Source organism: Oceanimonas aquatica, from assembly GCF_030732065.1.
Classification (GTDB): Bacteria; Pseudomonadota; Gammaproteobacteria; order Enterobacterales; family Aeromonadaceae; genus Oceanimonas.
Window position 1 is genome coordinate 569,838 of sequence record NZ_JAVBHX010000001.1, and the last position, 56,032, is coordinate 625,869.

The 56,032-nt window shown below is 60.3% G+C and carries 52 protein-coding genes, 1 tRNA gene, 1 other RNA gene and 1 pseudogene (2 of these 55 only partly in view); 34 read left to right on the forward strand and 21 right to left on the reverse strand.

Features of this window, described 5'->3' with window-relative positions; translation table 11 throughout:
* Both Q9290_RS02680 and Q9290_RS02685 read left to right on the forward strand, forming a co-directional pair.
* Positions 1–1,348, forward strand: partial view of an acyl-CoA dehydrogenase gene (locus Q9290_RS02680; protein ID WP_306078077.1) — the 3' portion only. Its footprint begins 917 nt before the window's first position; only the last 1,348 of its 2,265 coding nucleotides appear in the window; its start codon lies beyond the left edge, outside the window; the stop codon is at positions 1,346–1,348.
* Positions 1,349–1,423: 75 nt separating this feature from the next.
* Positions 1,424–2,050, forward strand: coding sequence for a bifunctional 4-hydroxy-2-oxoglutarate aldolase/2-dehydro-3-deoxy-phosphogluconate aldolase (locus tag Q9290_RS02685; protein WP_306078078.1), 627 nt, complete (start codon positions 1,424–1,426; stop codon positions 2,048–2,050).
* A gap of 74 nt (positions 2,051–2,124) precedes the next feature.
* Here the strand turns inward: Q9290_RS02685 and pyk are convergent, their stop codons facing one another.
* The 4 genes from pyk to sodB all read right to left on the reverse strand — a co-directional run bounded on the left by pyk (position 2,125) and on the right by sodB (position 7,333).
* Complete coding sequence (gene pyk / locus Q9290_RS02690; protein ID WP_306078079.1) at positions 2,125–3,564, reverse strand: pyruvate kinase; 1,440 nt, start codon at positions 3,562–3,564, stop codon at positions 2,125–2,127.
* A 529-nt stretch (positions 3,565–4,093) separates the two neighbouring features.
* Positions 4,094–4,945: a MurR/RpiR family transcriptional regulator gene (locus Q9290_RS02695; RefSeq protein ID WP_306078080.1), complete on the reverse strand. Its 852-nt coding sequence runs from the start codon at positions 4,943–4,945 to the stop codon at positions 4,094–4,096.
* Between the two features lie 357 nt (positions 4,946–5,302).
* Positions 5,303–6,616 (reverse strand): 30S ribosomal protein S12 methylthiotransferase RimO, encoded by a 1,314-nt coding sequence (gene rimO / locus Q9290_RS02700; protein WP_306078182.1) that lies wholly within the window; start codon positions 6,614–6,616, stop codon positions 5,303–5,305.
* Between the two features lie 132 nt (positions 6,617–6,748).
* On the reverse strand, positions 6,749–7,333 hold the full coding sequence (gene sodB, locus Q9290_RS02705; protein ID WP_306078081.1) for a superoxide dismutase [Fe]: 585 nt from the start codon (positions 7,331–7,333) through the stop codon (positions 6,749–6,751).
* Positions 7,334–7,595: 262 nt separating this feature from the next.
* Between sodB and Q9290_RS02710 the strand changes: the two genes are divergently transcribed.
* A complete protein-coding gene (locus tag Q9290_RS02710; protein WP_094199568.1) occupies positions 7,596–7,934 on the forward strand; it encodes a Grx4 family monothiol glutaredoxin in 339 nt (112 codons plus the stop codon).
* A gap of 139 nt (positions 7,935–8,073) precedes the next feature.
* Here the strand turns inward: Q9290_RS02710 and aguA are convergent, their stop codons facing one another.
* Positions 8,074–9,144: an agmatine deiminase gene (gene aguA / locus Q9290_RS02715; protein ID WP_306078082.1), complete on the reverse strand. Its 1,071-nt coding sequence runs from the start codon at positions 9,142–9,144 to the stop codon at positions 8,074–8,076.
* Positions 9,144–10,034, reverse strand: coding sequence for an N-carbamoylputrescine amidase (gene aguB / locus Q9290_RS02720; RefSeq protein ID WP_306078083.1), 891 nt, complete (start codon positions 10,032–10,034; stop codon positions 9,144–9,146). The genes aguA and aguB overlap by 1 nt, the downstream gene beginning before the upstream one ends.
* 148 nt (positions 10,035–10,182) lie before the next feature.
* On the opposite strand from aguB, the gene Q9290_RS02725 reads away from it, so the two are divergent.
* The gene (locus Q9290_RS02725; RefSeq protein ID WP_306078084.1) at positions 10,183–11,085 is read left to right on the forward strand and encodes a LysR family transcriptional regulator; all 903 of its coding nucleotides are present in this window, start codon (positions 10,183–10,185) and stop codon (positions 11,083–11,085) included.
* 101 nt (positions 11,086–11,186) lie between these two features.
* On the opposite strand, the gene Q9290_RS02730 is transcribed toward Q9290_RS02725, so the two are convergent.
* Positions 11,187–12,509 (reverse strand): Na+/H+ antiporter family protein, encoded by a 1,323-nt coding sequence (locus tag Q9290_RS02730; protein ID WP_306078085.1) that lies wholly within the window; start codon positions 12,507–12,509, stop codon positions 11,187–11,189.
* 232 nt (positions 12,510–12,741) lie between these two features.
* Here Q9290_RS02730 and Q9290_RS02735 point away from each other — a divergent pair, with 232 nt between their 5' ends.
* Positions 12,742–13,347 carry a peroxiredoxin C gene (locus Q9290_RS02735; RefSeq protein WP_306078086.1) on the forward strand — a complete coding sequence of 202 codons (606 nt, stop codon included), beginning with the start codon at positions 12,742–12,744 and terminating at the stop codon, positions 13,345–13,347.
* A gap of 44 nt (positions 13,348–13,391) precedes the next feature.
* Here the strand turns inward: Q9290_RS02735 and Q9290_RS02740 are convergent, their stop codons facing one another.
* Complete coding sequence (locus Q9290_RS02740) at positions 13,392–13,640, reverse strand: hypothetical protein (protein WP_306078087.1); 249 nt, start codon at positions 13,638–13,640, stop codon at positions 13,392–13,394.
* A gap of 170 nt (positions 13,641–13,810) precedes the next feature.
* Positions 13,811–14,056, reverse strand: a complete 246-nt coding sequence (locus Q9290_RS02745; RefSeq protein WP_306078088.1) for a TIGR02647 family protein — start codon at positions 14,054–14,056, stop codon at positions 13,811–13,813.
* A 170-nt stretch (positions 14,057–14,226) separates the two neighbouring features.
* On the opposite strand from Q9290_RS02745, the gene modF reads away from it, so the two are divergent.
* Both modF and Q9290_RS02755 read left to right on the forward strand, forming a co-directional pair.
* Positions 14,227–15,705, forward strand: a complete 1,479-nt coding sequence (gene modF / locus Q9290_RS02750; protein WP_306078089.1) for a molybdate ABC transporter ATP-binding protein ModF — start codon at positions 14,227–14,229, stop codon at positions 15,703–15,705.
* A 67-nt stretch (positions 15,706–15,772) separates the two neighbouring features.
* Positions 15,773–16,438 (forward strand): cupin domain-containing protein, encoded by a 666-nt coding sequence (locus tag Q9290_RS02755; RefSeq protein WP_306078090.1) that lies wholly within the window; start codon positions 15,773–15,775, stop codon positions 16,436–16,438.
* A gap of 31 nt (positions 16,439–16,469) precedes the next feature.
* Here Q9290_RS02755 and rnt read toward each other — a convergent pair whose 3' ends face one another.
* A complete protein-coding gene (rnt, locus tag Q9290_RS02760) occupies positions 16,470–17,144 on the reverse strand; it encodes a ribonuclease T (RefSeq protein WP_306078091.1) in 675 nt (224 codons plus the stop codon).
* Between the two features lie 200 nt (positions 17,145–17,344).
* Here rnt and Q9290_RS02765 point away from each other — a divergent pair.
* Positions 17,345–17,432: transfer RNA gene (locus Q9290_RS02765), tRNA-Ser, on the forward strand.
* 179 nt (positions 17,433–17,611) lie between these two features.
* Positions 17,612–17,758 carry a hypothetical protein gene (locus tag Q9290_RS02770; protein WP_306078092.1) on the forward strand — a complete coding sequence of 49 codons (147 nt, stop codon included), beginning with the start codon at positions 17,612–17,614 and terminating at the stop codon, positions 17,756–17,758.
* 174 nt (positions 17,759–17,932) lie between these two features.
* On the opposite strand, the gene Q9290_RS02775 is transcribed toward Q9290_RS02770, so the two are convergent.
* Positions 17,933–18,859 carry a LysR family transcriptional regulator gene (locus Q9290_RS02775; protein WP_306078093.1) on the reverse strand — a complete coding sequence of 309 codons (927 nt, stop codon included), beginning with the start codon at positions 18,857–18,859 and terminating at the stop codon, positions 17,933–17,935.
* 105 nt (positions 18,860–18,964) lie between these two features.
* The gene (locus Q9290_RS02780) at positions 18,965–19,846 is read right to left on the reverse strand and encodes a LysR family transcriptional regulator (RefSeq protein WP_306078094.1); all 882 of its coding nucleotides are present in this window, start codon (positions 19,844–19,846) and stop codon (positions 18,965–18,967) included.
* Positions 19,847–19,937: 91 nt separating this feature from the next.
* On the opposite strand from Q9290_RS02780, the gene Q9290_RS02785 reads away from it, so the two are divergent.
* From Q9290_RS02785 to Q9290_RS02810, 6 genes are all read left to right on the forward strand, one after another.
* Positions 19,938–21,119 (forward strand): MFS transporter, encoded by a 1,182-nt coding sequence (locus Q9290_RS02785; RefSeq protein ID WP_306078095.1) that lies wholly within the window; start codon positions 19,938–19,940, stop codon positions 21,117–21,119.
* A 132-nt stretch (positions 21,120–21,251) separates the two neighbouring features.
* Positions 21,252–22,340, forward strand: a complete 1,089-nt coding sequence (locus tag Q9290_RS02790; RefSeq protein ID WP_306078096.1) for an alkene reductase — start codon at positions 21,252–21,254, stop codon at positions 22,338–22,340.
* 17 nt (positions 22,341–22,357) lie between these two features.
* Positions 22,358–22,789 carry an MATE family efflux transporter gene (locus tag Q9290_RS02795; RefSeq protein WP_306078097.1) on the forward strand — a complete coding sequence of 144 codons (432 nt, stop codon included), beginning with the start codon at positions 22,358–22,360 and terminating at the stop codon, positions 22,787–22,789.
* Positions 22,671–23,720 (forward strand): MATE family efflux transporter, encoded by a 1,050-nt coding sequence (locus Q9290_RS02800; RefSeq protein ID WP_306078098.1) that lies wholly within the window; start codon positions 22,671–22,673, stop codon positions 23,718–23,720. Before Q9290_RS02795 ends, Q9290_RS02800 begins: the two co-directional genes overlap by 119 nt.
* 435 nt (positions 23,721–24,155) lie before the next feature.
* Positions 24,156–27,452, forward strand: coding sequence for a bifunctional diguanylate cyclase/phosphodiesterase (locus Q9290_RS02805; RefSeq protein WP_306078099.1), 3,297 nt, complete (start codon positions 24,156–24,158; stop codon positions 27,450–27,452).
* A 109-nt stretch (positions 27,453–27,561) separates the two neighbouring features.
* A complete protein-coding gene (locus tag Q9290_RS02810) occupies positions 27,562–29,220 on the forward strand; it encodes an AMP-binding protein (protein WP_306078100.1) in 1,659 nt (552 codons plus the stop codon).
* Between the two features lie 155 nt (positions 29,221–29,375).
* On the opposite strand, the gene Q9290_RS02815 is transcribed toward Q9290_RS02810, so the two are convergent.
* Together Q9290_RS02815 and Q9290_RS02820 are read right to left on the reverse strand one after the other, a co-directional pair.
* Positions 29,376–30,314, reverse strand: a complete 939-nt coding sequence (locus tag Q9290_RS02815; RefSeq protein ID WP_306078101.1) for a LysR family transcriptional regulator — start codon at positions 30,312–30,314, stop codon at positions 29,376–29,378.
* 54 nt (positions 30,315–30,368) lie between these two features.
* A complete protein-coding gene (locus tag Q9290_RS02820) occupies positions 30,369–31,049 on the reverse strand; it encodes a DUF2982 domain-containing protein (RefSeq protein ID WP_306078102.1) in 681 nt (226 codons plus the stop codon).
* Positions 31,050–31,117: 68 nt separating this feature from the next.
* Between Q9290_RS02820 and nfsA the strand changes: the two genes are divergently transcribed.
* The gene (nfsA, locus tag Q9290_RS02825) at positions 31,118–31,843 is read left to right on the forward strand and encodes an oxygen-insensitive NADPH nitroreductase (RefSeq protein WP_306078103.1); all 726 of its coding nucleotides are present in this window, start codon (positions 31,118–31,120) and stop codon (positions 31,841–31,843) included.
* Here the strand turns inward: nfsA and Q9290_RS02830 are convergent.
* Positions 31,800–32,273: a universal stress protein gene (locus tag Q9290_RS02830; RefSeq protein ID WP_306078104.1), complete on the reverse strand. Its 474-nt coding sequence runs from the start codon at positions 32,271–32,273 to the stop codon at positions 31,800–31,802. The genes nfsA and Q9290_RS02830 overlap by 44 nt on opposite strands.
* A 141-nt stretch (positions 32,274–32,414) precedes the next feature.
* Here Q9290_RS02830 and Q9290_RS02835 point away from each other — a divergent pair, with 141 nt between their 5' ends.
* From Q9290_RS02835 to Q9290_RS02850, 4 genes are all read left to right on the forward strand, one after another.
* Positions 32,415–32,615 (forward strand): hypothetical protein, encoded by a 201-nt coding sequence (locus Q9290_RS02835; protein WP_306078105.1) that lies wholly within the window; start codon positions 32,415–32,417, stop codon positions 32,613–32,615.
* A gap of 71 nt (positions 32,616–32,686) precedes the next feature.
* Entirely contained in the window at positions 32,687–32,821 is a 135-nt protein-coding gene (locus Q9290_RS02840; protein ID WP_306078106.1) for a TIGR02808 family protein, read from the forward strand.
* Between the two features lie 407 nt (positions 32,822–33,228).
* Positions 33,229–33,741 (forward strand): phosphohistidine phosphatase SixA, encoded by a 513-nt coding sequence (gene sixA, locus Q9290_RS02845; RefSeq protein ID WP_306078107.1) that lies wholly within the window; start codon positions 33,229–33,231, stop codon positions 33,739–33,741.
* 50 nt (positions 33,742–33,791) lie between these two features.
* Positions 33,792–34,004, forward strand: a complete 213-nt coding sequence (locus tag Q9290_RS02850) for a DUF1107 domain-containing protein (protein WP_306078108.1) — start codon at positions 33,792–33,794, stop codon at positions 34,002–34,004.
* Positions 34,005–34,060: 56 nt separating this feature from the next.
* Here Q9290_RS02850 and smrB read toward each other — a convergent pair whose 3' ends face one another.
* Positions 34,061–34,582 (reverse strand): endonuclease SmrB, encoded by a 522-nt coding sequence (gene smrB / locus Q9290_RS02855; RefSeq protein WP_306078109.1) that lies wholly within the window; start codon positions 34,580–34,582, stop codon positions 34,061–34,063.
* Positions 34,583–34,632: 50 nt separating this feature from the next.
* Between smrB and prmB the strand changes: the two genes are divergently transcribed.
* The 5 genes from prmB (at position 34,633) to Q9290_RS02880 (ending at position 38,731) form a co-directional block, all read left to right on the forward strand.
* Positions 34,633–35,553 (forward strand): 50S ribosomal protein L3 N(5)-glutamine methyltransferase, encoded by a 921-nt coding sequence (gene prmB, locus Q9290_RS02860; protein WP_306078110.1) that lies wholly within the window; start codon positions 34,633–34,635, stop codon positions 35,551–35,553.
* Between the two features lie 24 nt (positions 35,554–35,577).
* Positions 35,578–36,663, forward strand: coding sequence for a chorismate synthase (aroC, locus tag Q9290_RS02865; protein WP_306078111.1), 1,086 nt, complete (start codon positions 35,578–35,580; stop codon positions 36,661–36,663).
* Between the two features lie 116 nt (positions 36,664–36,779).
* Complete coding sequence (locus Q9290_RS02870) at positions 36,780–37,304, forward strand: elongation factor P hydroxylase (protein WP_306078112.1); 525 nt, start codon at positions 36,780–36,782, stop codon at positions 37,302–37,304.
* 9 nt (positions 37,305–37,313) lie between these two features.
* Positions 37,314–38,447, forward strand: coding sequence for an ATP-NAD kinase family protein (locus tag Q9290_RS02875; protein WP_306078113.1), 1,134 nt, complete (start codon positions 37,314–37,316; stop codon positions 38,445–38,447).
* On the forward strand, positions 38,444–38,731 hold the full coding sequence (locus Q9290_RS02880; RefSeq protein WP_306078114.1) for a YfcL family protein: 288 nt from the start codon (positions 38,444–38,446) through the stop codon (positions 38,729–38,731). Before Q9290_RS02875 ends, Q9290_RS02880 begins: the two co-directional genes overlap by 4 nt.
* Before the next feature lie 174 nt (positions 38,732–38,905).
* Here the strand turns inward: Q9290_RS02880 and cysN are convergent, their stop codons facing one another.
* Together cysN and cysD are read right to left on the reverse strand one after the other, a co-directional pair.
* Positions 38,906–40,825 (reverse strand): sulfate adenylyltransferase subunit CysN, encoded by a 1,920-nt coding sequence (gene cysN / locus Q9290_RS02885; RefSeq protein WP_306078115.1) that lies wholly within the window; start codon positions 40,823–40,825, stop codon positions 38,906–38,908.
* Positions 40,825–41,724 (reverse strand): sulfate adenylyltransferase subunit CysD, encoded by a 900-nt coding sequence (gene cysD, locus Q9290_RS02890; protein WP_298718245.1) that lies wholly within the window; start codon positions 41,722–41,724, stop codon positions 40,825–40,827. Before cysD ends, cysN begins: the two co-directional genes overlap by 1 nt.
* A 120-nt stretch (positions 41,725–41,844) precedes the next feature.
* Here cysD and Q9290_RS02895 point away from each other — a divergent pair, with 120 nt between their 5' ends.
* The 3 genes from Q9290_RS02895 to Q9290_RS02905 all read left to right on the forward strand — a co-directional run bounded on the left by Q9290_RS02895 (position 41,845) and on the right by Q9290_RS02905 (position 44,960).
* The gene (locus Q9290_RS02895; RefSeq protein ID WP_306078116.1) at positions 41,845–43,572 is read left to right on the forward strand and encodes an SLC13 family permease; all 1,728 of its coding nucleotides are present in this window, start codon (positions 41,845–41,847) and stop codon (positions 43,570–43,572) included.
* 154 nt (positions 43,573–43,726) lie between these two features.
* Positions 43,727–43,824: signal recognition particle sRNA small type (gene ffs, locus Q9290_RS02900), an RNA gene on the forward strand.
* Between the two features lie 185 nt (positions 43,825–44,009).
* Positions 44,010–44,960 (forward strand): competence protein CoiA family protein, encoded by a 951-nt coding sequence (locus Q9290_RS02905; protein ID WP_306078117.1) that lies wholly within the window; start codon positions 44,010–44,012, stop codon positions 44,958–44,960.
* Here the strand turns inward: Q9290_RS02905 and Q9290_RS02910 are convergent.
* Complete coding sequence (locus tag Q9290_RS02910) at positions 44,929–45,294, reverse strand: glutathione S-transferase N-terminal domain-containing protein (protein ID WP_306078118.1); 366 nt, start codon at positions 45,292–45,294, stop codon at positions 44,929–44,931. The genes Q9290_RS02905 and Q9290_RS02910 overlap by 32 nt on opposite strands.
* Before the next feature lie 117 nt (positions 45,295–45,411).
* On the opposite strand from Q9290_RS02910, the pseudogene Q9290_RS02915 reads away from it, so the two are divergent.
* The 3 genes and pseudogenes from Q9290_RS02915 to Q9290_RS02925 form a co-directional block, all read left to right on the forward strand.
* A pseudogene (locus Q9290_RS02915) lies at positions 45,412–45,921 on the forward strand (ABC transporter ATP-binding protein); the annotation flags it as partial.
* 158 nt (positions 45,922–46,079) lie between these two features.
* Complete coding sequence (locus tag Q9290_RS02920) at positions 46,080–48,521, forward strand: ABC transporter permease (RefSeq protein ID WP_306078120.1); 2,442 nt, start codon at positions 46,080–46,082, stop codon at positions 48,519–48,521.
* On the forward strand, positions 48,518–49,654 hold the full coding sequence (locus Q9290_RS02925; protein ID WP_306078121.1) for a lipocalin-like domain-containing protein: 1,137 nt from the start codon (positions 48,518–48,520) through the stop codon (positions 49,652–49,654). Before Q9290_RS02920 ends, Q9290_RS02925 begins: the two co-directional genes overlap by 4 nt.
* A gap of 41 nt (positions 49,655–49,695) precedes the next feature.
* Here Q9290_RS02925 and Q9290_RS02930 read toward each other — a convergent pair whose 3' ends face one another.
* A complete protein-coding gene (locus tag Q9290_RS02930; RefSeq protein WP_306078122.1) occupies positions 49,696–51,909 on the reverse strand; it encodes a mechanosensitive ion channel domain-containing protein in 2,214 nt (737 codons plus the stop codon).
* Between the two features lie 167 nt (positions 51,910–52,076).
* Here Q9290_RS02930 and Q9290_RS02935 point away from each other — a divergent pair, with 167 nt between their 5' ends.
* Positions 52,077–53,051 (forward strand): ribonuclease Z, encoded by a 975-nt coding sequence (locus tag Q9290_RS02935; protein WP_306078123.1) that lies wholly within the window; start codon positions 52,077–52,079, stop codon positions 53,049–53,051.
* A 5-nt stretch (positions 53,052–53,056) separates the two neighbouring features.
* Here the strand turns inward: Q9290_RS02935 and Q9290_RS02940 are convergent, their stop codons facing one another.
* Positions 53,057–53,734, reverse strand: coding sequence for a heavy metal response regulator transcription factor (locus tag Q9290_RS02940; RefSeq protein WP_306078124.1), 678 nt, complete (start codon positions 53,732–53,734; stop codon positions 53,057–53,059).
* A gap of 194 nt (positions 53,735–53,928) precedes the next feature.
* Between Q9290_RS02940 and Q9290_RS02945 the strand changes: the two genes are divergently transcribed.
* Together Q9290_RS02945 and Q9290_RS02950 are read left to right on the forward strand one after the other, a co-directional pair.
* Positions 53,929–55,743 carry a copper resistance system multicopper oxidase gene (locus Q9290_RS02945; protein WP_306078125.1) on the forward strand — a complete coding sequence of 605 codons (1,815 nt, stop codon included), beginning with the start codon at positions 53,929–53,931 and terminating at the stop codon, positions 55,741–55,743.
* Between the two features lie 14 nt (positions 55,744–55,757).
* On the forward strand, positions 55,758–56,032 hold the 5' end (the start) of the coding sequence (locus tag Q9290_RS02950; protein ID WP_306078126.1) for a copper resistance protein B. It continues 550 nt past the right edge of the window; the window shows 275 of its 825 coding nt (coding positions 1–275); the start codon lies at positions 55,758–55,760; its stop codon lies off the right edge, out of view.

Here is a 56,032-nt window from a genome sequence, read left to right on the forward strand (position 1 = left end):
GGTGGAATGTCTGTCGGCAGGGCGGGGCATTTCGCTGCCGGCGCTCGGCACCGCCAGTGGCCACCTGGCGACCCGCAGCACCAGTGCCTACGCCGTGGTGCGCAGGCAGTTCGGCCTGTCCATCGGCCGCTTTGAAGGGGTGCAGGAAGCCCTGGCCCGTATCGGCGGTCTGACCTACCAGCTCGAAGCCACCCGCCGGCTCACCACCCAGGCCCTGGACATGAACGAAAGCCCGGCCATCGTCACCGCCATTTCCAAATATCACATGACCGAAATGGCGCGTACCGTGATGAACGACGCCATGGACGTGCACGCCGGCAAGGCCATTCAGATGGGCCCGAAAAACTACCTGGCCCACAACTACATGGGCATGCCCATCGCCATTACCGTGGAAGGGGCCAACATTCTGACCCGCAACCTGATGATCTTCGGCCAGGGCGCCACCCGGTGTCATCCCTATGTACTGAAAGAGATGGCCGCCGCCGCCAACCCCGACGAGCAGGCCGGGCTGGCCGAGTTCGATCGCCTGTTGTTCGGTCATATCGGGTTTGCCGCCGGCAACGCCCTGGGGGCGCTCTGGCAGGGGCTGACCGGGGCCCGGTTCAATGGTGCGCCGGTATCCGGCGATACCGCGCCCTATTTTCGTCAGCTTGGCCGCATGAGCCGTGCCCTGGCGCTGTGTGCCGATGTGTCCATGCTGATGCTGGGCGGCAGCCTCAAGCGCAAGGAAATGCTCTCGGCCCGGCTCGGCGACGTGCTCAGTCACCTGTATCTGGCCAGTGCTACCCTCAAGTACTTTGAGGACAATGGCCGGCCCGCCGAGGAGCTGCCCTTTGTGCATTATGCGGTAAGCCGCAACCTGCACTCGATTGGTGAGGCCCTGACCGGCTTTTTGCAGAACTTTCCCAACCGGCCGGTGGCGCTGGCCCTGAAGACGCTGGTTTTTCCGCTCGGTAACCGTTACCGCATGCCGGCAGACCGGCATGTGCAGGCCATCTGCAAGCAACTGATGACCCCGGGTGGCGTACGCGACCGGCTGTCGGCTCTGTGCTACCTGCCCCCCGCCGACGAGCCCGGACTCGGTGAACTGGAAGCCGCCTTTAACGCCATGGTGGGCGTGATGGAGCTGGAAAAGAAACTCGTGCGCGCACAAAAAGACGGTGTATTGCCCCGCAAGCTGGCGCTGATGGACTTGCTGAGCCAGGCCCAGAAGGCGGGTATCATCACCGACACCGAGGCTCACCGGTTGCGGGAAGCCGACGAGCTGCGCCGGCGCGCCATTGCGGTAGACAGCTTCGCGCCCGGCGTGCTCAGCCGCCGGCAGGGCAAAAAGGTGAATGCGGCCTGAGCGCCGCTGTTTAGTTGACAGGCCGGGCCCGTGCCCGGCCTGTTGTTATTTCTCACGGATGAACGGCATACCGACATGACACTACCGACCCTGCGTATTGCACAACTGAAAATTATGCCGGTGATCACCTTGGACCGGGCCGAAGACAGTGTGCCCCTGGGCCGGCTGCTGGCCGACAATGGCCTGCCGGCGGCGGAGATCACCTTTCGCTCTGCCGTGGCTGCCGACGCCATTCGGCGACTGCGCGAAGCTCAGCCCGACATGCTGATCAGCGCCGGTACCGTACTCAATCGGGAGCAGGTGCAAGCGGCGAAACAGGCCGGGGCCGACTTTGTGGTGTCACCCGGTTTTAACCCCAATACGGTGCACGCCTGCCAGGAGCTGGACATGCCGATTATTCCCGGCGTCAATAATCCCAGCACCATAGAGGCGGCGCTGGAAATGGACCTGACCACGCTCAAGTTCTTTCCCGCCGAGGCGTCGGGCGGCGTCAACATGATCAGGGCGCTGCAGGGGCCTTTTGGCCAGCTCGGTTTCATGCCCACCGGGGGCATTCACGCCGGTAATATTCGCGAGTACCTGGCTCTGCCCGGGGTGATCGCCTGCGGCGGCTCCTGGATGGTAGACAAGGCGCTGATCAATGCCGGCAACTGGGATGAAGTCGCTCGTCTGATCCGGCAAGCGGTGGCCCTGGTGCAGTAATTGCTGCGGGCGAGGCAAACAAAAAGGCCGGGCACATTGCCCGGCCTTTGTCGTTTTCGTGAGGAGATAAAACCTTACTCGACGGTGAGGATCTTGCAGGTGTTGGTGCTGCCCACTACTTCCATCATGTCACCGTGGGTCAGCAGAACCAGATCGCCGCTGTTGACGTGGCCGGACTGCTTCAGGGTGGCGATGGCGTCACGGCAGGTCTCGGAGATGTTCTTGCTCTCGTCGGCCTTGAAGTACACCGGGGTCACACCACGGTACAGGTTGGCCCAGGACAGGGTCTTTTCTTCCTGGGACAGGGCGAAGATCGGCAGGCCGGAGCTGATGCGGGACAGCAGCAGCGGGGTGGTGCCGGAGTGAGTCAGGGCCACGATGGCCTTCACACCCTGCAGGTGGTTGGCGGCATACATGGTTGACATGGCCACGGTTTCTTCCACCGAGGTGAAAGTGAAGTTCATGCGGTGGTTGGACACATTGATGCTGGGGTGCTTTTCGGCGCCCAGACAGACGTCGGCCATGGCCTGCACGGTTTCTACCGGGAACTGGCCAGCGGCGGTTTCGGCAGACAGCATCACGGCATCGGTACCGTCGAGCACAGCGTTGGCCACGTCCATGACTTCGGCACGGGTGGGCAGGGGCGCGGTGATCATGGACTCCATCATCTGGGTGGCGGTGATCACCACCCGATTCAGGCGGCGGCTGGTGCGGATCAGCTTCTTCTGTACGCCCACCAGCTCGGGGTCACCGATTTCCACGCCCAGGTCGCCACGGGCCACCATGACGGCGTCGGAGGCCAGCACCACGTCTTCCATGGCGGCATCGGTGGCCACGGCTTCGGCACGTTCCACCTTGGCCACCAGCTTGGCATTGCTCCCGGCGGCGCGGGCCAGCTCACGGGCAATACGCATGTCTTCGCCGGTACGCGGGAAGGAAACGGCCAGATAATCCACGCCGATCTTGGCGGCGGTCTTGATGTCTTCCTTGTCCTTGTCGGTCAGGGCCGGGGCGGAGAGACCGCCACCTTTCTTGTTGATGCCCTTGTTGTTGGACAGGGGACCGGCCACGGTGACTTCGGTCAGTACCTTGTTGCCTTCCACACCTTCGACCCGCAGTTGTACACGGCCATCGTCGAGCAGCAGGATGTCGCCGTCTTTTACGTCTTTGGGCAGCTCTTTATAGTCGATGCCTACGCTCTGCTCGTTGCCTTCACCCTTGGGCAGATCGGCGTCGAGCACGAACTTGTCACCGATGTTCAGCTGAATTTTGCCGTCTTTAAAGGTGGATACGCGGATTTTGGGACCCTGCAGGTCGCCCAGAATGGCTACGTGCTTGCCCAGCTTCTTGGCGATGGCCCGCACCTGGTTGGCACGGTTCATGTGATCTTCCGGGGTACCGTGGGAGAAGTTCATACGAACCACGTTGGCGCCGGCAGCAATGATACCTTCGAGGTTGTTGTCGCGGTCGGTAGCCGGGCCCAGGGTGGTCACGATCTTGGTGCGTCTTAACATGAGAGACTCCAATTGGAAGAAAGAATGAATACGATGGAAAAAACAGAATTGTGCATCAGGCCGGTGGGCCGCTGCCGGAAAAGGGATTGGAAAGTGTCGGCAGTCACGGGTGATACGGCCACATCCTGTGCCGAAACTGACGAATTATGGAAAGGCCATGGGGTGCTCACGGTCCGACACTTCATCCTTGGTTTATGAAATTGTTATCGATGATAACCGAAGCCATTGTAAAAGTGTAGACGGGATCACAAAAATGCCGGGGTTTTCATATGGGCTTGATCGAGGTCAAAAATCGCGGTCGAATGCCGGCGTAATGAACAGTGAGAACATGACAAGCTAATGAAAAGAAAAGGAAAAGTTGATGAAGTTAGCAGTTTTTCTGTTCTGGTAATACTTCATTAAATTCAGTTTGTGTGAATTTTGTGCGCAATTTTACCCATGAATTGTGCTGAGTGGGCTGTAACATTTTCCATCGCGAATTAACATGCAGGCGCCCGTGCGGGCGCCGTTAATAGCAGAGCGGGCTGACTCAGTGATGGGGGCCGTCAAAGCGGGAGTTCTTGATCCCTTCCTTGACCTTTTTCAGGTTGTCCCTGAAGCGTGCACCCCGGCGCAGAATAAAGCCGGTGGCGAGCACATCGATCAGCACCATCTGCGCCAGCCGCGAGGCCATGGGCAGGTAAACGTCGGTGTCTTCCGGCACATCCATTGACAGCACCACGCTGCATTCCCGGGCCAGCGGCGAGTCCTTGGCGGTCAGACCAATCACCACGGCGTCGTTCTGCCGGGCCAGCTGGGCCACTTCCACCAGCGCCTTGGTGCGGCCGGTATGGGAGATCAGGACCACCACGTCGCCTTCGGAGCTGGCGATGCAGCTCATGCGCATCATCACCACATCGTCAAAGCACTGTACCGGCACGTTGAAGCGAAAGAACTTGTTCATGGCATCGTGGGCCACGGCGGAAGAGGCGCCCAGGCCAAAGAAGGACAGCTTGCGCGCCTGGGTCAGAATGTCGACGCAGCGGTTGACCGCCTGAGGATCCAGGCTGTGCCGGGCGGAGTCGAGGCAGGCCATGCTGGACTCGAAAATCTTGGCGGTATAGGACTCGGGACCGTCGTCCTCTTCCACGTGACGGTTTACGTAAGGGGTGCCGTTGGCCAGGCTCTGGGCCAGGTGCAGCTTGAAGTCGGGAAAGCCCTTGGTGTCGAGGCGGCGACAAAAGCGGTTAACGGTGGGCTCGCTGACGTCGGCCAGTTTGGCCAGCGCCGCAATGCTGGAATGAATGGCGGTCTGGGGCGAAGCGAGGATCACTTCTGCCACCTTGCGTTCAGACTTGCTGAAACTGTCGAGATTTTTGGTAATTTTTTCCAATGTATTCATCTGAACTTCCGGCTCGGTAAGGCGGGCGGGATCCGGCCCGAATGATGCAAAACAACGGAATACACTATACAGGACAAGTGATTGCCGTAAGAGCCCTGCCATACCAAAGTATGATGACAGACTGAAAAAATTACTTGATGGGCGAAAAAAAAGCCAACAAAACTGTAGTTAAACAACAAATGAAATGAATTGACGACACCGTCGGGCACAAAAAAGCCCCGTTGCCGGGGCTGATATTCATCTGTGCTGTCATGCACACGAAGGCGGGCATCCAGTGATTGCCATACAGGTTTAATCCTGTGCAACCATCATGGACTCCCGCCTTTCTCGGGAGTGACCAGTGCTCAATAGCCGGCGTCAGGCCAGCTCGGCCCAGAGATCGTACTCGTCGGAGTGGGTGACGGTAACGGTCACCATGTCGCCTGGCTTGAGGCCGGTTTCGCCGTTCAGGTACACCATGCCATCAATTTCCGGGGCGTCGGCGCTGGAGCGGCCGATGGCACCTTCTTCATCCACTTCGTCGATCAGTACCTTGATGGTTTTGCCCACCTTCTGGGCCAGGCGGCGGGTGGAAATTTGCTGCTGCAGTGCCATAAAGCGCTCATAGCGTTCCTGCTTGATCTCTTCCGGCACCGGATCGGCCAGCTCGTTGGCGCGGGCCCCTTCCACCGGGCTGTAGGTAAAGCAGCCCACCCTGTCCAGCTCGGCCTGCTCGATGAAGTCAAGCAGCATTTGAAAGTCTTCCTCGGTCTCGCCGGGAAAACCCACGATAAAGGTGGAGCGAATGGTCAGCTCGGGGCAGATCTCCCGCCAGCTGCGAATGCGCTCCAGAGTGCGCTCCACCGCGCCGGGGCGTTTCATTAATTTAAGAATACGCGGGCTGGCATGCTGCAGCGGTATATCCAGGTAGGGCAGGATCTTGCCGTCGCGCATCAGCGGAATGAGATCGTCCACATGCGGGTAGGGGTAGACATAATGCAGACGTACCCACACACCCATTTTGCCCAGCTCTTCGCACAGGGCCTGAATATGGGTTTTGACCGGGGTGCCGCTGGCAAAGCCGGTCTTGTGCCTTACATCTACGCCGTAGGCGGAGGTGTCCTGAGAGATCACCAGCAGCTCTTTCACGCCGGCATCGGCCAGGCGGCCGGCTTCGGCCAGCACGTCGCCGATGGGGCGGCTGTCCAGATCGCCCCGCATGGACGGAATAATGCAGAAAGTGCACTTGTGGTTGCAGCCTTCGGAGATCTTCAGGTAGGCGTAGTGCTTGGGGGTCAGCTTGACACCCTGTTCGGGCACCAGGTTGACGAAGGGGTTGTATTCCGGACGGGGCACATAACGGTGCACGTGCTCCAGTACCTGCTCATAGGAATGGGGGCCGGTAATTTCCAGCACCTTGGGGTGCACTTCACGGATTTGATCTTCCTTGGCACCCAGACAACCGGTGACGATCACCTTGCCGTTTTCGTTCAGGGCTTCACCGATGGCTTCCAGGGATTCCTGCACCGCGCTGTCGATAAAGCCGCAAGTGTTGACGATCACCATATCGGCATCATCGTAGGAAGGCACCACATCGTAACCTTCGATACGCAGCTGGGTCAGAATTCGCTCGGAGTCGACCAGGTTTTTGGGGCAACCGAGAGACACAAAGCCGATACGGGGAACAGACATACTCACTAGAATGGACTCACTTTGACGAACAAACACAAGAAAGGGCGCATTTTACACTCAGGGGGCTTGATTAAAAAAGCCCCAGTAACAAAAACACCCCGGCGGGCCGGGGTGTTTTAAGCAGGTGAAAACTTACTTGGCGAAGTTTTCTGCTACGAAGTCCCAGTTGACCAGGGCCCAGAAGGCTTTCACATAGTCGGGACGCACGTTGCGGTAGTCGATGTAGTAGGCGTGCTCCCACACGTCGCAGGTCAGCAGGGGAGTCAGGCCTACTTCGGTCAGCGGGCAACCGGCGTTGGAGGTGTTAACCAGGCCCACAGAGCCGTCGGACTTTTTCACCAGCCAGGTCCAGCCGGAGCCGAAGTTGGTCACGGCAGACTTGGTGAACTCTTCCTTGAAGGCATCGAAAGAGCCGAAAGCGGCCTTGATGGCATCGGCCAGGGCGCCGGTGGGCTCACCGCCACCGTTGGGAGACAGGCAGTTCCAGTAGAAGGTGTGGTTCCATACCTGAGCGGCGTTGTTGAAGATGCCGCCGGAAGAAGTTTTGATGATGTCTTCCAGAGACTTGCCTTCGAACTCGGTGCCGGGAACCAGGTTGTTCAGGTTAACCACGTAGGTGTTGTGGTGCTTGCCGTGGTGATATTCCAGAGTCTCCTGAGAGATATGCGGTTCCAGAGCGTTCTTGGCGTAAGGCAGAGCGGGAAGTTCAAAAGCCATTTTCAATTCTCCATTTTTGTGCGCCGGATGAGACCGGCGAAGACATTGCTGCTTGCTTCTTATTGGTGGCGGTTACGACTTCAATCAGCATAGTCGCAGACCGCTAAATTGCTGACAGAATTGTAACAGTTAGCCAGCGGGCTAAACAACAACAGCTTTTGTACGGGTACCAAAGGGAAGGTTAATTAATCGGTTGCGGCCCTTGAGACCGGGAAGGGATGCAGTAGAATGAAGCCTTTAGCAACTTCCGTCCGAGGTGGTCATGGACACCATTGAAAAAATCAAAACCCAGATCAGTGAAAACCCCATTCTGCTGTACATGAAAGGGTCTCCCAAGTTCCCGAGCTGCGGTTTTTCCGCTCAGGCGTCCCAGGCCCTGATGAACTGCGGTGAGCCCTTCGCCTATGTGGACATTCTGCAGAATCCGGAAATTCGCGCCGAGCTGCCCAAGTACGCCAACTGGCCGACCTTTCCCCAGCTGTGGGTGGAAGGCGAGCTGATCGGCGGCTGCGACATCATCATCGAGATGTTCCAGCAGGGCGAGCTGCAGACCCTGATCAAGGACACGGCTGCCAAGCATCCCAAGCCCGAGCAGGCCTGATACTCAAAAGGCAGGCACCAGCCTGCCTTTGAATACTGATACCGTCATGCCGGCCTTGAGCCGGCATTTTTTTGGATGAAACGAAGGTGTTGTCTGCAGAAAGGTGCCGGGTCGAAGCCCGGCATGACGTTTGTGATAGTTATACTGCGGGGATCTGCTGAGTGATGCAGTGAATATTGCCGCCGCCGAGCAGGATTTCCCGCGCCGGTATGCCCACCACCTCCAATTCCGGAAAGATTTCCTCCAGCCGGGCCTGAGCTTCTCCGTCGGTATTCGGATCCAGCAGCGGAAACAGCAGCCGGCCGTTGGTGATGAGAAAGTTCACATACGACGCCGCCAGCCGCTCGCCCGCCGGGCGCGGTACACCGCTGCCGGTAGCGATGCCGGCGGCTTCCTCGTCACTGATGTACAGCGGCCCGGGTTGAGGCAGCAGCCACACCTTGAGCCGGCGGCCCCTGGCGTCCGTTGCCGAACTCAGTACCTCGAATGCCGCCTGGGTGCGCACATATTGCGGATCCTGCGGGTCTTCGCAGCCGTGCAGAATCACCTCACCCGGGCGCGCGAAACAGGCCATGTTGTCGATATGGCCGTCGGTTTCGTCCATGTATACCCCTTCATCCAGCCAGATAAAGCGGGTTACCCCAAGCGTGTCGCGCAGGTGTTGCTCGATTTCGGCCTGAGTAAGCTTCGGGTTGCGGTTGGCATTGAGCAGGCATTCGCGAGTGGTGAGCAGGGTGCCTTCGCCGTCAACATGAATGGAGCCGCCTTCCAGCACCAGCGGGCTTTCCACCGCCGCAATACCATGCTGGGCCAGCATGGCCTGGGCCATGGCCTGATCCTGATCCCAGGGCGCATAGAGGCCGCCCAGCTCACCACCCCAGGCGTTGAAGCGCCAGTCGATACCCTTGATACCGCCTCGGCCGTCCACCACCACGGTGGGTCCGGTATCCCGGGCCCAGGCGTCATCGCTTTCAATGTCCACCAGGGTCACCGCCGCCGGCATGGTTGCCCTGGCCTTGCCCATGTCCGCCGCCGGCACCGCCATCAACACCGGGGTGACTGCCGAGATGGCCTCGGCCAGCCTGGCAAAGGTGGCCTGGGCCGGGACGCCATTTTCCCGCCAGTTGTCGGGGCGATGGGGCCAGATCATCCACACCGCCTGCTGGGGCGCCCACTCGGCGGGCATGTAATAGCCCTTGAGCGCGTCCATCAGCGACCTCCGCTCTGCTTGCCGTCTGAGGTCAGCAGGGTCTGGTACATGGCCGGGCGGCGATCCCGGAACAGACCCCAGCTGTGACGGGTCTTGGCGACGGCGTCCAGATCAAAGCTGTGCACCAGCACGCACTCGCTGGTCTTGTCGGCCTGCTGCACCAGCTCACCGAACTCATCGGCAATAAAGGATGAGCCGTAAAAGGTGATTTCCAGATTGTCGTGGTATTTGCTTTGCTCGGTGCCGACGCGGTTGGATGCGATCACCGGTACCAGGTTGGCGGCCGCATGGCCCTGCTGGGTACGGGTCCAGTGGGGCTGACTGTTGATACTGGCATCCTGCGGCTCGGAGCCGATGGCGGTGGGGAAGAAGATCAGCTCTGCCCCCATCAGTGCCAGGCTGCGGGCGGTTTCCGGGAACCACTGATCCCAGCAGATGCCCACGCCTATTTTGGCGTAGCGGGTCTGCCATACTCGAAAGCCGGTGTCGCCGGGAGTAAAGAACTGTTTTTCCTGGTAGCCGGGGCCATTGGGAATGTGGGTCTTGCGATACAAGTCCAGCACGGCGCCGTCGGCGTCAATCACCACCAGGGAGTTGTAATAGGCGTTGCTGGCGCGCTCAAAGAAGCTGAGCGGCAGCACCACTTCCAGCTCCTTGGCCAGGGCCTGAAAATGGGCGATCAGCGGGCTGTTGTCGACTTCCTGGGCCAGGGCAAAGTGCTCCGGGCTCTGATCGATGCAGAAGTAGGGCGCTTCAAACAGCTCCTGAATAAGAATGATCTGGGCCCCCTGACCGGCGGCCTGGCGCACCAGTTTTTCGGCGCGGGCGATGTTTTCGTCTCGGTTCCAGCTGCAGGCCATCTGGGTGGCGGCCACGGTTACCATGGTCATGAAATAGCTCCTTGTATCGGCTAAAGGGGATCGGGTTGAAGGCCGGCGTCACTTGCGGCTGCCGGTGTCCATGGAGTGAGTCTGGGACTTGCCTGTTCATCCATCAAATGAATAATATTAATTTTATTATCCATAGCGTGAATTTTGCATGAAACTTCACCAGCTTGATATGAACCTGTTGCTGGCCTTTGATGCCCTGATGACCCAGCGTAACGTGACCCGGGCGGCGCAACAGTGTTTTATCAGCCAGCCGGCCATGAGCCATGCCCTGAACCGCCTGCGCCAGTTTTTTGAAGACCCCTTGCTGGTGCGCAGTGCCACCGGCATGCAGCCCACTCAGCGGGCGTTAAGCCTGCATCAGACGGTGCGTCAGGCGCTGATGCTGCTGGAGCAGGAGCTGGGCCGGGAAGCACATTTCGAGCCGGCCAGCTCGCGGCGACGTTTTGTGATCAGCACCACCGACTACGTGGAGTGCGTGCTGATCCCACCGCTGATCCGCCGGCTCAAGACCCTGGCGCCCGGGGTGCGCATTGAAATTGAAATTTTGCGGGATCAGCTGCCCGAAGCTTCCCTGGCCAATGGTGAAGTGGATCTGGTGCTGGGCTTTGATGAATACATGAAAGTGCCGGCCTCGTTGCGTACCGAAACCTGGCTGACCGAGCCATTGGCGGGCATCGTCGCCGAGGATCATCCCGAGGTGGGTGAGGGGTTGTCTCTTAAGCAGCTCACCGCGCTGCCCCATGTGTTTCACTCTCCGCTCGGTACCCGCGAGGCCAGCATCGACACCTGGCTGGCCAGTCAGGGCCTGAAGCGGCAAATATCGGTGAACAGCCAGAGCTATATGTCGGCGGCGGCCATTGTGGTGCAAAGCGATCACCTGCTGGTGTTGCCGAGCAAGGTGGCCGCCCTGCTGGCCGGCGCCTGGCCGTTAAGGCAGGTGGCCTTGCCGGCAGACTTGCCTGCCTATCATCTCAATTGCGTCTGGCACCCGTTGCACGACCGCCAGCCCGCCCTGCAATGGCTGCGGGAGTTACTGCGCTCGCTGATTTGAGCTGAGGGTAGGGGTGAGGAGAAATGGGTGAGGGGGTGAAAACAAATGTGCCGGGCAAGCCCCGGCACAACTGATGGCTGAAAGCTTATTGCTGAGAGCTTTTAAAGCACCATGGCCGCAAGCCAGCCAAAGCCGATAAGCGGAATATTGTAGTGCAGGAAGGTGGGCACTACCGAGTCCCAGATATGATCATGCTGGCCGTCGGCGTTCAGGCCCGAGGTGGGGCCCAGGGTTGAGTCTGAGGCCGGCGAGCCGGCGTCACCCAGGGCACCGGCGGTGCCGATAATGGCCAGGGTCGCCAGGGGTGAAAAGCCCAGGGAGATGCACAGGGGCACATAAATGGGGGCGATGATAGGAATGGTGGAAAAGGACGAGCCGATGCCCATGGTGATCAGCAGGCCCACCACCAGCATCGACAGTGCCGCCAGCGCCTTGTTGTCGCCCAGCACATCGGCCACCGCTTGCACCAGGCTGCCAATGCCGTCGGTGGCCTTGATCACGGCGGCAAAGCCTGCGGCGGAGATCATGATAAAGCCGATCAGCGACATCATTTTTACGCCCTGAGTAAAGGCATCCTGGCTTTCACGAAACTTAATCACCCCACCCATGGTGAAGATTACAAAGCCCACCATGGCACCGAGAATAATGGAGTCACTGTACAGCTGCAGGCTCAGCGCGCTGATAATGGCGATAATCGCAATGCCGATATGCAGCGGATTAATTCGAATGTGCTCCGGCTCTACCGCGATGATTTTGCTCTCATCATACAGGCGGGGTTTGCGGTAGCTGATAAACAGCGCCACGAGCAGGCCGAGGAACATGCCGCCCACCGGAATGCCCATGGCCAGGGGCAGCATACCCTTGGTGGCTTCCACGCCGTTTTCCACCAGGTTGGCCAGCAGAATGTTGTTGAGAAAAATGCCGCCAAAACCCACCGGTAACATCATGTAAGTGGCGGTCAGGCCAAAGGTCAGCACACAGGTCACCGCCCGGCGATCCAGCTGCAAGCGTGCCATCACGTGCAGCAGAGGCGGCACCAGAATGGGAATAAAGGCGATATGAATGGGGATCAGATTCTGGGACGACACCGCCGCCAGCAGCAGGGCGCACAGCAGCACCGCCTTGATCCACAGCACCCGGCCCTGGCTGGCGTCCTGGCCCAGAGCACGAATGATTCGCACTGCCAGCAGATCGGTAATGCCCGAGCGGGAAATGGCCACCGCAAAGGCACCCAGCATGGCATAGCTCAGGGCGATGGTGGCGCCGCCGCCCAGGCCGTCGGCAAAAATTTTGGCGGTGTCGGTCAGCGACAGGCCGCCCACCAGGCCACCCACCAGGGCGCTCAGCGCCAGAGAGATCACCACGTTGATGCGCAGCAGGCTCAGCACCAGCATCAGAGACACGGCGATGACAACGGGATTCATGGAATATCCTTCAGGTTTTAACAAAAAAAGAAGCAGGTAGTTTGCAAATCGAGCCGGGAATGTCGAGCATTATTTTGCTTTTGGCCCTAATTGTCCGGATTGTACTTTTTTTGAGCGGCTGGCAAGGCTTGTTTGTCTTGCCCCTTGGGTTTGGCGATGGGCACCCATATAATATCTGACTGATTCGGTATGGTTTTAAAAAACCGTTCTGTTAAACCCCAAGGAGATAAAGATGAGCGTACTGGTAGGCCGTCAGGCACCCGACTTTACCGCTGCCGCTGTGCTGGGCAATGGCGAAATCGTTGAGAACTTTAACCTCAAGGAATTCACCAAGGGCAAAGCCGCCGTTGTGTTTTTCTACCCGCTGGACTTCACTTTCGTGTGTCCTTCCGAGCTGATCGCCTTCGATCACCGTTTTGCTGAATTCCAGAGCCGTGGCGTGGAAGTGATCGGTGTGTCCATCGACTCCCAGTTCACCCACAACGCCTGGCGCAACACCGATATCGACAAGGGCGGTATCGGCCAGGTTCAGTACCCGCTGGTTGCCGACGTCAAGCACGAAATCTGCCAGGCCTACGACGTTGAGCACCCGGAAGTCGGCGTGGCCTTCCGTGGCTCCTTCCTGATCGACGCCAACGGCGTGGTTCGTCACCAGGTTGTGAACGATCTGCCCCTGGGCCGTAACATCGACGAGATGCTGCGCATGATCGACGCCCTGCAGTTCCACGAAGAGCACGGCGAAGTGTGCCCGGCTCAGTGGGAAAAAGGCAAGGCCGGCATGCAGGCCTCTCCGGACGGCGTGGCCAGCTACCTGTCCGAGAACGCCGAAGGCCTGTAAGGCTAGCGCGTTCCACAAAAATGCCGGCATCATGCCGGCATTTTTTATGGCTGTGGCTCGCTCATTTCCACCCCGGGGCCGCGAATATCATCGGCGGCGTGGAGTGGGCCTGACTCGGTCAGTCCCCATATCAGCAGCAGGCCGGCCACCGCCACCACACTTGCCAGTAACGATAACGGCTTGCGCAGGACTGGTGTGTGTCGAATGTCTTCCCGCAGACTGCGGCAATGAACACAGCGCCTGTGATGAGCAAAAAACGGTTTGCCGCATTGCTCGCAGTGGATCAACGACATATCCCGGTTCCTTTTTTTTATTATTCATATGGCTCTCTTCAACGGCATGAATAGTACATCCGTGGTGGCAATTTGAACAATCAGGAATGGGACTTGGCTGGTTATTTTGTGATCGAAATCGCTTGAAATATGAGCAGGAAGGGGGCAGCCGAAACTGCCCGAATGAACCATCAGGCGGGAGAGGGCTCCTTGAGCAGACCCAGCATGGCGTGAGCGTGCTCGGCGGTTTCGCGGCCCAGCTCGGTAAGATAACCGCCGTCGGCCTGAGTGATCAGGCCCTTTTCGTGCAGGCGCGCGGCGGCCTCGACCATGCCGGGGGTGGCATCATGATGCACCTTGATGCCTTGCTGGGTGGTGTCGAGATCAAAATGCAGCAACAGATTGAGTTCATCCATCAATGCCGGGTGATAGCGCATAAGCACTCCTTAGCGTGTGAGAAACACCTATGACGTTAGCCTGTTCTGGCGATGGTGAGTGAGGTGCGGCTCACAATTACCGAGTCGGTCGGGTCTTTTTCGGACTTGCATCCGGCGGCCCGGATACGGATTATGTGAGTTTTGTCACAACAACCAAGGAACATGCCCGCATGAGCGCCATTTGTATCAAGGACGCCCGTTTTGCCATCAGCGACCGACACCAGTTGCACATTCCCGAACTGAACCTGACCGGCGGCCAGTGCTGGGCGTTTGTGGGCGCCAACGGCAGTGGCAAGACCGCCCTAGCCCGGGCCCTGGCAGGTGAGCTGAGGTGCCTTGAGGGAACGAACGAGCATGACTTTGCCCGGGTTGAGTGGGTGTCGTTTGAGCAGCTGCAACAACTGGCGGATCGGGAACGGGACGAAGACGAGAGCGATCTGCTCGACGCTCAGGACGACGGCCACAGCGCCCGCCAGATCATGCTTGAAGGAGCCAACGACCCAGCCCGGCTCGAGGCGCTGGCGGCCCGCTTTGGCATTACCGCGCTGCTTGATCGTGGCTTCAAGTATCTGTCCACCGGGGAAACCCGCAAGGTACTGCTGTGCCGGGCGCTGCTGAGCCAGCCCGAATTGCTGGTGCTTGACGAGCCCTTTGACGGTCTGGATGTGAATGCCCACGAGGGCCTGATGAGCCTGCTGGCCGAGCTGGTGGCCGCCGGTCAGACCCTGGTGCTTATCGTTAACCGCTTTGAAGAGCTGCCCGACTTTGCCAGCCATCTCGGCATTCTGGCCGAATGCGAACTGACCCAGGCCGGCCCGCGTGAAGCGGTGGGTGCCTCCGTTGAACTGCAGCAACTGAATCACCTGGCTGCACTCGAGGCCAGCACTCAGGCCCTGCCGCCGGCAGACCCGGACGCCGAGCGCCGTGAGCTGGATGCAGACACACCGCGCATTGTGATGCGTGACATGCGGGTCAGCTACGGCGACAAGGTGATCCTCAACGGCCTCGACTGGCGAGTGAACCCGGGAGAGCACTGGCAGGTAATGGGCCCCAACGGCGCCGGCAAGTCCACCCTGCTGAGCCTGGTAACCGGCGATCATCCTCAGGGCTACAGCAACGATCTCACCCTGTTCGGCCGCCGCCGGGGCAGTGGTGAGACCATCTGGGACATCAAGCAGCACATCGGTTACGTCAGCACCACCATGCAGCAGGATTACCGGGTCACGGCTACCCCCAAAGCGGTGATCCTGTCCGGCTTTTTCGACTCCATTGGCGTGTATCAGCAGCCGGGCGATGCCCAGCTCAAGCTGGCCGACCAGTGGCTGGCACTGCTGGACATGGAGGAGTTGGCCAACGAGCCGTTCCGCAATCTGTCCTATGGTCAGCAACGGCTGCTGCTAATCGCCCGGGCCATGGTCAAGCACCCGCCCATTCTGATCCTGGACGAGCCATTGCAGGGCCTGGACACCTTTAACCGCCACTGGGTCAAGCGCTGGATTGACTTGCTGGTGGCCGAAGGCAACACCCAGTTGCTGTTTGTCTCTCACCACCCCTCGGATGCACCGTCCTGCATCAGCCACCGGCTGAGCTTTGTGCCCGACGGCGAAGGCGGTTACCGCTATCCCTGCGAGGCGCTTAACAAAGCTTGACCCGGACCGAGGACAGGGTCAGGATGAGGGTTCCACTTGTTCGTCGGGATATGTGCCGATGCTGAATATGGACTTTTCTCAAGCCTTGACCCTTCCTTACCATGCCGACCGCTGGCAGCCATCCCCGGCCGCCGGCGTCTGGCGCTATCCGCTGGAGCGTGAAGCGGCCGAAAGCGGCCATGTCACCAGCCTGGTGCGGTTTCAGCCGGGGGCGGCGTTTCCCGAGCATGAACACCCGCTGGGGGAGGAATTCTGGGTGCTGGAAGGCACCTTTTCCGATGACAACGGCGATTATGGTGCGGGCAGCTATGTGCGCCATCCGCCGGGCAGCCGGCACCGGGCCTTCAGCCGCGACGGCTGTGTCATTTTCGTCAAGCTCAACCAGTTCGAGCCAACTGACGACGCCTTCAAGGTGGTGCAGGAGCGGCAGGGACTCTGGCTAACCGGTGAGCATGGCTTTCGCCGCTTGTCACTGCATCGCTATCACGGCGTCAGCACCAGTTTGCTGGAGTTTGCCGAGGGCGGCCGTTTTCCCGCCTGCTGTTATCGTTCCGGGCTGGAGATACTGGTGCTGGAAGGTGAGCTCAGCAACGGCGAAACCACTTTGGGGCCGCTCAGCTGGTTGCGCCTGCCGCCGATGGCGGTGCCGGCGTTGCAGGCCAGAGGCCATACCCGGCTGTGGGTGCGCACCGGCCACCTGACCGCCGCCAGTCCGGTGAGTCACGCCATCTGAACAAAAAGCCCGCCGGTTGGCGGGCTTTTTGTTATGACTGCGATTCGGTTTCGCCGAAGTCCGGCGTGTCGGTGGGGGCGGGGGGCCAGCCGCCCAGCAGTTTCCAGCGATTGACGATGGTGCAGAACAGCTCGGCAGTTTTGCGGGTATCGTACAGAGCGCTGTGGGCTTCCTTGTTGTCAAAGCTCATGCCGGCGGCGCGGCAGGCCTTGGCCAGCACCGTCTGCCCCAGGGCCAGGCCGGCCAGGCTGGCGGTGTCAAAGGTGGCAAAGGGATGAAACGGGTTGCGTTTTAGCTCGGCGCGTTCGGCCGCGGCCATCACAAAGCCATGGTCAAAGGAGGCATTGTGGGCCACGATCACTGCCCGCTGGCAGTGGTTGGCCTTGATACCCTTGCGCACGCCCTTGAAAATCTGCTCCAGGGCTTCCCGCTCGGTGACCGCACCGCGCAGGGCACTCCAGGGATCGATGCCGGTAAATTCGAGCGCCGCCGGCTCGAGGTTGGCGCCTTCAAAGGGGGAGACATGAAAATGAAAGGTCTGATCCGGGCTCAGCCAGCCATTTTTGTCCATCTTCAGGGTGATGGCGGCAATTTCCAGCAGGGCGTCGGTGCGGGCATTAAAGCCGCCGGTTTCCACGTCGATCACCACCGGATAGTAGCCTCGAAAACGCTCGTGTAGCTGATTTGCTGACGTTGTTGCCGTCATGTTGGTCCTGTCGCTGCAAAAAACGGGCGCCCATTATGCCAGAGTCGGCCGCCATCGTCGCCCGCCAGTTGGTTGAGGCGGGCAACTGACGCAATAATGCGCAAACGCAACATAGGGTCAAGAAAAAGGGTTGCACCCGGCGCCGGCCTTGCCTACTATACGCCCCGCTGACGAGGCACAGGCCTGACAGCAAACAATTTGGTGAGGTGTCCGAGTGGCCGAAGGAGCACGCCTGGAAAGTGTGTATACGGAAACGTATCGAGGGTTCGAATCCCTCCCTCACCGCCAGATTATAAAAACCCGCACAGCAATGTGCGGGTTTTTTCGTTTATCCCTTCTTTTCGGCTTATAACACCCGGTTTACAGGTGTTCCTGTACTTCCGCTCACAAGCTTGTGAGCCGCTCCAAAGCTATTTCTTCCCGCTATGATTCCCTCAACAGCAACACGCATCAGGGGAGGGGAAAGCATGAACAACCATCCCGAAGATTACCAGCATCACTACCAGGACGATGAATTCTGGTCCAAGGCCCAAAAACTGGCTGCTCGTGTTGGCCGCAAAGTGCTGGAACCGGCACTCAGGATCCCGACACACCCGCCTGGGCCAAGGCAGTGATGTACGGCGCTCTGGGCTATTTCATTCTGCCTCTGGATTGTGCTGCCTGGTGTCGGTTTTACCGGTGATATTGTTGCGAAGCCGGATCTTCACTGGCTCCGGCCTTAGTCTTTGAATATCGACACAAAGCAGGAGAGCGCCAGACGCCGGGCCGTCGACCCGGTCATGGGGGCATTACAGCTCATGAATGATGGCGTCCAGATCGGCGGTTCGCTCATCGTGAACATGCTCCATCAGGTGATCGATAAATAACCGGGTTTTAGCCGGCAGGTAGTTGCGTGACGAGTAGTAAATCATCACCTGAATGGAGTCGGCCTCATAGTCTCGCAGCACGCGGCGAAAGCAGCCCTGTTCAATGCAGGCTTGAGCGTGGCCAATGCCTACGGCAGCAATACCCACGCCCATTTCCACCGCCTTGATGGCGGCCGACAGGCTGTTCACGGTCAGGTTGCCCTGGGGCTCGCGCTGGATCAGCTCGCCCTTCACGCGAAAGTCCCAGGTCTTTTTGCGGCCGGTGGTGGAGGAGCGGTAGGCAATACAGTTATGGCGCGACAGCTCATTCGGGGTGGCGGGCTCGCCAAACTTTTCAATGTAGCCACTGCTGGCCACCAGCACCGGTTGCAGCTTGTAGAATTCGCGGGCAATCAGGCGGCTGTCCTGATTGAGCATGACACCAATGCCGACATCCGCGCCTTCTTTCACCAGATCACCGATACGGTCATCAAACTGCAGATCCAGCTCAATATCCGGGTATTTTTCGAGAAAGGCGGGTAGCAGGGGCAGTACTACCATGCGCCCGAAGCTGTCGGGCAGGTTCACTTTCAACCGGCCGTGAGGCTGTTTTTTCTTGTCTTTGCTGCGATGAATCTGATCTTCAAGCTGCTCAACCAGGGGCCCGGTTCTTTTATACAGTTCATGGCCGTCTTCGGTGAGGGTCAGGGAGTGCGTGCTGCGGTGAAACAGACGCAATTCCAGCGACTTCTCCAGTTGAGCCACGGCCTTGCTGACGGCCGCCGAAGTTACCCCCAGGTGCCTGGCCGCCGAGGAGAAGTTACCGTTCTTGACCACGGCGAGAAAGATGTTGAGCTGATTGGGGATCATCGGGTTATGGGGCCTTCGGTGGTCAATGGCTTTGGCTTAGCGTAATACGCTGGGGTAGTCGGAAACCGACAGGCATTCGGCGGCATTATACCGCCGGCCCAGCACCTATCCCAGTGTCAGCCGTGGAGCCACATAGTCAAGAAAGACGGTGATCCGGCTGGAGAGGGCAGTATTGCGGTAATACACCGCATGCACCGGCTCGCGGGCGTTAGGAGTGATCACACAGTGCGCCAGCACGCTCACCAGCTGCCCCTGTGCCAGATCGTCCTGAATCATGAACTCGGACAACAACGCCAGCCCCTGACCGGCCAGGCAGAGCTGGCGAATGGTTTCGCCGCTGCTGCTGGAAAGATTGGGTACCACCGTCACCGGGGACGACAGCGGCCAGCGGTTGAGATGGGGCGCATCGGTAAAGCCAATGATCTGGTGGTGGCGCAGTGCATCCAGGGTCTGGGGCGTGCCATGTCGTTTCAGATAGGCCGGTGACGCCACCACGTGCAGCGGGCTGCGTCCCAGAAAACGGGCATGCAGGTTGGAGTCCTGCAGGTCACCGATGCGAATGGCCAGATCGGTGCGGCGCTCAATCAGATCGATGATGTTTTCACTGGCCACCAGCTCCAGTTCAATTTGCGGATAGCATTCACGAAACCCCGGCACCAGCTGATGCAAAATAAAGGGCGTCACCGCATCTACCCGCAGCCGTCCTGCCGGCACCCCCCGCAAGGCTCTCAGGCTCTCTTCGGCTCTGGCCAGCCGGTCCAGTCCCCGGCGTACCTCATCACTGAACAATCGGCCTTCTTCGGTCAGCTCCAGCTTGCGCGTGGTGCGGTTCAGCAGGGTGCAGTCCAGCTCCTTTTCCAGTCGGCTGAGTGCTCGGGATACCCGGGCCACCTGAATGTCGAGAATGCGGGCCGCCGCCGACAGGCTGCCGCTGTCGATCACCGTCAGTAAAATTTCGAGGTCTTCGGTACGGGAGATTATTGCCATTTTTGCAAAGGTATTTTGTTGATGGTGCTGTTTTTGTAAAAGATACTCGCCGGCATACTCCGCTGCAACTCAACTTGTCGCGGAGACTGTAATGCCCGTTGCTCTTCTTGCGCTGACCCTCAGTGCATTTGCCATTGGGACCACCGAATTTGTGATTGTCGGACTGGTACCCACCATCGCCCAGGATCTGGGTGTATCCCTGCCGTCCGCCGGCCTGCTGGTCAGCCTTTATGCCCTTGGCGTGGCCGTGGGCGCACCTGTGCTGACGGCTCTGACTGGACGTTGGAAACGTAAAAACGTGCTGATGGCCATTATGTCGCTGTTTGTCATTGGCAACCTACTGGCCTGGCTGGCGCCGGGGTACAACTCGCTGATCATGGCACGCATTCTTACCGGTCTGGCCCACGGCGTGTTTTTCTCCATTGGCTCCACCATTGCCACCGTCCTGGTGAGCAAGGACAAGGAAGCCAGTGCCATTGCCATCATGTTTACCGGCCTGACCGTGGCTCTGGTGACCGGCGTCCCTCTGGGCACCTGGATCGGCCAGAGCTTTGGTTGGCGCGCTACCTTCATGGTGGTGGCGGCACTGGGCCTGATTGCCCTTGTCGGCAGTGCCTTGCTGGTGCCAAAAAACCTCAAGCAGGCCCCGCCGGCGCGCATGTCCCAACAGCTTAAGGTGCTGACTCAGCCGCGCCTGCTGCTGGTGTATGCCATGACCGCCGTGGGCTATGGCGGCACCTTTACCGCCTTCACCTTCCTGGCGCCGATCCTGGAGCAAGTGTCCGGTTTCGAGTCCGGTGCCATTGGCCTCATCATGCTGGTCTATGGCGTGTCGGTGGCCATCGGCAATATCTGGGGCGGCCGTCTGGCGGATCGTCTGGGGCCGATCAAGGCGCTGAACATTATTTTTGCGGCACTGGCGCTGATCCTGCTGGCCTTCACCTTTACCGCCGTTCACCCGGTGGCCGCGGTGCTGACCATTCTGGTGTGGGGTGCCTTTGCCTTTGGCAATGTGCCCGGCCTGCAGGTGTATGTGGTGCAACTGGCGGAAAAATACACCCCCGAGGCGGTGGACGTGGCATCGGGTCTGAATATCGCCGCCTTTAACGTGGGTATTGCCCTGGGCTCGATACTGGGTAGCGTGATTATCGAGGGCATGTCGCTGATGGACACCGCCTGGATTGGTGCCCTGATTGTGCTGCTGGCGCTGGTGCTGACCCGCTTCTCCGGTGCCCTCGACCAGCGTGCCGAGGCACGTGTCGGCGGGTACTGAACCAGTCTGGTTTCAACTTTTATTCACAACCGTTCCAAGGCCAGACCGGCTACACAGCCATGGCCGGTTCTGGCGAAATAGGCCCATGCCTTTGGCAGGCAGGGCCTGCCAGTCACGATAACGAGGACTCCCATGACAGATCTCTTTACGCCGATTCGCCTTGGTGCCGTTGAACTGAACAACCGGGTGCTGATGGCCCCATTGACCCGCATTCGTGCCGATGCCGACCATGTTCCCACCGATCTTATCGTTGAGCATTATGCTCAGCGCGCCTCTGCCGGCCTGCTGATTGCCGAAGCGACCATGGTGATGGAAGGCAATTCGGCGTTCTGGCGTGAGCCGGGCATCTACTCCGAGGCCCAGGTGGCCGGCTGGAAGAAGGTTACCGACGCCGTGCATGCCCGGGGCGGCAAGATTTTTCTGCAGCTCTGGCACGGTGGCCGTGCCTGTCACCCGCTGCTGAACAACGGCCGGGTGCCGGTGGCACCCAGTGCGCTGGCCATCACCAATGATGAAGTGCACACCCCGGAAGGTAAAAAGGCCTACACCGTGCCCCGTGAACTGCGTGATGACGAGATCCCGGCCATTGTTGAAGGGTTTAAAATCGCCGCCGAAAATGCCAGGCGCGCCGGTTTTGACGGCGTGGAATTGCACGGCGCCAATGGTTACCTGCTGGATCAGTTCCTGCGGGACGGCAGCAACCTGCGCACCGGCCCCTATGGCGGACCGCTCGAAAACCGTGCCCGGCTGCTGCTGGAAGTGCTGGATGCCGTCGTCGGCGTCTGGGGCAGCGATCGGGTGGGTGTGCGTCTGTCGCCGCTGAACAGCTTCAACAGCATGAAGGACAGCGATCCGGTCGGCTTGATCAGCTGGCTGGCGCAGCGTCTTAACGACTACAAGCTGGCCTATCTGCATCTGATGCGCGGTGATTTTCTGGGCGAGCAGCAGCTTGATGCGGTGACTCCCGCCCGTGAGCACTACCGGGGCAACCTGATCCTGAACATGGGCTATGACCGTGAGGAAGCCAATGCCGCCGTACAGTCCGGTCATGCCGAGGCCATTGCCTTTGGGGTGCCCTTTATTGCCAACCCGGATCTGGTGGAGCGCCTGCAGGCCGGGGCCGAACTCAATGAGCCGGATCCGGCCACCTTTTATGGTCAGAGCGCCGAAGGGTATAACGATTATCCTACTATGGCCGCGCTGGCCGACGCCACCGCATAAGCTGGTGCAGCCAAGCAATGACTGACGCAGACGTCATGAAACCCACCGGCGAGTCCCTTGGCCAGCAGCTGTACCGCATGACCTGGCCCATGCTGATTGGCGTGCTGGCCATCATGAGCAGTCAGATGGTCGACAGCGCCTTTATCGGCCAGCTGGGTACCCAGCCGCTGGCGGCGGTGGGCTTCACCATTCCGGTATATCAGCTGATCATCGGCATTCAGGTTGGCCTGGGCATTGCCACTACCACCATTATTTCTACCGCACTTGGCGCCGGCAGGCGAGGTGAAGCCCGGCAACTGGGCAGCCTGGTGCTGGCCACCGGCGGGGGGAGTGGTGTTGCTGCTTTGCCTGCTGGTCTGGGCCGGGCAGCAAGTGATTGTCTCCCGTCTGGGGGCCACCGAGTCGCTGTTTCCGCTGGTACGGGAATACTGGCTGCCCTGGCTGGTTAGCTGCTGGCTGGGGGCCATGCTGTACTTTGGCTACAGCCTGTTTCGGGCGCATGGCGAAACCCTGCTGCCGGGGCTGGTGATGGTGCTGACCAGCCTGATCAACGTGGTGCTGGATCCCCTGTTCATCTTTACCCTGGACACGGGCCTGGCTGGGGCCGCCTGGGCCACCGTCTGTGCCTTTGGGGCCGGTTGTGTGGTTATTTTTACCGGTCTGGTGCGCCGGCGACTGATCCGCTTGCCAAGTCATGCCGCCCGTGTGCGAAGCGGGCTGACACGCCTGTCGTCCTTTATGCTGCCCAGTACCCTGAGCCAGCTGATGCCGCCGTTATCGGCCATGTTGGCCACGGCCCTGGTGGCTGTGCATGGTGAGCATGCTGTTGCCGCCTGGGGGCTGGGCAGCCGTATCGAGTTGCTGTCCATCGTGGTGGTGCTGGCCCTGACCATGGCCATGCCGCCCATGATTGGCCGGCTGCGGGGCAGCGGCAATATTGAACAGATCCGCCTGCTGGTGCGTACCGCCGTCACCTTTGTGTTGTTATGGCAGCTGGCGCTGGCCATGCTGCTGGTGCTTGTCTCGGCGCCCCTGAGTGACGTCCTGATCAGCGATCCCACCACCGCTGCTTTGCTGGCCGACTATCTGTGGCGGGTGCCGCCCAGCTATGGCGCCCTGGGGGTGTGCATGATCCTGGTGTCGGCGTGCAATGCCATGGGCATGCCCAGGCTGGCGCTGGTGATGTCGGCATTAAGGCTGCTGGGCTGCTACCTGCCCCTGTTGTGGCTTGGCTCCACGCTGGATGGCCTGAACGGGTTGCTTCTTGGTGCCATGGCGGGAAATCTGCTGGCCGGGCTGATGAGCTGGCACCTGTATCGAACCTGGTGCATTAGGGCTCAGTCGGATCCCGGCAGGGCTGCCGCGAAAGCCGGCCTCTGACTGCGGTGCTTGCCATGGGCGTTGCAGCGGGCCTTTTCGGGTCGCTGGAGTTGTGTATATTCACCGGCTGGCGATAGCCATTTTTGGGGCAAAATTGGGGCAAAAATCAGCCCTTACATGTCCGTTTACGTCCTTCAAGCCCAAGCATAATATGCTTGGGCTTGTTCGTATTCGGACATTTAGCTTGTGGCTCTGGTCCCTTGTTAACGGCCAGAAAAAGCAGCCTCAAAAAATAAAATGGGTCCATCTCAGCTCTGGTGAGATGGACCCGTTTTATTTATCGCCGGAAACAGGATAAAAACCCGTCACTTGCATTGCCGGGACGGCATGCGGCTGAAAAACCCTTTCTTTTTGTGTCAATATGGCCGCCTTGATCCGTATGAAGCCTCAGAGTACCGGGGTGGAAATACGGGATGCTGTTCAGGAAGGTGATTGGTGAGTGATGTATTACTGATGTCGGCACAACGCGGGCATCACAGGGAAGTATTCAAGGGCTGTTTCTGGGTTGTGTTGCTGGCGCTGGTCATGGGCTTGTCCCAGTGGCTGCCGATGTTTCAGCGCGTCGAGTTTCTGATCAACTACGTCCCGCTCAACATCATCTTTGAAGTGTCGGCGTTTACCATCGCCATGATGATTTTCGGCATGGCCTGGGTCACTCAGCGCTACCGGCCATCGTTGCAGACTCTGGTGATTGGCATCGGGTTTCTGGGTATTGGCCTGTTCGATCTTTCCCATGTGCTGTCCTACCAGGTGCTGCCGGACTTTATTACGGCGAATACGCCGGAAAAGGCCATCAATTTCTGGCTGGCGGCGCGTTTGCTTACCGCCGTCATTTTGCTTTTTGTGGCGTTTTTACCCTCCCTGATGGAAAAGCGAGCCGGCGCCGGGCAGCGCAGAAGCCTGTTGTTGCTGATGCTGACCCTGGTGGCGCTGGTACACGTCTGGTTTTTACTGTTTCCCCGGTACGTGCCCGACACCTATGTGGTGGGTCAGGGCCTCACCGATTTCAAGGTGCACTTTGAATACCTGATTATTGGCGCTCATATGGTGGCCGCACTGGGGCTGGCCAATCGCTATCGCACCGAGGGGTTTATCACCTACCTCTATCTGGCCGTGTCCGCCATCATCATGGCCATGGGGGAGCATTTCTTTACCATTTACGTCGACTTTACCGACGCCAACAATATTCTCGGTCACCTTTACAAGATTATTACCTACGGCTTTTTGTACCGGGCGCTGTTTCGGGAAATGGTGTACGAGCCCTACCAGTATTTGCGCGACGCCCGTTCACGGCTGCAGGCCACCGTCGACGCCTTGCCCGACTCGCTGTTTGAAGTGACCCGGCAGGGAGACATTCTGTCGGTGTATGCCGGCGGCGAAACCGGCGACCTGTCTGCCTGGCAGATCAGGTCTCATGCCAACGTGCGAAGCTGGCTGTCCGAGCCTGCCGCAGCGGTATTTTTTGATGCCCTGCACACCGCCGCCCGGGAAGGGGTGGCTCATGACATTCGCATTCGGGCAGGCACCGATGCGGCCCCCTGCTATCTGGGACTGTCGGTATCGAAAAAGCACAACGCCGGCGAGGGCAGCTTTCTGGTGTTGTCCCGGGACATCAGCCAGCAGGTGGCAAACGAAACCCGTATTTTGCATGAAACCCACCTCAACAGTGCACTGTTGCGAATCAATAACCTGGCCCACGAGCGTGACGAGCAGCACCTGCTGTTGTGTGGGGCCGAGCAGGCGGCGGCGCTGACCGCCAGCACCGGCGCCCTGGTGCACCAGGGCAGCCATGACGGACGCCTGCTTGCGCATCCCACCCTGTTTGGTCTGCAGGATCTGCCGGCGCTGAACGGCACGCCGCCCTGGCAGCAGGCCGCCGACAGCGGCCAGCTGGTATACTGGCAGGGGAATGAGGGCGGCATCAGCCTGCCTGTGCTGAACAAGGACGGTGTCTGCCTGGTGATCAGCGTGTTTGGTAAAACCGGCAGTTACGTCGAGCAGGACCACGACACCCTCAATATGCTGGCCAGTACCCTGTGGAGCCGGCTCAGTCAGTGCCGGCAGCACCGAAGCATTCAGTTGCTGTCCAAGGCGCTGGAGCAAAACCCGTACCCGGTCATCATTACCGATGCCGAGGTACGTATACAGTATGTGAACAAGGCCTTTACCCGGGTCAGTGGCTATGCCGCCGACGAAGTGATGGGGCGTAATCCGAGAATGCTGAGGTCGGGCAAGACCGAACGCCGGGTTTATGCAGACATGTGGGCTCACCTCAATCAGGGACGGCCCTGGAAAGGGGAGCTGCTCAACCGCCGCCGCAACGGCAGCCTGTATTTTGAAAGTGCGTCCATTTATCCCATCTGTGATGAAACCGGCCGGGTGATCAACTACGTGGCCCACAAGGAAGACATCACTCAGCACCGGGAAAACGAAGAGCGGTTGCGCCAGCTGTCCCAGTTTGATCAGCTCACCGGTGTGCTTAACAAGCACGCCTTTGAGCAGCAACTGGCACAGCAGATGACCCGGGCCAGAACGCGGGGAGACGGGCTGTCGTTATTGTGGCTGGATCTCGATAACTTCAAGTCGGTCAACGACACCCTGGGTTATGTGGAAGGCGATGAGCTGCTGGTGAAAATCTCCAACCGCCTGAGAAACCTGCTGGCGCCGGGCAGCCTGATTGGCCGGCCCGAAGGCGACAGTTTTGTGCTGGCGGTGGACGGCAACGAACAGGAGCCGGTGGCGCTGCTGGCCGAGCGGGTGCTGCAGCATGTGCAGGAGCCGGTCAATTTGCGGGATAACCCGCTGTCGCTCAGTGCCTCCCTCGGCATTGCCACCTTTCCTCACGATGGCGACAACGCCGTGGAGCTGTTCAAGGCGGCGGAGCTGGCCATGTACAGGGTCAAGCAGGACGGGCGCAACGGCCTGCGCTTTTATGCTCCCGAGATGCAAAAGCACAGCGAGCGGGCACTGGCGCTGGCCACGGCGCTGAAGAACGCCATTGCCAACAACGAGCTGACGCTGGCCTTTCAGCCCCAGCTCGATTTAGAGCACAAGCGTATGATCGGCGCCGAAGCCCTGCTGCGCTGGCGCCACGCCGAGTGGGGCTTTGTGTCGCCGGCGGAATTTATTCCCCTGGCGGAGCAGAACGGCCTTATTGTCAGCATTGGCTGGTGGGTGATCGACCGGGTGCTGGAGCAACTGGCGCTGCTGCACCGGGCGGGCAGGAGCGACCTGTCCATAGCCGTGAATGTGTCGGCGGTGCAGCTGGTGCAGCCGGACTTTGTGAGTGAGCTGCAGGCCCGCGTCGCGGCCAGCGGTGTGCCTGCCGGCGCCCTCGATCTGGAGCTGACCGAGTCGGTCGCCATGGTTAACCCGGAAGAAACCGGCGAGAAAATCGCCGGCCTCAGTGCCGCCGGCTTTTGCATCTCCATCGACGATTTCGGCACCGGGTATTCCTCCATGAGCTACCTCAAGCGTTTCTCGGTGGACAAAATCAAGATCGACAAGTCCTTTATCGACGAGGTGACTCACAACCACGAAGACAAGACCATCGTCAACGCCATTATTCACATGGCCGGTAACCTGGGCATGCGCACCATTGCCGAAGGGGTGGAGACCGAGGAGCAGCTGGAAACCCTGCAGCGCAAGGGCTGCAATGCCATTCAGGGCTACTGGTACAGCCGGCCACTGCCGGCCGACGACTTTGCCGCCTTTATTGCGGAAAACCACTGATTGATGGTTTTATCAACGGTATCAGTAACCTGGATGTCATAAAGATTGTCGGCATGAAAAAATGTTTGCAATACTTGGAGCAGTGGTTCGCAGCTGAACAAGGAATGTTATGACTACCTCTGCCCGTACCTTGCCATTGCAAATGTTGTATCACTGGGCCGAGCAGCGCCCGGACGAGACCTATCTGCGCCAGCCCAGGGAAGATCACTGGCACGATCACAGCTGGGGCTCGGTACTGGAAATGGCCGCCCGGCTGGTGTCGGGGCTGCGCCGGCTGGGTTTTGAGCCGGGTGACAAAATTGCCTTGCTGTCCAAAAACTGCGCCGAGTGGTTTATCTGCGACTTCGCTCTGCAGATGGGCGGTTACATCAGCGTGCCCATTTATCCCACCGCCGGTGCCGACACCATTCGTTATGTGCTCGAACACAGCGAAAGCCGGGCGCTGTTTATCGGCAAGCTGGACGATCCGGCGGCTCAGGAGCCGGGCATTCCCGACGACATTGTGCGCATGGCCATGCCCTATGCCACCACCATGGAAACCCACCACCACTGGGACAGCCTGCTGGTGCACGAGCCCATGATGGAGCGGCCGGTACCCGAGCCCGACACCCTGATGACCCTGGTCTACACCTCGGGCAGCACCGGCAAGCCCAAGGGAGTGATGATCACCCACGGCGCCTATGCCGCCGCCTGCCGGGGCATACTGGAAACCACTGGACTCAACGCCGAGGACAGGGCGTTTTCCTATCTGCCGCTGGCGCACATTACCGAGCGGGTGTATGTGCTGGGGGCCAGCCTGTATGCCGGCACTCTGGTGGGCTTTGCTCACAGTCTGCCGACCTTTGTCGACAACGTGAAAACCATCGCGCCCACGGTATTTATCTCGGTGCCACGGCTGTGGACCAACTTTCGCAGCGGTATTCTGGAAAAGGTGCCCGAAGCCAAACTGAAGTGGCTGCTGCGCATTCCGTTGCTGTCGGGGCTGGTAAAGAAAAAAATCAAGGCCGGGCTGGGGCTCGATCAGGCGCGCATTCTGGGCTGCGGCTCGGCGCCGGTGTCACCGTCCCTGCTGCGCTGGTACGAAAAGCTCGATATGCCCATTACCGAGGCCTGGGGCATGACCGAGAACCTGGCCTATTCCACCCTTAATTACCCGTTTCGCTCCGACAAAATCGGCACCGTGGGCAAGGCCGGCGTGGGGGTGGACATTCGCATTTCCGACAACGGCGAAATACTGTGCCGCTGTGCCGGCATGATGAAGGGCTATTACAAAAACGATGAGGCCACCGCGCAAGCGCTGCACGATGGCTGGCTGCACACCGGTGATCAGGGCCGGCTCGACGACGATGGCTACCTGACCATCACCGGCCGCCTCAAGGACGCCTTCAAGACCGCCAAGGGCAAATACGTGCTTCCGGTGCCCATCGAATCCATGCTGATTGAAAATGGCCTGATTGAGCAGGTGTGTGTGGTGGGCAGCGGCCAGGCGCAGCCCATGGCGCTGGTGCAGCTGGCGGAAGGCAGCGCCAGCCAGGGCCGGGAGCAGGTGGCCAGCGCTTTATCGGCCACCCTGGGACATATTAACCGCAGCCTGGAAAGTCACCAGCGGCTGGGGGGCATGCTGATCATGAAGGAGGCCTGGACGGTGGAAAATGACATTCTGACGCCCACCCTCAAGATCAAGCGTCACCTGCTGGAACAGCAATACGGGGATCTGGACCAGCGCTGGCCCAAGGGACAGACCATTCTCTGGGAGCAGGATCTGTAAACCGATTATTCCAAAAATGGAATAATCACATATTTCGTTTTGCAAAATAACGACTAATTAACACCGAATGCCTGTGTTACCGTGTGTACCAGCTTACTTAGTATCTTTTGTTAGTGGAGTCGGGCAGGAATGGATCCTGCCCATTTTTTTGTCCGCTATTCCTGCTTTCCCTGTTCAAGTTTTCCTTCTCCGACCGTTACCCAGGTCGAGGCCAGCCGGTTGCGCATGTGCTGATCGATAAATTCGATAAAGGCATTCAGCCGCACCGGCGCCAGCTCCCGGTTGTGATACACCATGTGAAAGGGCCGTTTGCCCCCCAGCCAGCCCGGCAGCACCGGCTGCAATAACCCCGCCTCGGTATAATGGGCTACATAGTGGCGGGGCACATTGACGATGCCCAGCCCCCGAATGGCGGCTTTCACTGCCGCCTGCATCTGATTCACCGACAGCCGGGCCACCGGCTTGAGGTGAAAGCGCCGGCCCTGGCCATCGGTCAGCTGCCAGTTGCGATGGGGCCAGCACTGAATAATGTGGTGCTGATCCAGCTCTTCCGGGCTGTGCAACTCGCCTTTTTGCGCCAGATAGCCGGGGGCGGCAAACAGGCCGTATTGCACTTCGCCCAGCTGGCGTGAGCGCAGGCTGGAGTCGGGCAGTTCACCACTGAAAAACACCACATCCAGATCGGTATCCAGCAGGCTGGTGTAGTCGTTGCTCTGCAACAGCTCGATGCGGATTTGCGGGTACTGCAGGCAGAACTCGGTAATGCCATCCATTAGAAAGGTGTTGGAGATGGCGATGGGGGCGGCTACCTTGATAAGGCCGCTCATGATCTGGCTCTGGCCCTGAATATCGCCGGTCACCTGCTCCATTTCCCTCAGCAAGGGGTTTAACCGTTCGTAATAGCGCCGGCCTTCCTCGGTCAGCTGCAGCTTGCGGGTGGTGCGGCTCAGCAACTTGCAGCCCAGAGCCTGCTCCAGGGCGGAAATGCGCCGGCTCAGGGTGGCGGTGGGCATGCCGAGCTGGGCGGCGGCATGGGAAAACCCGCCCTGCTGCACAACCTTGACGAAAAGATAAAGGGCGTCGAGATGTTTCATGGCGGTGGGCCGAAGAGTGAAAAACTGCGCTCCATTGTGCCTACTTCGGCGGGCTCAGGAAAGGGGCGTCACCCCTTGAGTAAGGTAATGCCGCAGCAGCTGCACAAAGTCGGGGGTGTCACGGTCCAGGTTTGACTCGTGCACCAGCAAATCGTAGCCGTACAGCTCGCGCAGGTGGCTCATGCGGTGGCCCAGCATGGCCGCCAGCCCACGGTAGTGGTGGCCGCCGGCGGAGCGGTAGTGGGTGTCTTCAATCAGCCAGTCATGCAGCCGGGCCCGGTCGATGCTGCCAAAGCGTACTCCCATGGCCAGCAGCGGCCGCTGCTCGGTGAGCAGGTGCACAATCAGCCGGGGCGTCATCAGCGGCAAAAACTCGTCGTAATCCCGAATCTTGATACCCACATAGGGCAGGGAGACCAGATCCAGGCCACTGTTTACCCTGGGTTGATCGATGCGCACTATGTTGTTCCAGTGCAGACTCCAGCCGCCGATGCGATGGTGAAAGTGCAGGTTGTCCTCACTCAGCGAAAAGCTGTACACCGGCTCGCGCAGCTTGAGCAGCCCCAGTACCAGGGTCACCAGGCAGGCCAGCATCAAAAACACCAGCACCAGCTGGCCGCGATCTCCCAGCCAGTAGAGCAGGGGCAGCAACAGCAGAATGCCGGCGCCGCCGGCCAGGATAAGAGTGGGGCCGTGGCGGCGTGACATGGGCTCAATATGCCGTGTTTGCTTCACGTGGCTTTTCAATTCCCGTTGGTTTCCTTAAGGTGATGATACACACAGACCGAGCCCAAGAGGTGAAAATGACAACCGCCATCGAGGTGATGCGCCAGCACAGATCCATTCGCAAGTTTACCGATGAGCCCATAGCTGCCGGGCAACTGCAGGCCATTATGGCCGCGGCCCAGTCGGCATCGAGTTCCAGCTTTTTGCAGGCCTCCAGCGTGGTGCGCATAACCGACAGCGAGCTTCGCCGGCAAGTGATGGCCCTGTGTGGTGACCAGGCCTATGTGGCCGGCGCCGCCGAGTTCTGGGTGTTTTGTGCCGACTTTCACCGTCATCTGCACTGGGTGCCCGAGGCCAAAACCGGGTTTGCCGAACAACTGCTGATTGGCGCCATCGACACTGCCCTGATGGGGCAGAATGCCATGACCGCCGCCGAGTCGCTGGGGCTGGGGGGCGTGTTTATCGGTGCGGTGCGCAATCAGCCTCATGAGCTGAGCGCGTTACTGGGCTTGCCGCACGGAGTGATCCCCCTGTTTGGCCTGTGTCTGGGGTACCCGGCCCAGGATCCCGAGCCCAAGCCCCGGCTGCCGGCTTCACTGGTGTTTATGGAAAACCGCTATCAGGCCGAACCCGATGAGGCGAAAATGGCGGAGTACGATGCGCATGTGCGCCATTACTACCAGACCCGCACCGGCGGCAACAAGGACATGACCTGGACCGGCCAGATTGCCGGCACCCTGGCCAGGGAAGCCCGGCCCTTTATGCTGGATTTTCTGCATCAGCAGGGGTTTTGTCTGCGTTAACCGGCTCCAGCTTGACCACCAGCAGATCGCAGTCGCTGATATCGAGAAAACTGACACTGTTGGAAAACAGGTGTCCCCAGAAGCGGTGATTGGGCCGGTGGCCGCAGATCAGTAAATCGGCCCCGGTCTCCTTTACTGCCAGCCGCACCGCTTGGCGTACATCGCCACTGGGTAAAGACACACTCGACACCTGCTGCTGGGCATCTTGCAACAGCCGCATCAGTTCATGGCCGCTTTCCAGCCGGAGTTTCATTTTCAGCTGGCGCAAGTCCATGTTCAGGCTGCCCACGTATACGCCGCTGAGATCCGGCTCCACATGCACCAGATGCAGATCCGCCTGATAACTTTCGGCCAGATCTGCGGCGCGCTTGAGCAGGGGCTTTTCCCTGTGGTTAAGCTCCAGCGCCACCAGAATGTTGCGATAGGGCATTGGCACCTCCTGGCTGACCGACAACACCGGCCTCTTGGCCGCGTGCAGACTTCTTTCAGAGAATATAACACGGGCGGCACCGGCATACCCTGACACAGGGCAGGGGAATTGTGTTAATATTCGCCACCCAGGAGGTTCATCATGTACGTTGCCGTTATTCTGCTGGCCCCGTTGAGCGGGCTGTTGTTTTATATTGCTGCTCTGCAAAGTGCGCTGCCCCCGCGTCGCTGGGCCATGCTTGGCTGCCTGCTGGGCCCTGCCGTGTTGCCCATGTTCATGGCGCGCCGGCGTTGGTCACTGGTGTGCGCCCGGGGGTTACGCTACGCCCTGCTCAGGGCCTGATTGATCCTGCTCAAGCCTTCTTGCCCCCTTGTTGCTACACTCTCGGGCATGGTGCTGTTTGGAGCTAAATTATGAGTGCATTGGAAAAACTGGTGTGGAACGTGCTGGGCTATGCTGCCATGCCGCTGATCTTTCTGTTTGGTTTTATCGGCGTGTCGGTGGCGGCCTGCCTGATACTGATGTGGCTCGACAAGCGCAAGGGATGATCCTTTGTTGACCGAGATCAAGGGCCGCCCGCCGCAATCGAGTAATCTTGTTCACTGTTGACGCCACGTCAGCAGACTGAGGATCACCGGGGTGATCTCAGATTCTGGTTTCTGTTCACTCGTTAGTATGTGATTTCAACTGGCCTTTATCGGCCAGTTTTTTTTTGAGCGTCATCATAGTGTCATTGGACACGAGCAGTATTGGTTTCGCTCGCGATTTAACCAAACGCACTGGTGAGTGAATGAATGTTGTCACCGCAATGTTCTATATATGTTATAAGAGTGCTAACCAAATTGAGGGTTCAACTGCTGCATAAAGAGTGAGCTGGATCCTTGAGCGACATGGTTCGCAGGGGTATGATGCCCGCCATTTTTTAAAGGCGGGTTCGCCTGAGGGTGAGGTGGAGATGAACATCTTTATCATGCGTCATGGTCAGGCAGCGCCGCAGGCGTCCAACGATGCTTCAAGGCCGTTAACCGAGCAGGGAAGCGAAGAAGTGTGCCTGATGGCGCAATGGTTGGCGCCGCAGGTGCCGGCGTTCGACCGGGTGCTGGTCAGTCCGTATGTTCGCAGCCAGCAAACCTGGCAACATCTGTCCCGGTTTATTTCGGGCAAGCAGGTGGAATATTGCGACGAACTGACGCCCGGCGCCGACGCCGACATCACCGCCAGTTTGCTGCTTGCCTACGGCGAGCTGGAGCAGGACAACAACCTGCTGGTGGTCAGTCACATGCCCCTGGTTGGTTTTCTGGTCGAAAGTCTGTGCCCGGGTACCATGGCGCCGATTTTCGTCACCTCCGGGATAGCCAAAATCACCCTGGAAAAGGGGCACGGCGGTCTGTTCAACTGGCTCGAAGGCCCGCACAGCGTCCATCCCCATCACCCGCGGCCCTGGCCACTGTGTGGCTCCATGGGCTAAACATAAAGTAAATAATAATGATGAGCACAGATAAAAAAGCAGAGGTGGAAATGCGAATCTTTAACAAATATCAGCCTTTGTTGATCGCAAAATATGTAAAAACCTTCTTTAAGGGAAGGCTCTACATTCATGGCCGGGGCGCCTACAGCTATGCCAAGGGCGTGCTGATCATGCCCGAGCAGGCGGACGACCGCCATCGCAAAACGGTGAGTGAAATCAACCGGCTGATCAATCAGCTGAGTTCCCCGCAACCCGCCGCCTGAGTGCGAACAGGGTTACCTCATGACAAGGCCGGGCTCATGCCCGGCCTTATTGCGTTTCAGCGTTCGGTTTTCAGCAATACCAACAGCGAGGCATCGCCGCCCCATTCCTTGGTGGCCTGATGAAAGGCCAGCACCTGGGGATGCTGGACCAGCCACATGGGCAGGCGCTGCTTGAGAATATGCTTGCCGTGACCATGCATGATGGAGACGCAGTTCACGTTCTGGCGGCGGGCCGCCAGCAGCAGGGCAGAGAGCTCCTGCTTGGCTTCTTCCTGAGTCAGGCCGTGCAGGTCGAGAAACAGCTCGGGCACATAATCCCCCCGGCGCAGCCGCTTGAGCTCAAAGGCCGAGGTGTCGTCGGCGCGAAAACGGGTCGGGCCTTCCTGATCCAGCCAGGGTTCATACAAGTCGGAAAACGGATGGGCTTCGGCCCTGTCCTTGCGCTCTGCCGCCCGGGTGGCTTTCACCTTGACCGGCGCCCGGTGCGGACTTATGGTATCCTGCTTCAATTTGCGGACACCGTTCATCGCTTCCATAAACAGCGCTTTGTCGTCTTCGGGAGAGGATGAGGCGGTCATGTTCGCTTTTGTCACTTGAAAAACAGCCATTTTAGCGAGGCGGAGGGGTTTTGGACACGCTTTTTAACGACGAGGCGCTCAACGAGCTGCACACCATGGGTGACTGGCTGCGTTTTGCCGCCAGCCGCTTTCAGCAGGCCAGCCTGTTTTACGGCCACGGCACCGACAACGCCTGGGACGATGCGGTGCAACTGGTGCTGCCGCTGTTGCATCTGCCCCTCGATTGTCCGCCCCAGGCCCAGTCGGCCCGGCTGGTACCCGCCGAGCGCCGGGTATTGCTCGAGGCCATTCGCCGCCGGGTGGAAGAGCGTCTGCCCACGCCCTACATTACCCACACCGCCTGGTTTGCCGGTTACGAGTTTTACGTGGACGAGCGCGTGCTGATCCCGCGCTCGCCCATTGCGGAGCTCATTGATACCCACTTTGCACCCTGGCTGGCCCATGAGCCTGTCCGCATCATGGACATGTGCACCGGCTCCGGCTGCATTGCCATTGCCCTGGCCCACGCCTTTCCCGAGGCGGAAGTGGACGCCCTCGACATCTCCCGGGATGCCCTCGACGTGGCCGAAATCAACATTCAGAACCACGGTCTGGAGCAGCAGGTGATTCCCATCGAATCGGATCTGTTCAGCGCACTGCCGTCCGGGGATAAATACGATCTGATCGTGGCCAACCCGCCCTATGTGGACGAAGAGGACATGAGCGATTTGCCTGACGAGTTTCGTCACGAGCCCGAGCTGGCGCTGGCCTCCGGCTTTGACGGCCTCGACTTTACCCGCCGTCTACTGGCTCAGGCCTGCGATTTTCTCACCGACGACGGCGTACTGGTGGTTGAAGTGGGCAACAGCCAAATTCACATGGAACTGGCCTTTCCCGAACTGCCCCTGTCCTGGGTGGAGTTCGAGCACGGCGGCCATGGCGTATTCGTGATCAGCCGGCGGGATCTGCTGCCGCACCGCGACCAGTTTTAATCATTAAGTTGTAAGGAAAAATTCATGGCAGGGAACAGTATAGGAACCCTCTTTCGTGTCTCCACCTTTGGTGAAAGCCACGGCCTGGCGCTGGGCGCCGTGGTCGACGGCGTGCCCCCCGGTGTGGAGCTGACCGAGGCGGATCTGCAGCAGGATCTGGACCGGCGCAAGCCCGGTACTTCTCGCTTTACCACCCAGCGGCGGGAAGCGGACGAAGTCAAAATTCTGAGCGGCGTGTTTGAAGGCAAGACCACCGGCACCTCCATCGGGCTGCTGATTGAAAACACCGATCAGCGCTCCAAGGACTATTCCGCCATCAAGGACGTGTTCCGCCCCGGCCATGCCGACTACACCTATCACCAGAAATACGGCATTCGCGACTACCGCGGCGGCGGCCGTTCTTCGGCCCGGGAAACCGCCATGCGGGTGGCCGCCGGCGCCATTGCCAAAAAGGTGCTGGCCCAGTTCGGCGTGTCCATTTACGCCCACCTGACTCAGCTCGGTCCCATCAAGGCCGAGGCCTTTGATCACAGCATCATCGAAACCAACCCCTTCTTCTTTGCCGATGCCGGTAAGCTGGAGGCGCTGGACGAATACATGCGTGAGCTGAAAAAAGAGGGCAACTCCATCGGCGCCAAAATTCAGGTGGTGGCCACCGGGGTACCCGTGGGGCTGGGCGAGCCGGTGTTTGACCGTCTCGATGCCGACATCGCTCATGCCCTGATGGGCATCAATGCAGTCAAGGGCGTGGAGATTGGTGACGGCTTTGACGTGGTCGAGCAAAAGGGCTCCGAGCACCGCGACGAGCTGACCCCTGAAGGTTTTTCCAGCAACCACGCCGGCGGCATTCTGGGCGGCATTTCCAGCGGCCAGGACATAGTGGCCAGCATTGCGCTCAAGCCCACCTCCAGCATCATGGTGCCGGGCAAGACCATCGACAAGGACGGCAATTCCACCGAAATGGTCACCCGGGGTCGCCACGATCCGTGCGTGGGCATTCGCGCCGTGCCCATTGCCGAAGCCATGATGGCCATAGTGCTGCTCGATCACCTGCTGCTCAACCGTGCCCAGAATGCCGGCGTGCACACCGGCACGCCGCAACTGCGCTGAGTCTGCCCGGGCCTTGCCGGGGCAGGGCCCATTTTGAGCGTGAAGCGTGAAACAGCCCTCTTGTTTGCCCGCAGCCAGCGGGTAGAATAGCGGCCCAACGGAGGGCCGCTTTTATTATGTCGTTTTGCTACCGGGACTTGATCTCCCTGTTTGATCACACCTTCTTTGCTTCCCACAATACCCGCCTTGAGCTGGGGGATGACGAGCCCATTTACCTGCCGGCCGATGACACCGTGCCCCATCACCGCATTGTGTTTGCCCATGGCTTTTTTGCCAGCGCCCTGCACGAGGTGGCCCACTGGCTGCTGGCCGGCGACGCTCGCCGTCAGCAGGTGGATTACGGCTACTGGTATCATCCCGACGGCCGCGATGCCGAGGCCCAGGCGGCCTTTGAAGCGGTGGAGATCAAACCTCAGGCCATTGAATGGGCGCTGTCGCTCAGTTGCGGTTTTGCCTTTAACGTGAGCTGCGATAACCTCGCCGGCACGGTAGAGCCGGACCGGCACGCCTTTCGGGCCTGCGTGCGTGAGCAGGCGCTGGCGTATCTCGACACCGGCTTTCCGCCCCGGGCACAGCGCTTTATGGCCGAGCTGCAAGCCCACTATCAGCGCTCACCCCTGACCGCCGCCGACTTTGTGTAAGGAGCCGTGATGTTCAGAATCGGACTGATTATTAACCCCCTGGCTGGCCTTGGGGGCAGTGTGGCCCTCAAGGGCAGTGACGGCATGGCCGCCGAGGCCCTGGCCCGGGGCGCCGAGCCCCGCGCCCTGCAACGCAGCGGCCTGGCCCTGGCCGAGCTGAGTGAACTGAAAGACCGTTTTTGCATCTACACCGTGGCCGGCGACATGGGAGAAACCCTGTGCCGCGAGCTGGCGCTGCCCTTTGAGGTCTGCCACCAGCCCGGCAGTCCCACCACCGCCGCCGATACTCAAGGCGCCGTGGCCAGCCTGGTGGCGCGGGAGGTGGATCTGCTGCTGTTTGCCGGCGGCGATGGTACCGCCCGGGATATTTGTGCCGTGGCCCCCGAGCACCTCTGTGTGCTGGGCATTCCGGCCGGGGTGAAAATTCATTCCGGCGTGTATGGCGTCACGCCCGCCGGCACCGGCCGGCTGCTGGCCAAACTGGTGCGCGGCGAGCCGGTCAGCCTGATGGAAGCGGACGTGTTGGACATTGACGAAACCGCCTTTCGCGAGGGCCGGGTGCGTGCCCGCCGTTATGGCGAAATGCTCATTCCCGGCGAACTCAGCTATGTGCAGGCCGTGAAGGTGGCCGGCAAGGAGTCGGTGGAGCTGGTGCTCACCGATATCGCCGACGAGGTGATCGAGCGCATGGAGGAAGAAGACGACTGCTACTTCATCATGGGCTCTGGCAGTACGGTGGCGGCGGTGATGGAGCGTCTCGGCCTTGAAAACACCCTGCTGGGGGTGGATCTGGTTTACCAAAAACAATTAATTGCCTCGGATCTGGATGCCCAGGGCCTGTATGAACACATCAGGGACAGAAACTGCAAGCTGGTGATCACCCTGATCGGGGGCCAGGGCCATGTGTTTGGTCGTGGCAATCAGCAGCTCAGCCCGGCGGTGATCCGCGCCGTGGGGCGTGACAATATCTGGCTGCTGGCGACCAAGTCCAAGCTCAGCTCGCTGAACGGGCGCCCGCTGCGAGTCGATACCAATGATCCCGAACTGGACCGCGAACTGGGCGGCCTGATGCGGGTGATCACTGGCTACCATGATGAAGTGCTGGTACGGGTGGCAAACCCGGAATACGAGGCAAATAAATGAATATTTTTGAATTTGAACAACGCCTGCTGAACGAGATTGACGGCAAGGTCGCCGAGGCCACCAACGATCAATTGTTCGCCGGCGGTTACCTGCGCGGCCACATTACTCTGGCGGTAGCTCAGAGCGAGATCGCCGGGCGCAACCATGTGCGCGACGTCAAGGCACGGGTAAAAACCAGCCTCAACCAGGCTATTCTGAGCGGCGAGCTCAATGACGACGATCAAAAGCTGGTGCTGGGGTACTGGAACCAGTTGCTGGAAAAGGCCGAAGCCGACGCCATTTAAAACGTGCGTCGCCCCCCGCGAAAGCGGGGGTTCATTCTTCAGGCGGCAGTGTAGTCTGCCCTGGACTCCCGCCTTCGCGGGAGTGACGGAGAAACAGGCAAGTTTACTGCTTCAGGCAAATAAAAAGGCCGCCCCTTGTGGGGCGGCCTTTTGCGTTTAACAGCAGGGCAGGGGTCAGATAGACCAGTCGCCGCCGATAATGCCTTTTTCCTTCAGCAGTTCGATCACCGCATCGGCTGCTTCGTCGGCACTCAGCCTGGTGGTGTCGAGGCGGATTTCCGGGTTCTCCGGTTGCTCGTAGGCGGAGTCGATACCGGTGAAGTTCTTCAGCTCGCCGCGGCGGGCCTTTTTGTACAGGCCTTTCACGTCGCGCTCTTCGGCCACGTTGAGCGGAGTGTCCACGTGCACTTCAATGAACTCACCGTCTTCCAGCAGTTCCCGGGCCAGGCGGCGCTCGGCACGGAACGGCGAGATAAAGGCGGTGAGCACCAGCAGGCCGGCGTCGACCATCAGTTTCGACACTTCCGCCACCCGGCGAATGTTTTCCACCCGATCGGCGTCGGTAAAGCCCAGATCCTTGTTCAGGCCATGGCGCACGTTGTCACCGTCCAGCAGGTAGGTGTGGTTACCCTGTGCGTGCAGCTTTTTCTCCACCAGGTTGGCGATGGTGGACTTGCCGGCACCGGACAGACCGGTGAACCACAGCACCGCCGGCTTCTGGTTTTTGCTGAGCGCCCGTGCTTCCTTGTTCACATCCACATGCTGCATGTGAATGTTCTGGCTGCGGCGCAGGGAGAAGTGCAGCATGCCGGCAGCCACCGTGTTGTTGCTCAGGCGGTCAATCAGAATAAAGCCGCCGGTGTCCTTGTTGCTCTGGTAGTCATCAAAGGCGATGGCCCGGTCCAGGCTGATGTTACACACGGCGATGCCGTTCAGATCCAGCTTCTTGGCGGCCACGTGCTCCAGGGTGTTGACGTTCACCTGATATTTGATGTCGGTGATGGTGGCAGTCACCGTCTTGGTACCGATCTTCAGCAGGTAGGGACGACCGGGCAGCAGGGCGTCTTCGTGCATCCACACCAGGGTGGTCTCGAACTGATCGGCGGTGGCGATCGGCGCCTCGGCGGTGGAGATGACGTCACCGCGGGAGATGTCGATCTCGTCGGTCAGGGTCAGGGTCACCGACTGGCCGGCCACGCCCTGGTCCAGATCGCCGCCGTAAACCACAATGCGGTCAACGGTGCTTTCCTTGCCGGAAGGCAGCACGCGAATGCGATCGCCGGGCTTGACCACGCCGCTGGCGATGGTGCCGGAGAAGCCGCGGAAGTCCAGGTTGGGGCGGTTGACCCACTGCACCGGCAAGCGGAAGGGGGCCCGCTGCATACGGGTGTCGTCCACTTCCACGGTTTCCAGGTAACCCATCAGGGTGGTGCCGTGGTACCAGGTCATGTTCTGGCTGGGCTCAACAATGTTGTCGCCCTTGAACGCCGACAGCGGAATGTAGGTAATGCTTTCCAGGTTGAGCTGCTCGGCAAACTGAGCGTAGTCTTCCTTGATGCGGTTAAAGGTCTCTTCCGAGTAATCCACCAGATCCATCTTGTTGATGGCCACCACCACATGGCGAATGCCCAGCAGCGACATCAGGTAGCTGTGACGACGGGTCTGGGTGAGAATGCCCTTGCGCGCGTCCACCATCAGAATGGCGGCATCGGCGGTAGAGGCGCCGGTCACCATGTTGCGGGTGTACTGCTCGTGTCCGGGGGTGTCGGCCACGATGAACTTGCGCTTGTCGGTGGAGAAGAAGCGGTAGGCCACGTCGATGGTGATGCCCTGCTCACGTTCGGCGGCCAGGCCGTCGACCAGCAGTGCGAAGTCGATGTCTTCGCCCTGAGTGCCGTATTTTTTGGAGTCGGCTTCCATGGCGGCGAGCTGATCTTCAAACAGCATCTTGGATTCAAACAGCAGGCGGCCGATCAGGGTGCTCTTGCCGTCGTCCACGCTGCCGCAGGTGATGAAGCGCAGCAGGCTCTTGTGCTCATGTTGTTGCAGGTATTGCTCGATATCGGAGGCGATGAGATCGGATTGGTGCGCCATCAGAAGTAGCCCTCTTGTTTTTTCTTTTCCATGGATGCGGCGGAGTCGTGGTCGATCATGCGGCCCTGACGCTCCGAGGTCTTGGTCAGCAGCATCTCCTGAATAATGGCGGGCAGGGTATCGGCCTCGGACTCGACGGCGCCGGTGAGCGGGTAGCAGCCGAGGGTACGGAAGCGCACGTGCTTCATCATCGGCACTTCGCCGTCTTTCAGCGGCATGCGCTCGTCATCCACCATGATCAGGGTGCCGTCACGCTCGACCACCGGACGCTGGGCGGCGTAGTACAGGGGCACGATGGGAATGTTTTCCAGATGAATGTACTGCCAGATGTCGAGCTCGGTCCAGTTGGACAGGGGGAACACACGAATGGACTCGCCCTTGTGCTTGCGGGCGTTGTACTGCTTCCACAGCTCGGGACGCTGGTTTTTCGGATCCCAGCGGTGCTGCTCGGTACGGAAGGAGAAAATACGCTCCTTGGCGCGGGACTTTTCTTCGTCGCGGCGGGCACCGCCAAAGGCGGCGTCAAAGCCGTACTTGTCGAGGGCCTGCTTCAGGCCTTCGGTCTTGGTGATGTCGGTATGAATGGCAGAGCCGTGGGTGAAGGGGTTGATGTCCTTCTCAATGGCTTCCGGGTTGACGTGCACCAGCAGCTCCATGCCCAGCTTCTTGGCCATGTGGTCGCGGAACTCGTACATTTCACGGAATTTCCAGCGGGTGTCGACGTGCAGCAGCGGAAAGGGCGGCACCGAGGGATAGAAGGCTTTCATGGCCAGGTGCAGCATGACCGCGCTGTCCTTGCCGATGGAGTAGAGCATGACCGGGTTGTCGGCCTCGGCCACCACTTCCCGCATGATGTGAATACTTTCGGCTTCCAGCCGTTGCAGGTGCGTCAGATTCATAGTGATACTGTTCTCGCCTTTGGATTATGCTAATAACAAAATGTTATAGATATTCTATGTATTCAGTCTATTTGATATATGCGTACAATGATAGCCCTGCTAAAGAGCGAGTGGTTATATATGTCAGCATATTTGGTATTAGCATCGATTGGCGCCCTGCTTGCGTTGCTGGTTCACGGCCAAATAAAGCCGGCCGTGCTGTTCAGCGCCTGGGCGATAGGCTATGTGATCTTCGGCGTGGTGGACGAACAGGCCATGTTGTCCAGTTACTCCAACCCCGCCCTGATCACCCTGCTGGTGCTGATGCTGGTGTCATTGGCGCTGGAGCGTTCGCCGCTGCTGGAGCGCCTGTCCGATACCCTGCTGCGGGGCAGGGAGTGGCGTGCCAGTCTTCGTCTGATGGGGCTGACCGCCGGGCTCTCGGCGTTTTTGAATAACACCGCCGTGGTGGGCTCCCTGCTTGGGGTGATCTCCCGTCAGCGTCATATTCCCGCTTCGCGGCTGCTGATCCCGTTGTCGTTTGCCTCCATTCTGGGCGGCATTACCACTCTGGTTGGCACCTCCACCAATCTGGTGGTGAACTCCTTTGTGGTCAACGCCGGCCTGCCGGCGCTGGGCATGTTCCAGTTTACCCTGGTGGGGCTGCCGGTGGCGCTGTTGTGCCTGCTGGGGCTGCTGATCAGCCGCCGCTGGCTGCCCACTCACCGCATGCAGGGTCAGGAAGGCGCCCAGCCCTATTTTCTGGAAGCCAGGCTGGAAGACGGCTCGCCACTCATTGGCCACAGCATTGAAGAAAACGGACTGCGGCGGCTAAATGGCCTGTTCCTGCTGGAAATTGCCCGTAACGACCGGCTTATCAGCCCAGTATCCCCCGACGAAGTGCTGGAAGCGGACGACGTGCTGGTGTTTACCGGCGAAGTGGAAAAGGTGCAGGCACTGCAGCAATTTGCCGGGCTGCAACTGTTTGGCAATGGCGTAGATCGGCTGCTGTCTTCCAACCTGGTAGAGGTGGTGATCTCCAACGAATCGGAGCTGGCCAACCGCACCCTGCAGGAAGTGGACTTTCGCACCATGTTCAACGCCGGCGTGGTCGGTATTCGCCGGGGCCGGCGCCGGCTTTACGGCACTCTGGGCAAGATTCCGCTCAGGGTAGGGGACAGCCTGCTGCTGGCGGTGGGGCCGGATTTCAAGCAACACCGCAACCTGGACCGTAACTTTCATCTGCTCAGCAACAGCCTGCAACGGCCCAAACTCAGCGTGGGCCAGAGCCTGTTCGCCTTCAGCGGCTTTGGCCTGGTGATTGGCCTGGCCGCCCTTGGCCTGGTACCGCTGCTGAACGGTCTCTTGCTGCTGTTGGCGGCGCTGTTGATGACCCGCATTCTTACCCTGTCCGAGCTGCGCCGGCGTTTTCCCTTTGAACTGCTGATGGTCATTGGCTCCGCACTCACCGTGGCCCGGGCACTGGAAAACTCGGGGGCCGCCGAGCTGGTGGCCGACGCCATGCGCGGCTTTTTCAATGGCTACGGCGTGTATGGCGCCTTTGTGGGGGTCTATCTCATTACCCTGCTGCTCACTGAAACCGTGACCAATAACGCCGCCGCCGCCCTGGTGTTTCCCATCGGGCTGTCTACCGCTTATGGTTTTGGGGTGGATCCCATGCCCTTTATCATGGCGGTGGCCTTTGGCGCCAGCGCCTGTTTTTTGGTGCCTTTTGGCTACCAGACTCATCTGATGGTGTATTCCCCGGGTCGCTACCGGGTGATGGACTACATTCGCACCGGCCTGCCCATCAGCCTGCTTTACAGCGCCGGGGTACTCATTATGGTGCCGGTGTTTTTCCCGTTCTGAGCGGGTGGTGTAGCAGGCCCTGAAAGTGAAGCCGTAAAAAAGAGATATAACTCGTTTTTGTAGTAAAAAAACGAACAATAAACCCGCAGTCGGTTCACAAACGGTTGCATTGAAAGCCCGGTTTGTTAGACTGGCGTCGCTTCGATGGTGGCCCCGTTGGTCCTCCCGCATCGAAACCTTGTCTACCTGGTCAGGCCCGGAAGGGAGCAGCCACGGCGAGGAACTTCGAGTGCCGGGATGTGGCTGGCGGGCGCCACCTCCAATTCCTGAAAACCCTTCTGCTTTTCTTTCTCTTTTCGTTTCTTATTCAAGAAACCGGCATTCGCACGTTTGCCAAAAGTACCCTGTATAATCAGCAACTCTTCGCCGTTCGCGATTCATGCCAACCCATGCCACACTGGCTGCATATCGGTTGTTGCATACGGACGAGAGCAGCCATGTCAGGGAAAACCCTCATTCCCTTCGCCATCAGGGATGCCGATCAGCAAGTTGTCTCCGTGGAAGAGGTGGAAAGCGGCCTCGGCTGTGGCTGTCACTGCCCCAGCTGTTACGGGGTGCTGATCGCGCGCAAGGGCGAACAAAAAGCCCATCATTTCAGCCATCACAAGGGCAGTGAGCGGGACTGCACCTTTGCCTTTGAAACCAGCATTCGGCTGATGCTGCTGGATAAACTGGAATTGGTGACGTCGCTCAACACGCCGGCATTGCGCCTTGACGGCTTTCATGTGCCGGTGTGCACGGGCAAAACCGTGGCGGTGAGCCATGTTCCGGCATCCGGCCCGGCAGAAGGCCCCACGGCGCTGTATCAGGTGGGGAATGACGGCAAATACAGGCTTGGCATTTACCTGCCGCCGGCGGGCTCCTGTGCCACAATACCGCCGCCCTGGTTAACGGCATATACCGAACGGCATGGCTGCACCGGAGTACTCTCGGTGGATTACGCCAAGTTTGCCGAACTCATGTTCAAGGCTGAAAAACCGGTAGCGATCGACAGCATCAGCTGGCTGCTACAAATTATGAGCACCCACCGTAAATGTCTGCACTGGTTATATCATCCTCGTGCACAAAGAATGCGGGCGGAGCGGGAGGCGCAAAGAAAGCGCGATGCCGAGTTGTGTCAAAGACAACAGCAGCAACAATGGCAACCGCAACCGCAACCGCAACCGCAACCGCAACCGCAGCAGAAACTACAGCCGGCCAAACTCTCGCCCATTGCCAGACCAAGGCAAGTCGCTCCGGCCAGGGTCAGCATTCGCCCCCAGCGGCCCGGCATCTGCAAGCATTGCCGGCTGGAAGCCCCCGATCTCTCATCGGACGGCTACTGCTACCGGCAAGCCTGTATGGCGTCGAGAAAGCTTACCCAAAGCGCTGCTGCAGATAGGCGATAATGTCGCTCGACTCATACATCCACTGAACTTCGCCGTTTTCTTCAATGCGCAGGCAGGGAGATTTTACCCGGCCGCCGCCGGCCTGCAGCTCGTCTCTGTGGGGGGAGCCGGGGTTTACATTGCGCTTTTCAATGGGCAGGTTCAGCTTGTGCATGGCCCGGCGCACCTTGATGCAGAACGGGCAGCGGGGCAGCTGATACAGCGCCAGTTGCCGGCAGGTCTCATTCACCTGCTGCTGCGCCTCGGGCGCGCGTTTCATTTTGGCAGGGCGGGTCAGCAGATCCCCCACCTGTACAACGCCACCCACGCCATTGCGTAACAGCTTCACCAACATGTCACTTTCCCCTCGATAATGAAAAGTCAGGATTGTATCTGAAAGCGTTGCCATGTTCGCCCTTTCAAAGCCTATGGTTACCAGACACCGGGGTTGGCAACAGGGGGATGAAAAACCATGCTTGAATTTCGCCGGGTGCACAGGCACTACGTCACGCCCCAGGGAGTGCTGAAGGTGCTGCAGGGGGTAGATCTGCATCTCGGCGCCGGCGAAAGCCTGGCGCTGATGGGGGAGTCGGGCAGCGGCAAGTCGACCCTGCTGCATCTGGCGGCGGGGCTGGATGTGCCCGACCGGGGCGAGGTATTGATCGGCGGCAAATCCCTGGCCGGGCGGAATGAAGCGGGCCGGGCTCGAGTGCGGCGCAATACCCTGGGGCTGGTGTTTCAACAGTTTCATCTGGTGCCAAGCCTGAACGTGGCCGACAACCTGCGGCTGCAGGCCCGGCTGGCGGGGCGAGAGGATGCCGCCTGGTCGGCCAGGCTGCTGGAACGACTGGGGCTGGCTGGTCGCGAGCATCATTATCCCGAGCAGTTGTCGGGGGGCCAGCAGCAGCGGCTGGCCATTGGCCGAGCCCTGGCCTCGCGCCCGGCCTTGTTGCTGGCCGATGAGCCCACCGGCAATCTGGATGAAACCACCGCCGATGCTGTGCTGGCGTTACTGCTGGAGCTGGTGGCCGAAAGCGGCAGCAGCCTGCTGATGGTTACCCACAGCCCCAGGGTGGCGGCCCCGCTGGACCGGTGTTTAACCCTGCATCACGGCCAGCTTATGCGCAGGAGTGAGGCATCATGATGAGAGTGGTGCTGGCCACCTTGCTGTCCCATTACCGGCGTCATCCGGGGCAACTGGTCATGTTGCTGCTGGGGCTCTGGGTGGCGGGGGCGCTGTGGAGTGGAGTGCAGGCCATTAATGCCTCGGCCCGGGACAATTACGCCCGCGCCGAGGCCTTGCTGGGCGGCGGTCTTGTGCGCCTTGAGCGGGAAAACGGCGAGCCACTCACTTATCATGATTTTGTTCAGTTACGCCGGGCCGGAGTGCCGGTATCGCCCCTGCTGGAAGGGGAGCAGGTTACCGAGAGCGGCATTCGGCTCTCGCTGGTGGGGATTGATCCCTTCACACTGCCCGCCGGCAGTAGTCTTGGCAGTTCGGTAGGGGAGTTAGAGGACTTTATTGCGCCGCCCTGGCAAATACGGCTGGCCCCGGACACACAGGCGCAACTGGGCAAGGCACCACGGCTGCAGAGCGGCATGCTGCTGCCGCCCATGGTGGCTGCCCCCGAGCTGCCGCCCCATACTCTGGTGATGGACATTGCCGTTGCGGCGGACCTCCTGCAGGCCGGAGAGGGCATCACGGCGCTTATCGGTGCCCTGCATGAGGTACCCGAAGGGTTCAGGCAAGTCACGCGGGACGGCCCCGGTGAGCTGACGCAAAGTTTTCACCTCAATCTCACGGCTATGGCGCTGCTGGCGCTGATGGTGGGGCTGTTTATTGTGCAGGCAGCGCTGGGGCTGGCGCTGGAGCAGCGACTGGGAGTGTTGCGCACCCTGCGGGCGCTGGGAGTGCCGGGCCGCAGACTAATCGGGCTGCTGGCACTTGAGCTGTTGGTACTGGGCCTGCTCGGCGCGCTGGCGGGGCTGGTGAGCGGCGTCTGGCTGGCCAGTGCGCTGTTGCCGGATGTGGCCGCCACCCTGCAAAGTCTGTATGGCGCCAATGTGAGTACCAGGCTCAGCCTGCCCTGGCATTACTGGCTGGGCGGCATGGGCGTCATCTTGGGCGGTCTGCTGGTTGCCGGCAGCAGCGTGTTATGGCGGGCCAGCCGGCTGCCGTTGCTGGGGCTCGGTCAGGCTCAGGCCTGGCGGGCCGGTTTTCAACGTCAGTTGCGGGCGCAGCTTTGGCTGGGATGCGGGGCGGCGCTGCTGGCGCTGGGGTGCGGGCTGTGGCTGGTCGCTCAGCCTGCCGGTGAAGGGCTGCTCGCCGGCTTCGGGCTGGTGGCGGCCATTTTGCTGGCCGCCGCGCTCTGGCTGCCACCGCTGTTGGGCGGATTGCTGTCTGTGTTGTTGCGGCTGGCGCACCGCCGGCCACTGGTGCAGTGGGCGCTGGCAGATCTGCAACTGCAACTGCCCCGGCTCTCGCTGGCCATGATGGCGCTGCTGATTGCGCTGGCCGCCAACCTGGGGGTGAGCAGCATGGTAGGCGGTTTTCGGCTGACCTTTCTCGACTGGCTCGACCAGCGCTTGCTGGCAGATTGGTACCTTCGGCCGCCGGCGGCGCAGTTTGAGCACATTCATGCCTGGCTGGGTGAGCGGCCTGAGGTACAGGCCCGGTTGACCACCGCCCGTGCCGATGCCGAACTGCGTGACATCAGCTCGAACAACATTCATCGCCCTTTAACCCTGCCCATCGCCATTTCCGGTATTAGCCCGTCCCCCGTGCTGGTGGCGCGCTGGCCGCTGCTGGCACTCAACAACCGGCCGGCCGCCTGGCAGGCGCTGCGCCGGGGCGACGCCTTTATCAACGAGCAGCTGGCCCGGCGTGAGCACATTGCCCTGGGGGATCGACTGAGTATTGCTGCTCCCGGCGGGCCCGAGCAGGTGACGGTGGCGGGCATTTATCCGGATTACGGCAACCCCAGAGGCGAGCTGGTGATGACCACAAAGCGGGTGCAGCAGCTGTTTGGTGTGCCCCCGGTAGCCATGGGCGTAGTGCTCACGCCCGGTATGGATGCCGCGCCGCTACGTCGGCAGCTAAGGGAGCGTTTTGATGTGACGGTGCAGGATCAGCGTGAAGTGAAGCGCACGGCCACGGCCATTTTTGAGCGCACCTTTGCCATTACGCGAGCGCTGAATGCGCTTACCCTGGCGGTGGCGGCCCTGGCGCTGCTGGCCACCCTGCTGGCACAGGCTGGGACGCGACGCCGGCGTCTGGCCACGGTCTGGGCCATGGGAGTGCCGCGGCATCGGTTGCTGGCCGTTCAGCTCATGCAGCTTGCCGGTATGGCGCTGGTGACGGGCTTGCTGGCCATTCCGTTGGGGGTGGCCATTACCGCCTGCCTGGTTTGGGGAATTAATGTGGCGGCCTTTGGCTGGCGGTTGCCGCTGCACCTGTTTCCCGGCGAAATGGGGCTGACGCTGCTGATTGCGGTGCTGGTGGCGTTGCTGGCGGCAGCCCTGCCCATGTTCCGGCTGTGGCGTACGTCCCCTCGAACTCTGCTGGCGGAGGAAGACTCATGAAACGAGGCTTATTCATCCTGTGTTGGCTGGCGCTGCTGAGTGCCTGCGATGCCGGCCGCAATACTCAGGAGAGCAGCGGCTTTGCCGGCCTGGGCGCCAGCGGCGAAGGACATACCCAAGCCCATGCCGGCATGACCCTGAACTTTCCCGATGATCACGGCCCGCACCCGGGGTTTCGCATTGAATGGTGGTATCTCACCGCCAATCTGCAAGACGCGCAGGGCCAGTCCCTGGGCGTGCAGTGGACCCTGTTTCGCCAGGCCCAGCAGCCTGCAACGGCGGAATCAACGTTGGCCGGCCCCTGGGCAGTGGAGCAGATCTGGATGGCGCACATGGCCCTGTCCCGCGGCGAGCAGCACAGAGTGGCCGAGCGCTTTGCCCGGGGGACAGATAGGGTGAGTGGTGATCAGCAGGCCGGGGTCACGGCGCAGCCGTTTAGTGCCTGGCTGGATGACTGGCAGCTGAACAGCCTGAGTGCCACCGAAGACCAGCTGGATCGGCTGCGGCTTAGGGCCGAGGCCAAAGACGGGCACGGCAACTTTGGCTACGAGCTGGAGCTTGAGGCCAGCGGCCCGCTGGTGCGTCATGGCATCAAGGGTTTCAGCCAAAAGTCCGCCGACGGCCAGGGCTCCATGTATTACAGCCAGCCCTTTTACCGGGTGAGCGGCAAGGTGTGGCTGAATGGCGAGCCGATTACCGTCAGCGGCCAGGCCTGGCTGGACCGGGAATGGAGCAGCCAGCTGTTAAGCAAGGAGCAAAGTGGCTGGGACTGGTTTTCCCTGCACCTTGAAAGTGGTTACAAGCTGATGGCCTTTCGCCTGCGTGGCGGAAGCGACAATAACAGCGATTATGTCTCCGGCAGCTGGATAAGCCCCGTCGGTGAGGTTACCCCCCTGAGCGCGAATGAGATCATCCTCAAGCCCCTGGCCAATGTTGAGGTCGCCGGCCGGCGCGTGCCGGTGCGCTGGCAGTTAACCTTGCCGGCGCAACAGCTTGAGCTTACCGTCACGGCACATCATGCCAACCGCTGGATGAATACCTCGGTGCCCTACTGGGAAGGGGCGGTCAGTGTCACTGACGCCGACAGCGGCAGGCCCCTCGGGCAGGGCTATCTGGAAATGACCGGGTACTGATGTAACTGCCCCCGCGAAGGCGGGGGCGAGTTAACTGGGGTTCAGGTGCCGGTATCACGTCCGTCAGCCTCGGCGGCCAGCTGTACCGCCGGGGCGGCGTGCTGGCGGCTGCCTTCAAAATGCACCGTGCTTTGCGGGTAGGGGATCTCGATGCCGGCCTGTTCGAAGTGCATTTTCACCAGCCGGTTGTAGGCGCGGCCCACGGCCCATTGCATGCCGGGGGCGGTCATGATGCGCACGCGAATGTTCACCGAGCTGTCGGCCAGGGCAATAACGCCCGCCACTTCCAGCGCCTCCAGCACATAGGGCTTTTGCTCCGGATCCGCCACCAGCTCGTCAAAGGCGTTTTGCAGGTGAGTAATGGCATCGTCAATATTCTCGCGGTAGGACACCCGGTATTCACCCACGTGATAGGCAAAGTCGCGCATGTAGTTGGACACAGTATCCACGCTGGAAAACGGAATAATGTGATAGGTGCCGCTCAAATCGCGAATGCCCACCGAGCGAATGCTGAGCTTTTCGGCGGTGCCGGTAATGCCGCCCAGGGTCACCACGTCGCCGGTGTTCATGGCGTTTTCAATCTGAATGAAAATGCCGGTGATAACATCCTGCACCAGCTTCTGGGCGCCAAAGCCAATGGCCAGGCCCAGTACCCCGGCACCGGCGATCAGCGGTCCTATGTTAATGCCCAGCTCCGACAGCGCAATCATCACTGTCATGGTCACCAGCAGCACCGCTAGGGCGCTGCGAAACAGCGACAGCAGGGTCTGGGTGCGGGCCGAGGGCATGCCGGTGCCGGTTTCCGGATTGAGCTTGTGCTCAATCAGGCTGGCGAGGATCACCCAGATGGTGGCGGATACCGCCAGGATCAGCGCCACCGCAATAATGCGGCCCATCAGCACGCCACCGGCTTCCGAAGCCGACCAGGTGGCCAGATCCACGATGTGCCAGGCATTGAGTGACAGCAGAATGACGCCGGCCAGCACCAGAAAGCGCAAAAAGCGCAGGGCGTTGGGCACATAGCTGTTGAGGCGGGCTTCCAGCAACGGCAGCTTGCGACGCAGATCGTCCGAAAGATGAATGCGCCGGCCGATGGTCTGGCCCAGCAGGGTAGAGAGCAAAATGCCCACCACGATCACGCCCAGGGTTTTCAGGGTGGCAAACAGCACAAAGGGCAGGGCTTTGGCCGGGCTCAGCAGCACCAGCACCAGTACCACCGCAAAGTAGCCCAGCGCCAGCAGGTGCCAGGTGCGGGCCAGCAGGTGCAGGCTGAGCTTGCTGGTGGTGAGCCGGCGTTGTTCGGCATGGGTGCGGATCACTTCGGCCAGCCGGCGGCGGTTTTTAAGAATAATGACGGCGGCATAGATAAAGGCGGTCAGCATCAGCATAGTGTTCAGGCTTTGGCTGAGCGCCGCGGATATATGAATGGTGATCAATGGCTCGGCCACCATGACGCCATAACCCAGCAGGCCAATCAGCAGCGCCATGCGGCGGTTCCAGTAGCTGGCCTCGGTGGCATTCAGGGGCAGCAGGCGCAGGCCGTCGTAACGGCGGGAGAACACCATACGCAGGCCGGCCTTGAGCAGCTCGATCACCATAAAGGCGTTAAGAAACAGCGAGGCCTGGGTGGTTTGCTCACCGGTCTGGCCCACCAGAAAAGTGGCCACCAGGTTGCCGGCCACATAGGCCAGCCCCACTATTAACACATCCATGGCCGCCGCCAGCGCCACGCACAACATGCGCCTCAGCACGGGAGTACTACCGGCGCCGTGCAGTGACCAGTGATCCAGCCGGGAGAACAACAGCGGGCCCACCAGCCGGCGCAGCACCAGAAAAACCAGCAGGGTGGCCAGGATCACCAGGCTCAGGTTCAGGGTGGCTTCCAGCAGTATGCTCATGCTGAACTGGCCGTTGTCGCCGGCCACTTGCCCTTCCGCCAGATCGTTCAGCACGCTGGCCAGCCCGGTAAACTGATCGCCAATGCCTTCGGCAATGGCCCGGGTGGTTTGCGCCAGTTGCCGGGTGGCAGACGGATCGGTGGCGACTTCTGCTGCCTCCGTCCCGGCCGGCGCCGAGGCGTCCGCCAGGGCGCGCAGCTCGCCGATGAGTTTTTCCCGGGACTGCTCGTTTTCCAGCAGATCCGCCAGGGCGGTATAGGAAGGGGCGTCGCCGGTCTGGCTTTGGGACTGGGCCATCAGGGGAGCGGCACAGAGCAGCCATAGCAGCGGCAGCAGCAGTTTTGTGGTCAGGTTCACCAGTGGCCTCCGGTTGGCTGTGGTGGAATGAATGTCAGGCAGACGAATATTGCCGGTTAACGCGTGTCTGGCAAGGCAGGGTAACATACTCAACCGGTAAAGATAATTGGCGAAAATCGGCATAAAATGCAGGGATATGGCCACTTTTCAGCGAGTCACGATCCATTATGGAGCTGTTGTTTCTGGGTACCTCATCGGGCACCCCCACAAAAACCCGCAGCCTGTCGGCAGTGGCCTTGCGCAAACACAAGGCCAGGCCCTGGCTGCTGGTGGACTGCGGCGAGGGTACTCAGCACCGGCTGCTGCATGCGCCGCTGTCGCTGCACTGGCTGCAGGCGGTGTGCATCACTCACCTGCACGGGGATCACTGCTACGGCCTGCCGGGGTTGCTGGCCAGCGCCGGGCTGAATGGCCGCAGCGCGCCGCTGACCATTATTGGACCGGCTCAGTTGCAGGCCTGGATCGAACATACGGCGGCGATCAGCCAGTTGCAGCTGAATTTTGAACTGCGTTTTGTGAATGTGGAGACGCTGGCCGAGCGCGTTGGCCCGCTGGCGCTGGAAGGATTTGAGGTGTCGGCCACGGCGCTGTCGCACCGGCTGCCCTGTTTTGGCTATGCCTTTACCGAAACCGGTCTGGCCAGCCGGCTCGATACCGACCGGCTTAAAGTCGACGGCGTGCCCGCCGGCCCGCTGTGGGGCCGACTGCACCGGGGCGAAGTCATCACCCTTGACGATGGCCGGGTGCTGGCGGGGCGGGATTACCAGCTGGCGCCGCCCAGGCCGCGGCGAGTAGTGATCGGTGGCGACAACGACACGCCCGCCCTGCTCAGCGAGGAGGTAAAGAGGGCCGATGTGCTGGTGCACGAGGCCACCTACACGCGGGAAGTGGCGGAAAAAGTGGGCCCCGAGCCGCAACACAGCAGCGCCGCTGCCGTGGCCGCCTTTGCCGAGCACGCCGGTGTGCCCAATCTGGTACTCACTCACGTCAGCCCCCGTTACCGGGACGGCGGCACCGGCCTGACCGTGGCGAGCCTTGAGCGGGAAGCCCGGGAGCATTACTCGGGCCGGCTGCTGATGGCCGAAGACCTGGCCTTGTTTCGGCTGAACAGGGAAGGGGAGCTGAGCCGGGTTCGGAGATAGTGGGGCTACCTGTCGGTATCCAGGGTGTAGCCCATGCCCCTGACCGTGTGAATAAGCCTGGGTTCAAAACCGTCGTCGATTTTGGCGCGCAGCCGGCGAATGGAGACATCAATTACATTGGTGTCGCTGTCGAAATTCATGTCCCACACCAGGGAGGCAATCAGCGAGCGGGGCAGTACCTCTCCCTGCCGGCGCACCAGCAGTTCCAGCAGGGCGAATTCCTTGTTGGTGAGGTGAATGGGCGTATCGGCCCGGCTGGCCTGGCGGCGGGGCAGGTCCAGCACCAGATCGGCCACCTTCAGCTTGTGCTCGTCCTGACGGGGCGCACCCCGGCGCAGCAGGCTGCGTACCCGGGCCAGCAACTCGGCAAAGGCAAAGGGTTTCACCAGGTAATCATCGGCACCCAGCTCCAGGCCGCGTACCCTGTCTTCCACGCTGTCACGGGCGGTCAGAAACAACACCGGCGTCTGCAGGCCCTGCTCGCGCAGCGCCGCCACAATGCGCCAGCCGTCCAGATCAGGCAGCATCACGTCCATCACCAGCAGATCGTAAGGCTCGGCGCTGGCCTGGTGCAGGCCGTCCAGTCCGTTGCGCACCAGATCCACCACAAAGCCCGCTTCGCGCAGGCCCTTTTGCAGGTAGTCGCCGGTGCTTTGTTCGTCCTCGATGATCAGCAGTTTCATGGGTGGCTCCGTGGGGCAGGGTGGTTTGATGATGGCGCACAAGGCGGCCCGCGCTCAAGCCCGTAGCGGCTGGCTGATGGTTTTGGCGCCAAAAGATGACAATTTTGTCATTCGTCCGTCATGTTGGCTTCAGGTGCGGCTCTCTATGCTGATGGTATTCATCGACAAGCATGCATCCGCGCTTAAGGAACCTTATGACACAGCCAAAAGAGCGTCACAACCTGCCCCGGCGGCGTTTTGTGCAGGGGCTGGCGGCGGGCGGTGTGGTACTGGGGCTGGCCCCCATGCTGGCAAACGCCAGAACTCCCGTGCCAGCCACCCTTACCGGCCATGTGCCCACACTTTCCGGCACCGAGTTCGATCTGGTGATTGACGAAACCCCGGTCAACTTCACCGGCCGTCCGCGCATGGCCACCACCATCAATGGCTCCATTCCCGCGCCCACCCTGCGCATGCGCGAGGGCGATACGGTCACCATTCGGGTGACCAACCGCCTCAAGGTGCCCACCTCCATTCACTGGCACGGCATTATTCTGCCCTTTGAGATGGACGGTGTACCCGGCATCAGCTTTGCCGGCATTGCGCCCGGCGAAACCTTTACCTACCGCTTTACCCTGGAGCAAAGCGGCAGCTACTGGTATCACTCCCACTCTGGCATGCAGGAGCTGACCGGCATGTATGGCGGCCTGATTGTGGAGCCGGCAGAGCCCGATCCCATCAAGGCGGATCGGGAGCATCTGGTGGTCTTGTCCGACTGGACCGATGAGAACCCCATGCGGGTATTTGGCAAGCTGAAAAACCAGGGCGATTACTACAACTTCAACCAGCCCACAGTGGCAGATTTCTTTCAAGACATGAGCCGGTATGGGCTGGGCATGGCGCTGGAAAAGCGGCAGATGTGGAATGAAATGCGCATGAGTCCGAGCGATCTGGCGGACTTGTCTTCCGAGACCCTGACCTACTTGATGAACGGTACCACGCCCGCCGGTAACTGGACCGGGCTGTTCAAACCTGGTGAACGGGTGCGGCTGCGCTTTGTCAACGGTGCCGGCAATACCTTCTATGACGTGCGCATACCGGGACTGACACTCACTGTGGTGCAGGCCGATGGCGTGAATGTGACGCCGGTGGAGGTGGACGAGTTCCGCTTTGGCCCCGGTGAAACCTACGATGTGCTGGTGGAGCCCACCGCCGAGGCCTATACCCTGTTTGCCCAGGCCATGGACCGCACCGGATATGCCCGGGGCACTTTGGCCACCCGCGAAGGGCTGAGTGCGGCGGTGTCGCCGGTGGATGAACCTCAACCCCTGACCATGGCCGACATGATGGGCAGCATGGATCACGGCGCCATGGACCATGGTGCCATGAACGGCATGGGAGCCATGGATCATTCGTCTATGGGTGAAGGCGCCATAAACGGCATGGCGGATATGGATCATTCGGCCATGGGGCATGGTGCCGTGAGCAGCGGCCTGGCGGCAACCAGCACCGAGGTGCGCCATGCCCGCACCGAATACGGGCCGAGTGTGGATATGCGGGTGGACACGCCGCGCACTAATCTGGACGACCCCGGTGTGGGCCTGCGCAACAACGGCCGGCGGGTGCTGACTCTGGCGGACTTGCGCACCCCCGGGGGGCCTATGGATCCGCGGCCGCCCGAGCGGGAGATAGAGCTGCACCTCACCGGCAACATGGAGCGCTACACCTGGTCGTTCGACGGCGTCGAGTTCGGCAGCTCCACCCCCATTCACCTGAATTACGGTGAGCGGGTGCGCATTATTCTGCACAACGACACCATGATGACCCACCCCATGCACCTGCACGGCATGTGGAGCGAACTGGAAAGCCCGGACGGCGAGTTTTTGTGCCGGCGTCACACCATTCAGGTGCAGCCGGCCCAACGGATCAGCTTTCTGGTGACCGCCGATGCCCTTGGCCGCTGGGCCTGGCATTGTCATCTGATGTTCCATATGGACGCGGGCATGTTCCGCATGGTGGTGGTGTCATGAAAAAACACGCGGCAATGATGAACGCTGTTTTGGGTGCGCTGGCGCTGACCGCCCTGCCGGCCCTGGCCCAGATGGAACACGGCGATATGCAGATGCAGGGGGGCAAGCCGCCTGCCGATGCCCGGGATCCGCAAGCTTACTCCGGCGGCTTCACCCTGGACGAGGGCCCCTATGCGCTGGCGGGGCCCCGCCAACTGACACTGGCCGACGAGCACTGGTTTTACGGGGTGCTGGCCGACCGGCTGGAGCGGGTGGATAACGGCGACGACCAGGCCCTGGCCTATGAGGT

What these genes read in the sequence shown, in the direction of transcription:
- Q9290_RS02755 (WP_306078090.1), top strand. Translation starts at nt 15,773, where the DNA reads ATGGACTTTTCTCAAGCCTTGACCCTTCCTTACCATGCCGACCGCTGG.
- Q9290_RS02895 (WP_306078116.1), top strand. Translation starts at nt 41,845, where the DNA reads ATGTCAGCATATTTGGTATTAGCATCGATTGGCGCCCTGCTTGCGTTG.
- aguA (WP_306078082.1), bottom strand. Translation starts at nt 9,144, where the DNA reads ATGGACGCGCTCAAGGGCTATTACATGCCCGCCGAGTGGGCGCCCCAG.
- rnt (WP_306078091.1), bottom strand. Translation starts at nt 17,144, where the DNA reads ATGACGGCAACAACGTCAGCAAATCAGCTACACGAGCGTTTTCGAGGC.
- Q9290_RS02840 (WP_306078106.1), top strand. Translation starts at nt 32,687, where the DNA reads ATGAGTGCATTGGAAAAACTGGTGTGGAACGTGCTGGGCTATGCTGCC.
- cysN (WP_306078115.1), bottom strand. Translation starts at nt 40,825, where the DNA reads ATGGCGCACCAATCCGATCTCATCGCCTCCGATATCGAGCAATACCTG.
- Q9290_RS02810 (WP_306078100.1), top strand. Translation starts at nt 27,562, where the DNA reads ATGACTACCTCTGCCCGTACCTTGCCATTGCAAATGTTGTATCACTGG.
- Q9290_RS02775 (WP_306078093.1), bottom strand. Translation starts at nt 18,859, where the DNA reads ATGATCCCCAATCAGCTCAACATCTTTCTCGCCGTGGTCAAGAACGGT.
- nfsA (WP_306078103.1), top strand. Translation starts at nt 31,118, where the DNA reads ATGACAACCGCCATCGAGGTGATGCGCCAGCACAGATCCATTCGCAAG.
- Q9290_RS02710 (WP_094199568.1), top strand. Translation starts at nt 7,596, where the DNA reads ATGGACACCATTGAAAAAATCAAAACCCAGATCAGTGAAAACCCCATT.
- Q9290_RS02850 (WP_306078108.1), top strand. Translation starts at nt 33,792, where the DNA reads ATGCGAATCTTTAACAAATATCAGCCTTTGTTGATCGCAAAATATGTA.
- Q9290_RS02830 (WP_306078104.1), bottom strand. Translation starts at nt 32,273, where the DNA reads ATGCCCTATCGCAACATTCTGGTGGCGCTGGAGCTTAACCACAGGGAA.
- Q9290_RS02795 (WP_306078097.1), top strand. Translation starts at nt 22,358, where the DNA reads ATGACTGACGCAGACGTCATGAAACCCACCGGCGAGTCCCTTGGCCAG.
- cysD (WP_298718245.1), bottom strand. Translation starts at nt 41,724, where the DNA reads ATGAATCTGACGCACCTGCAACGGCTGGAAGCCGAAAGTATTCACATC.
- sixA (WP_306078107.1), top strand. Translation starts at nt 33,229, where the DNA reads ATGAACATCTTTATCATGCGTCATGGTCAGGCAGCGCCGCAGGCGTCC.
- Q9290_RS02920 (WP_306078120.1), top strand. Translation starts at nt 46,080, where the DNA reads ATGATGAGAGTGGTGCTGGCCACCTTGCTGTCCCATTACCGGCGTCAT.
- Q9290_RS02770 (WP_306078092.1), top strand. Translation starts at nt 17,612, where the DNA reads ATGAACAACCATCCCGAAGATTACCAGCATCACTACCAGGACGATGAA.
- Q9290_RS02785 (WP_306078095.1), top strand. Translation starts at nt 19,938, where the DNA reads ATGCCCGTTGCTCTTCTTGCGCTGACCCTCAGTGCATTTGCCATTGGG.
- Q9290_RS02695 (WP_306078080.1), bottom strand. Translation starts at nt 4,945, where the DNA reads ATGAATACATTGGAAAAAATTACCAAAAATCTCGACAGTTTCAGCAAG.
- Q9290_RS02730 (WP_306078085.1), bottom strand. Translation starts at nt 12,509, where the DNA reads ATGAATCCCGTTGTCATCGCCGTGTCTCTGATGCTGGTGCTGAGCCTG.
- Q9290_RS02925 (WP_306078121.1), top strand. Translation starts at nt 48,518, where the DNA reads ATGAAACGAGGCTTATTCATCCTGTGTTGGCTGGCGCTGCTGAGTGCC.
- aroC (WP_306078111.1), top strand. Translation starts at nt 35,578, where the DNA reads ATGGCAGGGAACAGTATAGGAACCCTCTTTCGTGTCTCCACCTTTGGT.
- Q9290_RS02790 (WP_306078096.1), top strand. Translation starts at nt 21,252, where the DNA reads ATGACAGATCTCTTTACGCCGATTCGCCTTGGTGCCGTTGAACTGAAC.
- Q9290_RS02870 (WP_306078112.1), top strand. Translation starts at nt 36,780, where the DNA reads ATGTCGTTTTGCTACCGGGACTTGATCTCCCTGTTTGATCACACCTTC.
- Q9290_RS02940 (WP_306078124.1), bottom strand. Translation starts at nt 53,734, where the DNA reads ATGAAACTGCTGATCATCGAGGACGAACAAAGCACCGGCGACTACCTG.
- aguB (WP_306078083.1), bottom strand. Translation starts at nt 10,034, where the DNA reads ATGACCATGGTAACCGTGGCCGCCACCCAGATGGCCTGCAGCTGGAAC.
- Q9290_RS02905 (WP_306078117.1), top strand. Translation starts at nt 44,010, where the DNA reads ATGTCAGGGAAAACCCTCATTCCCTTCGCCATCAGGGATGCCGATCAG.
- Q9290_RS02835 (WP_306078105.1), top strand. Translation starts at nt 32,415, where the DNA reads ATGTACGTTGCCGTTATTCTGCTGGCCCCGTTGAGCGGGCTGTTGTTT.
- smrB (WP_306078109.1), bottom strand. Translation starts at nt 34,582, where the DNA reads ATGACCGCCTCATCCTCTCCCGAAGACGACAAAGCGCTGTTTATGGAA.
- Q9290_RS02875 (WP_306078113.1), top strand. Translation starts at nt 37,314, where the DNA reads ATGTTCAGAATCGGACTGATTATTAACCCCCTGGCTGGCCTTGGGGGC.
- Q9290_RS02725 (WP_306078084.1), top strand. Translation starts at nt 10,183, where the DNA reads ATGAAACTTCACCAGCTTGATATGAACCTGTTGCTGGCCTTTGATGCC.
- Q9290_RS02880 (WP_306078114.1), top strand. Translation starts at nt 38,444, where the DNA reads ATGAATATTTTTGAATTTGAACAACGCCTGCTGAACGAGATTGACGGC.
- Q9290_RS02815 (WP_306078101.1), bottom strand. Translation starts at nt 30,314, where the DNA reads ATGAAACATCTCGACGCCCTTTATCTTTTCGTCAAGGTTGTGCAGCAG.
- Q9290_RS02910 (WP_306078118.1), bottom strand. Translation starts at nt 45,294, where the DNA reads ATGTTGGTGAAGCTGTTACGCAATGGCGTGGGTGGCGTTGTACAGGTG.
- Q9290_RS02685 (WP_306078078.1), top strand. Translation starts at nt 1,424, where the DNA reads ATGACACTACCGACCCTGCGTATTGCACAACTGAAAATTATGCCGGTG.
- Q9290_RS02745 (WP_306078088.1), bottom strand. Translation starts at nt 14,056, where the DNA reads ATGCGCTATCACCCGGCATTGATGGATGAACTCAATCTGTTGCTGCAT.
- modF (WP_306078089.1), top strand. Translation starts at nt 14,227, where the DNA reads ATGAGCGCCATTTGTATCAAGGACGCCCGTTTTGCCATCAGCGACCGA.
- sodB (WP_306078081.1), bottom strand. Translation starts at nt 7,333, where the DNA reads ATGGCTTTTGAACTTCCCGCTCTGCCTTACGCCAAGAACGCTCTGGAA.
- Q9290_RS02735 (WP_306078086.1), top strand. Translation starts at nt 12,742, where the DNA reads ATGAGCGTACTGGTAGGCCGTCAGGCACCCGACTTTACCGCTGCCGCT.
- rimO (WP_306078182.1), bottom strand. Translation starts at nt 6,616, where the DNA reads ATGTCTGTTCCCCGTATCGGCTTTGTGTCTCTCGGTTGCCCCAAAAAC.
- pyk (WP_306078079.1), bottom strand. Translation starts at nt 3,564, where the DNA reads ATGTTAAGACGCACCAAGATCGTGACCACCCTGGGCCCGGCTACCGAC.
- Q9290_RS02935 (WP_306078123.1), top strand. Translation starts at nt 52,077, where the DNA reads ATGGAGCTGTTGTTTCTGGGTACCTCATCGGGCACCCCCACAAAAACC.
- Q9290_RS02780 (WP_306078094.1), bottom strand. Translation starts at nt 19,846, where the DNA reads ATGGCAATAATCTCCCGTACCGAAGACCTCGAAATTTTACTGACGGTG.
- Q9290_RS02740 (WP_306078087.1), bottom strand. Translation starts at nt 13,640, where the DNA reads ATGTCGTTGATCCACTGCGAGCAATGCGGCAAACCGTTTTTTGCTCAT.
- Q9290_RS02945 (WP_306078125.1), top strand. Translation starts at nt 53,929, where the DNA reads ATGACACAGCCAAAAGAGCGTCACAACCTGCCCCGGCGGCGTTTTGTG.